At 64.8% G+C, this 56,213-nt stretch carries 54 protein-coding genes and 2 pseudogenes (1 of these 56 running past the window's edge); 39 read left to right on the forward strand and 17 right to left on the reverse strand.

Annotated elements, in window-relative coordinates; all coding sequences use genetic code 11:
* The 6 genes from HV675_RS08305 to ptsP (HV675_RS08330) form a co-directional block, all read left to right on the forward strand.
* Positions 1 to 1,330 (forward strand): ammonium transporter (locus HV675_RS08305; RefSeq protein WP_175110409.1); only part of this gene is annotated, 1,330 nt, incomplete at its 5' end.
* A gap of 224 nt (positions 1,331 to 1,554) precedes the next feature.
* Positions 1,555 to 2,844 (forward strand): glutamate--cysteine ligase, encoded by a 1,290-nt coding sequence (gshA, locus tag HV675_RS08310; RefSeq protein WP_175110410.1) that lies wholly within the window; start codon positions 1,555 to 1,557, stop codon positions 2,842 to 2,844.
* A 69-nt stretch (positions 2,845 to 2,913) separates the two neighbouring features.
* The gene (gene gshB, locus HV675_RS08315; protein WP_175110411.1) at positions 2,914 to 3,870 is read left to right on the forward strand and encodes a glutathione synthase; all 957 of its coding nucleotides are present in this window, start codon (positions 2,914 to 2,916) and stop codon (positions 3,868 to 3,870) included.
* 349 nt (positions 3,871 to 4,219) lie between these two features.
* Positions 4,220 to 4,708 carry a PTS sugar transporter subunit IIA gene (locus tag HV675_RS08320; RefSeq protein WP_175110412.1) on the forward strand — a complete coding sequence of 163 codons (489 nt, stop codon included), beginning with the start codon at positions 4,220 to 4,222 and terminating at the stop codon, positions 4,706 to 4,708.
* Positions 4,709 to 4,789: 81 nt separating this feature from the next.
* Positions 4,790 to 5,059 carry an HPr family phosphocarrier protein gene (locus tag HV675_RS08325; protein WP_175110413.1) on the forward strand — a complete coding sequence of 90 codons (270 nt, stop codon included), beginning with the start codon at positions 4,790 to 4,792 and terminating at the stop codon, positions 5,057 to 5,059.
* Positions 5,060 to 5,355: 296 nt separating this feature from the next.
* Positions 5,356 to 7,110: a phosphoenolpyruvate--protein phosphotransferase gene (ptsP, locus tag HV675_RS08330; RefSeq protein ID WP_175110414.1), complete on the forward strand. Its 1,755-nt coding sequence runs from the start codon at positions 5,356 to 5,358 to the stop codon at positions 7,108 to 7,110.
* 61 nt (positions 7,111 to 7,171) lie between these two features.
* On the opposite strand, the gene HV675_RS08335 is transcribed toward ptsP (HV675_RS08330), so the two are convergent.
* The 3 genes from HV675_RS08335 to gpmA form a co-directional block, all read right to left on the reverse strand.
* A complete protein-coding gene (locus HV675_RS08335; protein ID WP_175110415.1) occupies positions 7,172 to 7,945 on the reverse strand; it encodes a HesA/MoeB/ThiF family protein in 774 nt (257 codons plus the stop codon).
* A gap of 186 nt (positions 7,946 to 8,131) precedes the next feature.
* Positions 8,132 to 9,727 carry a S41 family peptidase gene (locus HV675_RS08340; protein ID WP_175110416.1) on the reverse strand — a complete coding sequence of 532 codons (1,596 nt, stop codon included), beginning with the start codon at positions 9,725 to 9,727 and terminating at the stop codon, positions 8,132 to 8,134.
* Positions 9,728 to 10,134: 407 nt separating this feature from the next.
* Positions 10,135 to 10,881 carry a 2,3-diphosphoglycerate-dependent phosphoglycerate mutase gene (gene gpmA / locus HV675_RS08345; RefSeq protein ID WP_175110417.1) on the reverse strand — a complete coding sequence of 249 codons (747 nt, stop codon included), beginning with the start codon at positions 10,879 to 10,881 and terminating at the stop codon, positions 10,135 to 10,137.
* A 150-nt stretch (positions 10,882 to 11,031) separates the two neighbouring features.
* Here gpmA and HV675_RS08350 point away from each other — a divergent pair, with 150 nt between their 5' ends.
* The 5 genes from HV675_RS08350 to HV675_RS08370 all read left to right on the forward strand — a co-directional run bounded on the left by HV675_RS08350 (position 11,032) and on the right by HV675_RS08370 (position 14,398).
* Complete coding sequence (locus tag HV675_RS08350; protein ID WP_175110418.1) at positions 11,032 to 11,457, forward strand: rhodanese-like domain-containing protein; 426 nt, start codon at positions 11,032 to 11,034, stop codon at positions 11,455 to 11,457.
* Positions 11,454 to 11,714 carry a glutaredoxin 3 gene (gene grxC / locus HV675_RS08355; protein ID WP_175110419.1) on the forward strand — a complete coding sequence of 87 codons (261 nt, stop codon included), beginning with the start codon at positions 11,454 to 11,456 and terminating at the stop codon, positions 11,712 to 11,714. Before HV675_RS08350 ends, grxC begins: the two co-directional genes overlap by 4 nt.
* 327 nt (positions 11,715 to 12,041) lie before the next feature.
* Entirely contained in the window at positions 12,042 to 12,512 is a 471-nt protein-coding gene (gene secB / locus HV675_RS08360) for a protein-export chaperone SecB (RefSeq protein ID WP_175110420.1), read from the forward strand.
* 24 nt (positions 12,513 to 12,536) lie between these two features.
* On the forward strand, positions 12,537 to 13,535 hold the full coding sequence (locus HV675_RS08365) for an NAD(P)H-dependent glycerol-3-phosphate dehydrogenase (RefSeq protein ID WP_175110421.1): 999 nt from the start codon (positions 12,537 to 12,539) through the stop codon (positions 13,533 to 13,535).
* Between the two features lie 290 nt (positions 13,536 to 13,825).
* Positions 13,826 to 14,398, forward strand: coding sequence for an O-acetyl-ADP-ribose deacetylase (locus tag HV675_RS08370; protein ID WP_175110422.1), 573 nt, complete (start codon positions 13,826 to 13,828; stop codon positions 14,396 to 14,398).
* Here the strand turns inward: HV675_RS08370 and trmL are convergent.
* From trmL to HV675_RS32410, 3 genes are read right to left on the reverse strand one after another with little or no spacing between them, the layout of a single operon-like run.
* On the reverse strand, positions 14,371 to 14,841 hold the full coding sequence (gene trmL, locus HV675_RS08375) for a tRNA (uridine(34)/cytosine(34)/5-carboxymethylaminomethyluridine(34)-2'-O)-methyltransferase TrmL (protein WP_175110423.1): 471 nt from the start codon (positions 14,839 to 14,841) through the stop codon (positions 14,371 to 14,373). The two genes, HV675_RS08370 and trmL, sit on opposite strands and share 28 nt — an antisense overlap.
* Before the next feature lie 20 nt (positions 14,842 to 14,861).
* Positions 14,862 to 15,521 (reverse strand): ComF family protein, encoded by a 660-nt coding sequence (locus HV675_RS08380; protein WP_377700451.1) that lies wholly within the window; start codon positions 15,519 to 15,521, stop codon positions 14,862 to 14,864.
* Positions 15,511 to 15,804, reverse strand: a complete 294-nt coding sequence (locus HV675_RS32410) for a hypothetical protein (protein WP_246270158.1) — start codon at positions 15,802 to 15,804, stop codon at positions 15,511 to 15,513. The genes HV675_RS08380 and HV675_RS32410 overlap by 11 nt, the downstream gene beginning before the upstream one ends.
* On the opposite strand from HV675_RS32410, the gene HV675_RS08385 reads away from it, so the two are divergent.
* The 8 genes and pseudogenes from HV675_RS08385 (at position 15,803) to HV675_RS08415 (ending at position 22,982) form a co-directional block, all read left to right on the forward strand.
* Positions 15,803 to 16,768, forward strand: coding sequence for a methyltransferase domain-containing protein (locus HV675_RS08385; RefSeq protein WP_175110425.1), 966 nt, complete (start codon positions 15,803 to 15,805; stop codon positions 16,766 to 16,768). The two genes, HV675_RS32410 and HV675_RS08385, sit on opposite strands and share 2 nt — an antisense overlap.
* A 308-nt stretch (positions 16,769 to 17,076) precedes the next feature.
* Positions 17,077 to 17,550 (forward strand): DUF2244 domain-containing protein, encoded by a 474-nt coding sequence (locus HV675_RS08390; RefSeq protein ID WP_175110426.1) that lies wholly within the window; start codon positions 17,077 to 17,079, stop codon positions 17,548 to 17,550.
* 150 nt (positions 17,551 to 17,700) lie between these two features.
* Positions 17,701 to 19,041: pseudogene (gene coxB, locus HV675_RS08395) on the forward strand (cytochrome c oxidase subunit II); the annotation flags it as partial.
* A 122-nt stretch (positions 19,042 to 19,163) separates the two neighbouring features.
* Positions 19,164 to 20,777 carry a cytochrome c oxidase subunit I gene (ctaD, locus tag HV675_RS08400; RefSeq protein WP_175110427.1) on the forward strand — a complete coding sequence of 538 codons (1,614 nt, stop codon included), beginning with the start codon at positions 19,164 to 19,166 and terminating at the stop codon, positions 20,775 to 20,777.
* A 166-nt stretch (positions 20,778 to 20,943) separates the two neighbouring features.
* Complete coding sequence (locus tag HV675_RS32205) at positions 20,944 to 21,081, forward strand: cytochrome oxidase small assembly protein (RefSeq protein WP_217478066.1); 138 nt, start codon at positions 20,944 to 20,946, stop codon at positions 21,079 to 21,081.
* Between the two features lie 26 nt (positions 21,082 to 21,107).
* On the forward strand, positions 21,108 to 21,704 hold the full coding sequence (locus HV675_RS08405) for a cytochrome c oxidase assembly protein (RefSeq protein ID WP_175110428.1): 597 nt from the start codon (positions 21,108 to 21,110) through the stop codon (positions 21,702 to 21,704).
* A 55-nt stretch (positions 21,705 to 21,759) separates the two neighbouring features.
* The gene (locus HV675_RS08410; RefSeq protein WP_175110429.1) at positions 21,760 to 21,969 is read left to right on the forward strand and encodes a DUF2970 domain-containing protein; all 210 of its coding nucleotides are present in this window, start codon (positions 21,760 to 21,762) and stop codon (positions 21,967 to 21,969) included.
* Positions 21,970 to 22,124: 155 nt separating this feature from the next.
* Complete coding sequence (locus tag HV675_RS08415) at positions 22,125 to 22,982, forward strand: cytochrome c oxidase subunit 3 (protein ID WP_175110430.1); 858 nt, start codon at positions 22,125 to 22,127, stop codon at positions 22,980 to 22,982.
* Positions 22,983 to 23,137: 155 nt separating this feature from the next.
* Here HV675_RS08415 and HV675_RS08420 read toward each other — a convergent pair whose 3' ends face one another.
* The gene (locus HV675_RS08420) at positions 23,138 to 23,347 is read right to left on the reverse strand and encodes a twin transmembrane helix small protein (RefSeq protein WP_075155677.1); all 210 of its coding nucleotides are present in this window, start codon (positions 23,345 to 23,347) and stop codon (positions 23,138 to 23,140) included.
* 90 nt (positions 23,348 to 23,437) lie between these two features.
* Between HV675_RS08420 and HV675_RS08425 the strand changes: the two genes are divergently transcribed.
* From HV675_RS08425 to HV675_RS08455, 7 genes are all read left to right on the forward strand, one after another.
* Positions 23,438 to 24,199 carry an SURF1 family protein gene (locus HV675_RS08425; RefSeq protein WP_175110431.1) on the forward strand — a complete coding sequence of 254 codons (762 nt, stop codon included), beginning with the start codon at positions 23,438 to 23,440 and terminating at the stop codon, positions 24,197 to 24,199.
* Between the two features lie 223 nt (positions 24,200 to 24,422).
* The gene (locus tag HV675_RS08430; RefSeq protein ID WP_175110532.1) at positions 24,423 to 24,977 is read left to right on the forward strand and encodes an SCO family protein; all 555 of its coding nucleotides are present in this window, start codon (positions 24,423 to 24,425) and stop codon (positions 24,975 to 24,977) included.
* Between the two features lie 33 nt (positions 24,978 to 25,010).
* The gene (locus HV675_RS08435; RefSeq protein WP_175110432.1) at positions 25,011 to 26,120 is read left to right on the forward strand and encodes a COX15/CtaA family protein; all 1,110 of its coding nucleotides are present in this window, start codon (positions 25,011 to 25,013) and stop codon (positions 26,118 to 26,120) included.
* Positions 26,121 to 26,125: 5 nt separating this feature from the next.
* Positions 26,126 to 27,031, forward strand: a complete 906-nt coding sequence (cyoE, locus tag HV675_RS08440; RefSeq protein WP_175110433.1) for a heme o synthase — start codon at positions 26,126 to 26,128, stop codon at positions 27,029 to 27,031.
* 59 nt (positions 27,032 to 27,090) lie between these two features.
* Entirely contained in the window at positions 27,091 to 27,720 is a 630-nt protein-coding gene (locus HV675_RS08445; RefSeq protein WP_175110434.1) for an SCO family protein, read from the forward strand.
* A 312-nt stretch (positions 27,721 to 28,032) separates the two neighbouring features.
* Positions 28,033 to 29,901 carry a methyl-accepting chemotaxis protein gene (locus tag HV675_RS08450; protein WP_175110435.1) on the forward strand — a complete coding sequence of 623 codons (1,869 nt, stop codon included), beginning with the start codon at positions 28,033 to 28,035 and terminating at the stop codon, positions 29,899 to 29,901.
* A 413-nt stretch (positions 29,902 to 30,314) separates the two neighbouring features.
* Entirely contained in the window at positions 30,315 to 31,145 is an 831-nt protein-coding gene (locus HV675_RS08455) for a MetQ/NlpA family ABC transporter substrate-binding protein (RefSeq protein WP_175110436.1), read from the forward strand.
* 58 nt (positions 31,146 to 31,203) lie between these two features.
* Here the strand turns inward: HV675_RS08455 and HV675_RS08460 are convergent, their stop codons facing one another.
* Positions 31,204 to 32,130: a bifunctional helix-turn-helix transcriptional regulator/GNAT family N-acetyltransferase gene (locus tag HV675_RS08460; RefSeq protein ID WP_175110437.1), complete on the reverse strand. Its 927-nt coding sequence runs from the start codon at positions 32,128 to 32,130 to the stop codon at positions 31,204 to 31,206.
* A 360-nt stretch (positions 32,131 to 32,490) separates the two neighbouring features.
* Between HV675_RS08460 and HV675_RS08465 the strand changes: the two genes are divergently transcribed.
* The 5 genes from HV675_RS08465 to nagE all read left to right on the forward strand — a co-directional run bounded on the left by HV675_RS08465 (position 32,491) and on the right by nagE (position 40,019).
* Positions 32,491 to 33,225, forward strand: coding sequence for a GntR family transcriptional regulator (locus HV675_RS08465; RefSeq protein ID WP_175110438.1), 735 nt, complete (start codon positions 32,491 to 32,493; stop codon positions 33,223 to 33,225).
* Between the two features lie 99 nt (positions 33,226 to 33,324).
* Positions 33,325 to 34,428 carry an N-acetylglucosamine-6-phosphate deacetylase gene (gene nagA, locus HV675_RS08470; RefSeq protein ID WP_175110439.1) on the forward strand — a complete coding sequence of 368 codons (1,104 nt, stop codon included), beginning with the start codon at positions 33,325 to 33,327 and terminating at the stop codon, positions 34,426 to 34,428.
* Positions 34,421 to 35,428 carry an SIS domain-containing protein gene (locus tag HV675_RS08475; RefSeq protein WP_175110533.1) on the forward strand — a complete coding sequence of 336 codons (1,008 nt, stop codon included), beginning with the start codon at positions 34,421 to 34,423 and terminating at the stop codon, positions 35,426 to 35,428. The genes nagA and HV675_RS08475 overlap by 8 nt, the downstream gene beginning before the upstream one ends.
* A gap of 40 nt (positions 35,429 to 35,468) precedes the next feature.
* Entirely contained in the window at positions 35,469 to 38,123 is a 2,655-nt protein-coding gene (gene ptsP, locus HV675_RS08480) for a phosphoenolpyruvate--protein phosphotransferase (protein ID WP_246270152.1), read from the forward strand.
* 96 nt (positions 38,124 to 38,219) lie between these two features.
* Entirely contained in the window at positions 38,220 to 40,019 is a 1,800-nt protein-coding gene (gene nagE / locus HV675_RS08485; RefSeq protein ID WP_175110441.1) for an N-acetylglucosamine-specific PTS transporter subunit IIBC, read from the forward strand.
* Between the two features lie 267 nt (positions 40,020 to 40,286).
* On the opposite strand, the gene cydX is transcribed toward nagE, so the two are convergent.
* The 5 genes and pseudogenes from cydX to rpoH form a co-directional block, all read right to left on the reverse strand.
* A complete protein-coding gene (gene cydX, locus HV675_RS08490) occupies positions 40,287 to 40,400 on the reverse strand; it encodes a cytochrome bd-I oxidase subunit CydX (RefSeq protein ID WP_175110442.1) in 114 nt (37 codons plus the stop codon).
* Positions 40,401 to 40,470: 70 nt separating this feature from the next.
* Positions 40,471 to 41,607 carry a cytochrome d ubiquinol oxidase subunit II gene (gene cydB, locus HV675_RS08495; protein ID WP_175110443.1) on the reverse strand — a complete coding sequence of 379 codons (1,137 nt, stop codon included), beginning with the start codon at positions 41,605 to 41,607 and terminating at the stop codon, positions 40,471 to 40,473.
* Between the two features lie 30 nt (positions 41,608 to 41,637).
* Positions 41,638 to 43,227: a cytochrome ubiquinol oxidase subunit I gene (locus tag HV675_RS08500; protein WP_175110444.1), complete on the reverse strand. Its 1,590-nt coding sequence runs from the start codon at positions 43,225 to 43,227 to the stop codon at positions 41,638 to 41,640.
* Positions 43,220 to 43,477: pseudogene (gene cydP / locus HV675_RS32415) on the reverse strand (cytochrome oxidase putative small subunit CydP); the annotation flags it as partial. The pseudogene cydP and the gene HV675_RS08500, both read right to left, overlap by 8 nt.
* Positions 43,478 to 43,774: 297 nt before the next feature.
* Entirely contained in the window at positions 43,775 to 44,710 is a 936-nt protein-coding gene (rpoH, locus tag HV675_RS08505; RefSeq protein WP_175110445.1) for an RNA polymerase sigma factor RpoH, read from the reverse strand.
* Positions 44,711 to 45,072: 362 nt separating this feature from the next.
* On the opposite strand from rpoH, the gene HV675_RS08510 reads away from it, so the two are divergent.
* Both HV675_RS08510 and HV675_RS08515 read left to right on the forward strand, forming a co-directional pair.
* Positions 45,073 to 45,636: an acyloxyacyl hydrolase gene (locus tag HV675_RS08510; protein ID WP_175110446.1), complete on the forward strand. Its 564-nt coding sequence runs from the start codon at positions 45,073 to 45,075 to the stop codon at positions 45,634 to 45,636.
* Positions 45,637 to 45,680: 44 nt separating this feature from the next.
* On the forward strand, positions 45,681 to 46,064 hold the full coding sequence (locus HV675_RS08515; protein ID WP_175110447.1) for a nuclear transport factor 2 family protein: 384 nt from the start codon (positions 45,681 to 45,683) through the stop codon (positions 46,062 to 46,064).
* Positions 46,065 to 46,260: 196 nt separating this feature from the next.
* Here the strand turns inward: HV675_RS08515 and leuA are convergent, their stop codons facing one another.
* Both leuA and ybiB read right to left on the reverse strand, forming a co-directional pair.
* Positions 46,261 to 47,931: a 2-isopropylmalate synthase gene (gene leuA, locus HV675_RS08520; protein ID WP_175110448.1), complete on the reverse strand. Its 1,671-nt coding sequence runs from the start codon at positions 47,929 to 47,931 to the stop codon at positions 46,261 to 46,263.
* 533 nt (positions 47,932 to 48,464) lie between these two features.
* The gene (ybiB, locus tag HV675_RS08525; RefSeq protein ID WP_175110449.1) at positions 48,465 to 49,448 is read right to left on the reverse strand and encodes a DNA-binding protein YbiB; all 984 of its coding nucleotides are present in this window, start codon (positions 49,446 to 49,448) and stop codon (positions 48,465 to 48,467) included.
* A gap of 296 nt (positions 49,449 to 49,744) precedes the next feature.
* Here ybiB and HV675_RS08530 point away from each other — a divergent pair, with 296 nt between their 5' ends.
* Entirely contained in the window at positions 49,745 to 50,443 is a 699-nt protein-coding gene (locus HV675_RS08530) for a fumarylacetoacetate hydrolase family protein (protein ID WP_175110450.1), read from the forward strand.
* Positions 50,444 to 50,704: 261 nt separating this feature from the next.
* Positions 50,705 to 51,349, forward strand: a complete 645-nt coding sequence (maiA, locus tag HV675_RS08535) for a maleylacetoacetate isomerase (RefSeq protein WP_175110451.1) — start codon at positions 50,705 to 50,707, stop codon at positions 51,347 to 51,349.
* A gap of 81 nt (positions 51,350 to 51,430) precedes the next feature.
* On the opposite strand, the gene ftsY is transcribed toward maiA, so the two are convergent.
* Positions 51,431 to 52,573 (reverse strand): signal recognition particle-docking protein FtsY, encoded by a 1,143-nt coding sequence (gene ftsY / locus HV675_RS08540; protein ID WP_175110452.1) that lies wholly within the window; start codon positions 52,571 to 52,573, stop codon positions 51,431 to 51,433.
* Between ftsY and HV675_RS08545 the strand changes: the two genes are divergently transcribed.
* The 4 genes from HV675_RS08545 to HV675_RS08560 all read left to right on the forward strand — a co-directional run bounded on the left by HV675_RS08545 (position 52,565) and on the right by HV675_RS08560 (position 55,118).
* Entirely contained in the window at positions 52,565 to 52,816 is a 252-nt protein-coding gene (locus HV675_RS08545; RefSeq protein ID WP_175110453.1) for a hypothetical protein, read from the forward strand. The two genes, ftsY and HV675_RS08545, sit on opposite strands and share 9 nt — an antisense overlap.
* 666 nt (positions 52,817 to 53,482) lie before the next feature.
* A complete protein-coding gene (gene rsmD, locus HV675_RS08550; RefSeq protein WP_175110454.1) occupies positions 53,483 to 54,100 on the forward strand; it encodes a 16S rRNA (guanine(966)-N(2))-methyltransferase RsmD in 618 nt (205 codons plus the stop codon).
* A 135-nt stretch (positions 54,101 to 54,235) separates the two neighbouring features.
* The gene (gene coaD / locus HV675_RS08555) at positions 54,236 to 54,742 is read left to right on the forward strand and encodes a pantetheine-phosphate adenylyltransferase (RefSeq protein ID WP_175110455.1); all 507 of its coding nucleotides are present in this window, start codon (positions 54,236 to 54,238) and stop codon (positions 54,740 to 54,742) included.
* A 118-nt stretch (positions 54,743 to 54,860) separates the two neighbouring features.
* Positions 54,861 to 55,118, forward strand: a complete 258-nt coding sequence (locus HV675_RS08560) for a YfhL family 4Fe-4S dicluster ferredoxin (protein WP_175110456.1) — start codon at positions 54,861 to 54,863, stop codon at positions 55,116 to 55,118.
* Between the two features lie 91 nt (positions 55,119 to 55,209).
* Here the strand turns inward: HV675_RS08560 and hisC are convergent, their stop codons facing one another.
* A protein-coding gene (gene hisC, locus HV675_RS08565) for a histidinol-phosphate transaminase (protein ID WP_175110457.1) crosses the window boundary here: on the reverse strand, positions 55,210 to 56,213 show its 3' portion. The gene runs 67 nt beyond the window's last position; 1,004 of the gene's 1,071 nt are visible here — the last part of the coding sequence; its start codon lies beyond the right edge, outside the window — the gene reads right to left on this strand; its stop codon occupies positions 55,210 to 55,212.

The raw sequence follows: 56,213 nt of genomic DNA on the forward strand, positions 1-56,213 counted from the left end.
GGCCGCTGCAGCGTCGGCGCCGGCCGCGGATGCAACCGCGAGCGCTCCGGCTGACGCGTCGGCCGCCGCCGCACCGGCTGCGCCGACCGCGCCGTTCTCGGTCGATTCGTCGAAGATCAGCGCCGGCGACACCGCGTGGATGCTCACGTCTACCGCGCTCGTGCTGTTCATGACGATTCCGGGCCTCGCGCTTTTCTACGCCGGCATGGTCCGCAAGAAGAACGTGCTCGCGACCGTGATGCAGAGTTTCGCGATCACCTGCGTCGTGACGGTGGTCTGGACGGTGGTCGGCTACAGCCTCGCGTTCACGCCGGGCAACTCGTTCATCGGCGGCTTCTCGCGGGTGTTCCTGTCGGGCATGAACTACATCAAGACCGACAAGGCCACCACGCTGACCGTGAGCCACCTCGCGACGACGATTCCCGAAACGGTCTACTTCTGCTTCCAGCTGACTTTCGCGATCATCACGCCGGCGCTTATCACCGGTGCGTTCGCGGACCGGATGAAGTTCTCGTCGATGCTGGTCTTCATGACGCTGTGGTCGATCCTCGTCTACTCGCCGATCGCGCACATGGTGTGGGAGCCGACCGGCTGGCTGGCTAGCGCGGGCATCCTCGACTTCGCGGGCGGCACGGTGGTGCACATCAACGCGGGTATCGCGGCGCTCGTCTGCGCGCTGGTGCTCGGCAAGCGCACCGGCTACGGCAAGGACGTGATGGCGCCGCACAACCTCGTGCTGACGATGATCGGCGGCTCGATGCTGTGGGTCGGCTGGTTCGGCTTCAATGCGGGCTCGGCGGTTGCCGCCGACGGCCGTGCCGGCTTCGCGATGCTGACCACGCAAATCGCGACCGCGATGGCCGCGCTCGGCTGGATGTTCGCCGAATGGATCGCGAAGGGTAAGCCGTCGGTGCTCGGCATCGTGTCGGGCGCAGTGGCCGGTCTGGTGGCGATTACGCCGGCATCGGGCTTCGTCGGTGTGGCCGGTGCGCTGATCATCGGCCTGCTGGCCGGCGTGATCTGCTTCTGGTCCGCCACGTGGCTCAAGCACAAGCTCGGCTACGACGATTCGCTCGATGCGTTCGGCGTGCACTGCGTCGGCGGTATCGTCGGCGCGATCCTGACCGGCGTGTTCGCGGTCAAGGACATCAGCGGCCTCGATGCGAGCGTGCTGCTGCAGGCGAAGGGCGTGTTGACGACCATCGTCTACAGCGGTGTGGTCAGCTTTATCCTGCTGAAGGTGATCGACATGGTCATGGGCCTGCGCGTGACGGAAGAAGAAGAGCGCGAAGGTCTCGATGTGATTCTGCACGGCGAACACGTCGAGTAATGACCCTATCGGTCTGACAAGTATCGGTTTTGGTAGCGCAGCGACTTCAGCCCGCCTCACGGCGGGCTTTTTTCTTCCCGCGCTATCTCGTAAACAGCGGATTTTGCTCGATTTTTCAGAGGTTAGGAGAATAGACCTGCGCGCACCTTGCGATTGGAGAAAGCGTCCCCAGATGGGCAAAGCGTTTGCTCTACAATCTTCCTTCTCCAGTCTGCGAGTGATCAATGGTTCCGCATCTTGTTACGGCGTTAAATGGTCCGCTGCTCGACCTCGAACGGAAGATCCTCGACGCGACACCGGCTATCGAGCGCTGGTTCCGGCTCGAATGGCAGGAGCACACGCCGCCGTTCTACTGTTCGGTCGATCTGCGCAATGCCGGCTTCAAGCTTGCGCCTGTCGATGCGAACCTTTTTCCGGGCGCGTTCAATAATCTGCCGGTCGAAGTGTTGCCGCTTGCGGTGCAGGCCGCGATGGCGTCGATCGAAAAGATCTGCCCGGACGCGAAAAACCTGCTCGTCATTCCTGAGCGCCACACGCGCAACGCGTTCTACCTCGAAAACGTCGCCCGCCTCGCGACCATCATGCGTCAGGCGGGTCTGAACGTTCGCTTCGGCACGCTCGACGAGTCGATCGGCGGTCCGGTCACCATCCCGCTGTCCGATGGCCAGAAAATCGTGCTCGAACCGCTCGAGCGCTCGCAGCGCCGGCTCGGCCTGAAGAACTTCGATCCGTGCTCGATCCTGATCAACAACGACCTGTCGGGTGGCATTCCGCCGGTGCTCGAGAATCTGCACGAGCAGTATCTGCTGCCGCCGCTGCACGCGGGCTGGGCGGTGCGCCGCAAGTCGACGCACTTCTCGTGTTACGACGAGGTCGCGAAGAAATTCTCGAAGATGGTCGAGATCGATCCGTGGATGATCAATCCGTATTACGCCCACGTCGAAGGCGTCGATTTCGAAGCGCGCACCGGTGAAGCGGCGCTCGCGGATGCGATCGACGGCGTGCTGAAGAAGATCGCGAAGAAGTATCGCGAGTACGGCATCTCGGAGAAGCCGTACGTCGTGATCAAGTCGGACGCGGGCACCTACGGCATGGGCGTGATGACCGTGCACGACGCGTCCGAAGTGGCCGCGCTGACGAGGCGCGAACGCACGAAGATGGCGACCACGAAAGAAGGCCTCGAAGTGCACGACATGCTCGTGCAGGAAGGCGTCTATACGTTCGAGCGAATCGGCGACGAAGTCGCGGAGCCGGTCGTGTACATGATCGACCGTTACGTCGTCGGCGGTTTCTATCGCGCGCACGGCAGCCGCGAACGCGATCAGAACCTGAACGCGCCCGGCATGCACTTCGTGCCGCTCGGCTTCGAGCACACCGCGCTGCCCGATGCGCATGCGAAACCCGGCGCCGCGCCGCCGAACCGGTTTTACATGTATGGTGTCGTGGCGCGGCTGGGCCTGCTCGCCGCGTCGCTGGAACTCGAGCGGACCGATCCGGAAGCGATCCAGGTCTGACGCGTTGCGGCGGTCGAACCGTGTGATGTAACGCTCAACGCGAGCCCTCGAGGGCTCATCAGGTCACTCATGGACATTCTTTTTATTGCCGACCCGCTTGCCCGCTTCAAGATCTACAAGGACACGACCTACGCGATGATGGCCGAAGCGGCGCGCCGCGGCCACACGCTGTACACGTGCGAGCCGCAGCATCTCGCGTGGACGGGCGGGGCGGTCGAAGCGAACGTGCAGCGCTTCCAGATTGTCGGCGACGAAGCGGATAGTCACCGCGAGCCGTGGTTCGCCGCGCAGGAAGCCGCACCGCGCGCGCTGACGAGCTTCGGCGCGGTGCTGATGCGCAAGGACCCGCCATTCGACATGGAATACGTGACGTCGACGTGGCTGCTCGAACTCGCGGAACGTGCCGGCGCGCGCGTCTTCAACAAGCCGCAGGCCATTCGCGACCATTCGGAAAAACTCGCGATCGGCGAGTTCCCGCAGTTCGTCGCGCCGACGCTCGTCACGCGCGATCCGGCGCGCCTGCGCACGTTCCACGCCGAGCACGGCGACGTGATCCTGAAGCCGCTCGACGGCATGGGCGGCATGGGTGTGTTTCGCGTGAAGCCCGACGGCATGAACCTCGGTTCGATCGTCGAGATGCTGAGCCACGACGGCGCGCGCACTGTGATGGCGCAGAAGTTCATCCCCGAGATCAAGGATGGCGACAAGCGCATTCTGCTGATCGGCGGCGAGGCCGTACCGTATTCGCTTGCGCGCATTCCGCAGGGCAACGAGGTGCGCGGCAATCTGGCCGCCGGTGGTCTCGGCGTCGCGCGGCCGCTCACGCCGCGCGACCGTGAGATCGCCAGCACGCTCGGGCCGGTGCTGGCCGCACGCGGCCTGCTGCTGGTCGGCCTCGACGCGATCGGCGACTGGCTGACCGAAGTCAACGTGACGAGCCCGACGTGCTTCCGCGAGATCATGGATCAGACCGGCTTTGATGTGGCCGGCATGTTCGTCGACGCGCTGGAGCGCGCGGTCGGCTAGACGCCGTGCGGACGGCCGCGCGGGCGGTTGCCGTGGCAGGCGCAGGCCCGTGCGGCCGATTCGGTCGCGCTCGACGTGTGTCCCGGCGCCAGCGCGAATCGCCGGAAGGCGCGAAAATGACGCTGTTACAATGCCCGCTCGCGCTTGGGTCTGTGTTTGGCTCGCGTTCCCCGCAAGCGTTCCGGCCCTTTCGAGGCAGGTGGGCAATCCCGGTCAGGACGTGCGCCGCGAGCACACGCCCGGCCCGGCAAGCCCGTGGGCTTTCCGGGCAAATGTGCCGCGCGCCTCGCGCGTCATCCGACGCCGGGCGAGGCCACGATAGCGGGTCGTTTTTTGCAGCAAGGCTGACATGGCAGGCATTCTGATCATTGCGCACGCTCCGTTCGCCACCGCGCTACGCGAGTGTGTCGCGCACATTTACGGCGGCTTGCCCGCCCGTATCGGCGTAATCGACGTGACGGCCGATTGCGATCCCGTGGAGATCGTCGCGCTCGCACATCAGGAAATCGAGCGTCTGAAGGAAGAGAACGGCGCGCTTGTGATGACCGACATGTTCGGCGCGACGCCGTCGAACATCGCGGGCCGGCTCGCGACGCTGCCGGACGTGCGGGTGGTGACGGGCGTCAATCTGCCGATGCTGGTGCGCGCGGTGTGCTACCGTGCTACGCCGCTCGATACACTCGTCGATAAAGCGCTTGCGGGCGCAACCAAAGGCATTCATACGATCGGCCCGTCGACGCCGCCGCCCGTCGCGCCGATTGCGAGCGACGCGGACTGCATCCCCGCGCTGCCGCCGGACAGCGCGCTCGACGCGAGCGGCAAGGTGGACGGGCGATAGGCATGGCCTGCCCGCATCGGCTGATGCCGCGCTCGAGCCGGCAACATCAACAACTTTAACCACCGCTCTTCGGATCATCAGATGCTGCAACAGGAAACGACAATCGTGAACAAGCTCGGACTGCACGCGCGCGCGTCGGCCAAGCTCACGCAACTGGCCGCGAACTTCCAGTGCGAGATCTGGATGAGCCGCAACGGCCGGCGCATCAACGCGAAGAGCATCATGGGCGTGATGATGCTCGCGGCCGGCATCGGCAGCACGGTGCTGATCGAAACCGAAGGCGGTGACGAAAAAGAAGCGATGGACGCGCTGTTGAAGCTGATCGCGGATAAATTCGGCGAAGGACAATAGCGCGATGCGGCGTTGTGCCCGATGTGAAAAAACGCCGCGGTGATGCCGCGGCGTTCTGTTTTCGGACGCAACCGCCGCGCAAGCGGATCGCCTTGGGTGACAGGATTGCGGCAGTGATCGGCGCGGATCGCCTGCCGTTGGCCGCACGGTTTTTCGCGGCATTGTTGCGTTCCATGCGATAGCTTTTCTGCTGCAGCGCACAGCACGCGGAGATGCTGCGGAATCTATAATCGTGGGCGGGGTCTGAGAGCACTGCAGCGGTTTGCCGCGGCATCACACAACTAGAGGAGGTGCGCGTGTCGTTCACGCTGCATGGAATTCCCGTATCACGCGGTATCGCCATCGGGCGGGCCTATCTGATCGCCCCGGCCGCACTCGACGTCGATCACTATCTGATCGAACCCGCCGAAATCGAAGGCGAGGTCGAACGCTTTCGCACCGCCCAGGTTGTCGTCACTCAGGAACTCGATGCGTTGCGCGCCGATCTGTCGGCCGATGCGCCGAGCGAAATGAGCGCGTTTATCGACGTCCACTCGATGATCCTGAACGACCCGATGCTGGTCCAGGAAACGATCGATCTGATTCGCACGCGCCGCTACAACGTCGAATGGGCGCTCACTGAGCAGCTCGAGCGCCTGTCGCGTCATTTCGACGAAGTCGACGACGAATACCTGCGCGAGCGCAAGGCCGATATCGAACAGGTGGTCGAGCGCGTCCTGAAGGCGCTGGCCGGCGCTTCGGTGAACCTCGCGCACAGCGTGCATGGCGCATGCGACGAGATGATCGTCGTCGCGCACGACATTGCGCCCGCCGACATGATGCAGTTCAAGACGCAGACGTTTCAGGGCTTCGTCACCGATCTCGGCGGCCGCACGTCGCATACGGCGATCGTCGCGCGCAGCCTCGGCATTCCGGCCGCGGTCGGCGTCCAGCAGGCGAGCACGCTGATTCGCCAGGACGATCTGATCATCGTCGACGGCGATAACGGCGTGGTGATCGTCGACCCTGCACCGATCGTCCTCGAAGAATATTCATACCGGCAAAGCGAGAAGGCGCTCGAGCAGCGCAAGCTGCAGCGGCTCAAGTTCTCGCCGACCAAGACGCTGTGCGGCACGCATATCGAGCTATGCGCGAACATCGAGTTGCCGGATGACGCGCGCGCGGCGGTCGACGCCGGCGCGACCGGTGTCGGCCTGTTTCGCACCGAGTTCCTGTTCATGAACCAGAAGGACGGCCGGCTGCCCGAAGAGGAAGAGCAGTTCGACGCGTATCGCCGCGCGGTCGAGCTGATGAACGGGATGCCGGTGACGATTCGCACGATCGACGTCGGCGCGGACAAACCGCTCGATTCGATCGGCAGCACCGGCGACGGGTATGAGACCGCGCCGAACCCCGCGCTCGGGTTGCGCGCGATCCGCTGGAGTCTGTCCGAGCCGCAGATGTTCCTCACGCAGTTGCGCGCGATTCTGCGCGCGTCGGCGTTCGGCAATGTGAAGATTCTGATTCCGATGCTCGCGCACGCGCAGGAAATCGATCAGACGCTCGATCTGATTCGCGAAGCGAAGCATCAGCTCGACGACGCAGGCCTTGCGTACGATCCGACCGTGCAGGTCGGCGCGATGATCGAGATTCCCGCGGCGGCGATCGCGCTGCCGCTCTTTCTGAAGCGGCTCGACTTCCTGTCGATCGGCACGAACGACCTGATCCAGTACACGCTCGCGATCGACCGCGCCGACAACGCGGTGGCGCATTTGTACGATCCGCTGCATCCGGCCGTGCTGCATCTGATCGCATTCACGCTGCGCGAGGCGAAGCGGGCCGGCGTGCCGGTCTCGGTATGCGGTGAGATGGCCGGCGACCCGGCGTTGACGCGCCTCTTCCTCGGCATGGGACTCACCGAGTTCTCGATGCATCCGAGCCAGTTGCTGCTCGTGAAGCAGGAAATTCTTCGCTCGAACATGAAGTCGCTGGAGAAGCCGGTTGCCGACGTGCTCGCGTCGTTCGAGCCGGGCGAACTGGAAGCGGCGCTCAAGCGCGTCAAGCAGGCCTGAGCGGGCGGGTTTCAGGCCGGATGGCCGGGTTGGAGTCGGCGCCAGCGGCGCGGGCATTCGCCTACGCGTGGCGCCCGCTCGCTGACTGACGCTCAGCGCAGACCGCGCAATCCGGCTGCCGCGCGATGCGCATCGTGGTCCATTCCATGTGCAGCGAATCGAGCATCATCAGGCGGCCGACGAGCGGCGTGCCGACGCCCGCGATCACGCGCAGCGCCTCGGCCGCCTGCATCGCGCCGATGATGCCGACCGTCGGCGCGAACACGCCCATCGTCGAGCACGCGACTTCCTCGAACGGCTGGTCTTCCGGAAACACGCATGCGTAACACGGTGACGCATCGTCGCGGAAATCGAACGTGCTGATCTGACCGTCGAAGCGCAGCGCGGCGCCCGACACGAGCGGTACGCGGTGCGCGACGCACGCGCGATTGATCGCGTGGCGCGTCGCGAAGTTGTCGGTGCAGTCGAGCACCACGGTTGCGGACGGCACCGTGCGGTCAAGCCATGCGTCGTCGACGCGCTCGGTGATCGCGTTGACCTTCACCTCGGGATTGAGCCGCGCGATCGTCTCGCGTCCCGATTCCACCTTGCGTTGGCCGACCGACGCGGTCACATGCAGAATCTGCCGCTGCAGGTTCGTCAGATCGACCGTGTCGGCGTCGACCAGCGTGAGCTGCCCGACGCCCGCGGCCGCCAGATACATCGCGGCCGGCGAGCCGAGCCCGCCCACGCCGACGACGATCGCATGCGCATCGAGAAAGCGCTGCTGCGCCTCGATGCCGAGCTCGTCGACGAGGATATGGCGGGAATAGCGGAGGAGTTGGTCGTCGTTCATGGCGGGGCGCGTTGCGTTACGGGCCGCCGTAGGCTTTTTGTGATTCAGGCAAATCTGCACGACGGCAGAGCAGGCGGCGGCGTTGCCCTTATTCTAGCCGCGCGCCGCAAAGGAGCTCGGCGCCTGATCAGGCAAGCGTGGCACGGGTCCTCGCGGCGTGCGGCCGCGAAGACCCGTGAGACGCCGTTACTTGCTGCTCGACGTCGCCGCCGATGCCGGCGCCGGCGCCGCTGCACCCGGGCCCGATGCGCCCGGCGTGACCGGCAGCGCCGGTTTCACCGCGACCGGCGCCGAAGCGGACTGCGCCGGCTTGTTCTGCGCGAGACGGCGTTCCATCACCGACTTCGATTCAGCCACCGGCTTGCCTTCCATCTTGTTGAGCGCCTGCTGCAGCATGAAGTCGTCGTTCGAACCGAACTCGACCGGCTTGCGATCGCGATCCTTCTGGCGCTGCTCCGGCGTCTTCTTGTCGTTCTGCTCTTCGAGCAGACGCAGCTGGTCCATGCGCTCCTGTTCGCGCTGTTCCTGTTCCTTCTTCTCGTTCGGATCCTGCGTGTTCGCGAGGTGGTTCGAATAATCGACCTCACGCGTCACGAGCGCGTCGTCCGGATCGCCGTCCGCGTACTGATCGACCGCGATATCCGGGCGGATGCCCTTGTTCTGGATCGAACGGCCGCTCGGCGTGTAGTAGTACGCGGTGGTCAGGCGCAGCGCGGAGTCGGCGGTCATCGGACGCACCGTTTGCACCGAGCCCTTGCCGAACGTCGTCTTGCCGACGATCAGCGCGCGATGCTGATCCTGCAGTGCGCCGGCGACGATTTCCGACGCCGAGGCCGAGTAGGCGTTGGTCAGCACGATCATCGGCACCGTCTTGAAGATCGGCGGCAGACTCTTCAGCGGGTCGCCATCGAACGACGACAGGCGGTAGTTATCGTACGTGTCGCGATAGATCTGCTTCGAATCCGGAATCTGGCCGTTGGTCGACACGACCACCGAATCCGGCGGCAGGAACGCGCCCGCGACGCCGACCGCGCTTTGCAGCAGACCGCCGCCGTTGTTGCGCAGATCCAGGATCAGGCCCTTCAGGTTCGGCTGCTGGCGCGCGATGTCCTGCAGTTTCGCGGCGAGGTCCGGCACCGTGCGTTCCTGGAAGCTCGTGATGCGCACGTACGCATAGCCCGGCGCGAGGATCTTCGACTTCACGCTCTGCACCTTGATGATCGCGCGCGTCACCGTGAGCGGGAAGGTGCGGTCGTCGGTCTTGCGGAAGATCGTCAGCGTGACCTTGGTGCCGGGATCGCCGCGCATCTGCTTGACGGCCTTGTCGAGCGTCATGCCGCGCACCGGCTTGTCGTTGATGCGGGTGATCAGGTCGCCCGGACGGATGCCGGCGCGGAACGCGGGCGTGTCTTCAATCGGCGAGATCACCTTGATGAGGCCGTCTTCCTGCGAGATCTCGATGCCGAGACCCGCGAAGCGGCCCTTGGTCTGCTCCTGCAATTCTTCGTAATCGGTCTTGTCGAGATACGACGAGTGCGGGTCGAGGCTCGACACCATGCCTTTGATCGCGGCGGTCAGCAGTTTCTTGTCGTCGACCGGTTCCACGTATTCGTGCTTGATCTGACCGAAGACTTCGGCGAAAAGCCGCAACTGGTCTAGCGGCAGCGGATTGGACGCGGGTACGGGAGTTTGCTGGGCCGAGGCGGAAAGTTGCAAAGTTGCAAAAACGCCGGTAGCAAGGCCCGCGGCGATCAGGCCGATAGTTTTCAGGTTCTTTCGCATAGAGTCTGTTGCGGTCGGAGGCGTGTGGCAGCGTGAAGGGTAACGACGGACAAGTATAACTTCTCGACGCCGGGACGGCCGTTTGGACGGATGACCGGGTTTCGACAAGATCAGGACAGCGAGGTTCTTGCGATCGTCGTGGCGGGTGGCGGGGCGCGTATGTGCGGTGACCGACGCGCGGCGGCGGGTTGCGGCGATTCGTCAGCCGGCAGTCAGTCAGCCGGCAAGCCGGCGCCGATTGTGCCGGCTTGCCGGCCCGCCGGCCGGGCCGGAACGCGATGCGGCGCGTCCCGGCGCGGGCGGCCCTTTACCGGTTCCGCGGGCGGCGGGCCGCCTGCGGCGATGCGCAAGCAGCGGTCCCGCGGCAGGCTGGCCTCAAACGCGACGCGCGGCCAGCCGGCGGTCGATCAGCCCGCCTTACCCTGTTTGGCGACCGCCGCCTGCGCTTTCGCGATCGCTTCCGGATCTCCCAGATAGTAGTGTTTGAGCGGCTTGAGCGCTTCGTCGAGTTCGTAGACGAGCGGTACGCCATTCGGGATGTTCAGCCCGACGATGTCCGAGTCCGAGACGTTGTCCAGATACTTGACGAGGGCGCGGATCGAATTGCCGTGCGCGGCGATCAACACGTTGCGGCCCGATTTAACCGCCGGCGCGATCGATTCGTTCCAGATCGGCATCACGCGCGCGACCGTATCTTTCAGGCATTCGGTGAGCGGCAGTTCTTCGCGCCGCACTTTCGCATAGCGCGGGTCGTCGTACGACGTGCGCGGATCGTTCGACTCGAGCGCGGGCGGCGGCGTGTCATAGCTGCGGCGCCAGATCAGCACCTGTTCGTCGCCGTATTTCGCGGCCGTTTCGGCCTTGTTCAGGCCGGACAGCGCGCCGTAATGGCGCTCGTTGAGCCGCCACGAATGGACCACGGGCAGGTACATCAGGTCCATCTGGTCCTGCACGTGCCACAGCGTGCGGATCGCGCGCTTCAACACCGACGTGTACGCGATATCGAACGTGTAGCCGGATTCCTTCAGCAGGTCGCCCGCCTGCCTTGCCTCGCGAATGCCCTGTTCGGTCAGGTCGACGTCGACCCAGCCGGTGAAGCGGTTTTCCTTGTTCCACGTCGATTCGCCGTGGCGGATGAGAACGAGTTTGTGCATGGTCTTGCCGGTCGGTAGTAAGGAAGCGGTAACGCGAGGCGCGAGCCGCCTCGTTTCGGGCGGTCGCCATCGGGACTGGCGGTTATTTTATAATGGTCGGATTGCCCTTTTTTATTTCTCACTGTTTCTTACTTTTCCGGCGGATCATCCGTGACGTTTTTCACCGATTACTCGAACCTTGTCCTGATCGCGGCTGCCCTCATCTCTGGAGCGTTGCTCCTGTGGCCGGTGATCGCCCGGCGCGGCCGCGGCGGCTTGTCCGCAGCGGAGGCGACGCAGCTGATCAACCGGCGCAACGCCGTGGTGATCGATCTGCGCCCCGCCGCGGAGTTCGCGGCAGGCCATCTGCCGTCGGCGCGTCACGTGGAGCTCGCGGAACTGCAGGCGAAGGTGGGGCAGCTTGTGAAAAACAAGAGCAACCCGGTGCTGCTGGTCTGCCAGACCGGCCAGCATTCGAACAAGGCAGCACGTATCGTGCGTGACGCGGGCCATGCCGAGGTCCATGTGCTCGAAGGCGGTGTCAACGCCTGGAAGCAAGCCGGTATGCCGGTCGTCAAACAAGGAGCGGTAAAGTGAACAAAGTGATCATGTACAGCACGCAAGTGTGCCCGTATTGCCAGATGGCCGAGCGTCTGTTGAAGCAGCGCGGCGTCGAACATGTCGAGAAAGTGCTGATCGACAAGGACCCGACCCGTCGCGAAGAAATGATGACGCGCACCGGCCGTCGCACGGTGCCGCAGGTGTTTATCGGCGAAACGCATGTCGGCGGCTACGACGATCTGTCCGCGCTCGATCGCGCGGGTGGTCTGTCGCCGCTGCTCGAGGCCGCCTGAGCTCCGCCGGTTCGCGACGCCGGTTGCGCCGCGCGCGATGCGCCTGCGGTGCGACCGGACAGTGCGACCGGACCTCGGCCCGACCGTGGGGCCCGGCAAGCCGTTTTGCCGATGAGCGGCCGCAGCGGGTCTTGCCGTAGTTTGCTGCGCCTTCTGTCTTGAACAATCATTGAGCGATCCGGCGGCGCGGCGCCGATTGAATGGCGCCGTTGCCCGTTCAGCGTCCACGCCGACGCGCCGTTTCGCGGGCGCACACCCCAAACTAATGTCTATAATCCGGCGGGCCGCCAAGGGCCGCCGCAACGTACCTCGAGGGAGTACCGAACCATGTCCGACGAAAATAACCAGCCGTTCTTCAACATCCAGCGCATCTATCTGAAGGACATGTCGCTCGAGCAGCCGAATTCACCGGCTATCTTTCTCGAGCAGGAGATGCCGTCGGTCGAGGTCGAAGTCGACGTGAAGGCCGAGCGGCTCGCCGATACGGTGTTCGAGATTCTCGTCACCGGCACGGTCACCGCGAAGGTGAACGACAAGGTTGCGTTTCTGATCGAAGCGAAACAGGCTGGCATTTTCGATATCCGCAATATCCCGGCTGAGCAGATCGATCCACTCGTCGGCATCGCGTGTCCGACCATTCTGTTCCCGTACCTGCGCTCGAATATCGCTGACGCGATCACCCGCGCTGGCTTTCCGCCGATCCACCTCGCGGAAATCAACTTCCAGGCGCTCTACGAGCAGCGTCTCGCGCAGCTCGCGTCGCAGAACGGCGGCGCGCAAAGCGGCGCCACCCACTAACGCAGCACGCACACGGTGCCGGTCATGAAGGTCGCGGTTCTTGGCGCCGGCGCATGGGGCACCGCGCTCGCCGGCCATCTGGCCACGCGGCACGATACCGTGCTGTGGGCGCGCGATAGCGCGCTGGTGGCCGGGCTTGCGTCGACGCATGAAAACGCCCGCTATCTGGCGGGCGTTGTTTTGCCGGCGTCGCTGCGCTATGAAGCCGATCTCACCGCCGCGCTCGATCACGCGCTGGCCGACGACGCGCTGTGCGTCGTGGCCGCGCCGGTCGCGGGTTTGCGCCCGCTCTTTCGTGCGATGCACGATGCGCGCCGTGTGCCCGCGCATGTCGTGTGGCTGTGCAAGGGCTTCGAGGCGGACACGCAATTGCTGCCGCATCAGGTGGTCGCGCAGGAACTGGCTGGGCATCCGAGCAATGGTGTGCTGTCAGGGCCGAGTTTTGCGCGCGAGGTCGGGCAGAACCTGCCGGTTGCGCTGACCGTCGCGAGCGCGTCGGCCGCGTGCCGCGAACGCACGCTGGCCGCGTTTCACCACGGCGCGATGCGCATCTATACCGGCGACGATGTGGTCGGCGTCGAAGTGGGCGGCGCGGTGAAAAACGTGCTGGCGATCGCCACCGGAATCGGCGACGGTTTGGGACTCGGGCTCAACGCGCGCGCCGCGCTGATTACCCGCGGACTCGCTGAAATGACGCGCCTTGGCGTGACGCTCGGCGGCCGCGCGGAGACATTCACCGGCCTCACCGGCCTCGGCGATCTGATTCTCACGGCCACCGGCGATCTATCGCGCAACCGCACGGTCGGCATGCAGCTCGCGGCGGGCCGCTCGCTCGCCGATATTCTCGGCGCGCTCGGTCACGTCGCGGAAGGTGTGCGCTGCGCGCAGGCGGTGCTGTCGATCGCGCGTGCTCATGCGATCGACATGCCGATTACGCAGGCGGTCTGTGCGGTGCTGTTCGACGGCGTTGCGCCGCGCGACGCGGTCAATGCTCTGCTGCGCCGCGACGCGAAAGCGGAGTAGCGGCGCGGGACGCGCGTCTGGCGCGTCCGCACACCAAGCGCACCAGCGCACCAGCGCACCAGCGCACCAGCACATCAGCACATCAGCACATCAGCACATCAGCACATCAGCACATCAGCACATCAGCGTGCGCGCAAACGGCCCGCCCCAAGTCGCGTTGAACGCCCCGCAGCCGCGCCTGTCCACCACCTTATTGGCGCAAAACCAGCGCAAACCGGCGCAGATCAACGCAAAGCAGCGCTGCCAGAACCGCCAGAACCGCCAGAACCGCCAGAACCGCAGAGGCTCCCATGCTCACTATCGGTTATTGCACGCTCGAAGCGCGAGTCGTCGATATCACGACGCTCGACGTCGATGCGATCGTCAACGCGGCGAATACCTCGTTGCTGGGCGGGGGCGGCGTGGACGGCGCGATTCATCGCGCAGCGGGTCGCGAGCTATTGCGCGAATGCGAGACGCTCGGCGGTTGCGCGACCGGCGACGCGAAAATCACCCGCGGCTACCGGCTGCCCGCGAAACACGTGATTCATGCAGTTGGCCCCGTCTGGCACGGTGGCGCGCGCGGCGAAGCCGAATTATTGGCGTCGTGCTACCGGCGCTCGCTTGAACTCGCACAACAGACCCGTCTGAAGCGGATGGCGTTTCCCGCGATCAGCTGCGGGGTATACCGCTATCCGCCGGACGACGCCGTGCACATCGCCGTCGACACGGTAATCGACACACTGCCGCATGCGCGCGACATCGAGCGTGTGATTTTCGCCTGCTTCGACGACGCGATGTTTCACCGCTATCAGGCGGTACTTTCCGCGCGCTCCGCACGCTCAATGCGGCGCGATCAGGCGCCGCCTTCGAAGCCGGCCTGACGCCACGCTTCGAACACCACCACCGCAACCGTATTCGACAGATTCAGACTGCGATTGCCGGGACGCATCGGCAAGCGCACGCGCTGCGGCGCGTCGAAGCGGCTCAGCACCGCGTCGGGCAGGCCGCGTGTTTCCGCGCCGAACACAAACCAGTCGCCGGGCAAAAACGCGTGCGAGTGAAACGGGCTGGAGCCGCGCGTGGTGAACGCGAACATCCGCGTCAGGTCGGGCGTCTCGGCGGCAATCAGCGCATCCCAGTCGCGATGCACGCTCATCTGCGCGTACTCGTGATAGTCGAGCCCGGCGCGGCGCATTCTTGCATCGTCGAGCGGAAAGCCAAGCGGCTCGATCAGATGCAGCCGGGCGCCGGTGTTCGCGCACAGGCGAATCACGTTGCCGGTATTCGGCGGAATTTCCGGTTCGACGAGAACGACGTTGAACATGGTCAGCGAATCATCAGGGGCTAATGTTTCGGTGTACGCAGCACGACGAAATTCGTCACGCGGCGCGCGCCGGCTGCTTTCAGCATACGGGCCAACGCTTCGAGCGTTGCGCCGGTCGTCATCACATCGTCGACGAGCGCGACGTGCAGGCCGTCCACGGGTTTCGTCAGCGCAAACGCACGGCCCACGTTCTGCCGGCGCGCGTTCAGATCGAGCGTCGACTGCGGCGCGGTATCGACGACGCGGCGAATCAGCGTCGCGTCGGCCGGTACGCGCAACGCTCTGGCGAAGGGCCGCGCGATCTCCCATGCCTGGTTGTAGCCGCGTTCGACCAGCCGCTTGCGCGCAAGCGGCACCGGCACGACGAGGTCCGGCCGATGTGCCGGGTCGAGCGCATCGTCTGCGAGCGCGGCCAGGCGCGCCGCGAACTCGCGCGCCAGCATCAGGCGCGCGCGAAACTTCAGGCCGAGCGCCAGTGCGTCGAGCGGCGCGCGATAGTCGGCGAGTGCGAAGGTCGCATCGAACGGCGGCGGCTCGGTCCGGCAGCCCGCGCATCGATAGCGCGCGGCGCCGCTGCGCCGCGATGCGCCGGCAAGCGCAAACGCGCAGACCGTGCAGCGCAGCCGTGCTTCGTTCCAGTACGCCGCGTCACAGCCGTCGCACAACGCGTTATGCGACATATTGCCGCATAACGCGCACAGATTGGGCAAGACGCGCTGAAGCAGCCTCGGCCAGACTCTGTTCGAACTGCGCGCGATGTCCGGCAGCGATGACAAAAACGATCGTGAAAGCGGATGCACGTCGGCGATCGACCTTGCACCACGCAAGGTCCGACGAATGATGGCTGGCAACAGCCGCGAAAAAGGCCTGATCTGCATAGGTGGCCGCCTGCGCAAGCCGCTGGCGCTGAACGGAAGGGAGCGAGCGAGTATACTTCGCACTCTTCGTCAGTACGACTCCCATGCCCCCGTCTTCCAGCCAATCCAGCCGTCCGGCCTATGATTCGCGACGCCTGAGGCGGATTTTCGATCGCCGCGCCGCGACCTTCGGCGAAGTCGCGTTCCTGCCGCGCGAAATCGCGCAGCGCATGCGCGAACGGCTCGATTACATCAAGGTAACACCCGCGCACGTGCTCGATGCGGGCTGCGGCGCCGGCGACGACCTGCCGGTGCTGCGCCAGCGTTTTCCGGAGGCGCCGGTATTCGGCGCGGACCTGTCGTGGCAGATGCTCGCGCGAGCGCTGCATCACGATGTCGGCGACACGAGCTGGCGCCGCTTTCTGCCGGCCGCGCTCGGCAAGGCGCTCGGTGCGCGCGGCCCGCGCTTCGCGCAGGCGGACTTCGCGGCGCTGCCGTTCGCCGCCGGCGCGTTCGATCTCATCTGGTCAAATCTCGCGCTGCATTGGCATGCGCGTCCCGATCTGGTCTTTCCCGAATGGCAGCGCGTGCTGAAAGTCGGCGGCCTCCTGATGTTCAGCGCGCTCGGCCCGGACACGATGAAGGAACTGCGCGGCGCATACGCGCAGGTCGAAGCCGCGCACGGCAGCCCGTCGCGCGCTCACGTGATCGACTTCGTGGATATGCACGATCTCGGCGATATGCTGGTCGCAAGCGGCTTCGAGATTCCGGTGATGGACCAGGAGACGCTGACCATTACCTACAAATCGCCGCAATCGCTATTGGCGGACGTGCGCCGCTGGGGCGCTTATCCGTTCGAGCGGACGGCCGCTGCGGGGGCGCCGGCGCGCCGCCTGTACCATGCACTGCTGGCCGCGCTCGAAGCGCGGCGCCGCGAGGACGGCACGATCGCGCTGACCTTCGAAGTGATCTACGGTCATGCATGGAAGGCCGTGCCGCGGACCACGGCGGAGGGGCACGGCATCGTGCGTATCGAAGACATCGGGCGCGGTCCGTCGAAGAACCGATGACTGAAATAACGCTAAAGGCACAACAGCCCCTGTCCGTTAAGTCGGGTGTTATGCCTGGAATCAGCCCGGTAAAAACACCGGTGCGCGCTGCGGCAAAACGGCGCAGAGGCTTGTCGCATATGGCTTGCGGGCCGATAGACGCTTGCTTGTGGATGCCATAGAACGCGCCTATAATGCGTCAGTTTGTCGCCCGGGGGTCCCCACATCAGGGCGGCAGGCGCAACGCGGAGCAGGCGGTCAGTGGCGGGCGAATGACGCAGCGGGGCGGTCGCAAGCATGCGGCGGCCTGCAGTACGCGGGAGGCGGCGATGGAAACAACCGATCTGCTGACGGGATCCGAACCGGTCGTGAAGGACTGGCTGATGAAGCGCAATTGCGCGGTGTCGCCGCGGCAGTTCGTGTGGTTTTATATGTCGCTCGCGTCGTTCTCGCTGTTTATCGCGTTCCTGCTGGTTCTGTGCGGCGCATGGCTGGTGCTGCCGTTTACCGGCATCGAGCTGGTGGCGGTCGGCGTTGCTTTTGCGATGTACGCGCGGCATGCGGTCGATTACGAACGCGTCAGGCTTTATCCGAACCGGCTCGTGATCGAACAGGTCAGCGCGGACGAGGTCACGCAGTTCGAGTTCAATCCGCGCTGGGTGCGGGTCGAACCAGGTGCAACGGCGCGCGACCGGATCAAACTGGTCTCGCGCGGCGAGACGATCATGATCGGGCAGCACCTTGCGCAGTATCGGCGCGCCGAGTTCGCGAACGAGCTGCGCAGGTGGCTCAGACAGTGTTGACGGGTGTCAGGGCGAGTAAGCAGGCGGTCGGCGCACACGCAGCACGCGCCCATCGCACGCAGCGGCAGGCATCGGACGCAATCGGACGAACACTGAACCGCGCCATTCAGGGGGGCGCGGAACAGCCTTCCAGCGGGGTCGAGGGTTTGAATGGAAATTTTGGGTAAGGAAGCTATGAAAACAATCAAGCGAGCCCTGATGGGCGTGCTGGCGTGTAGCGGGCTGCTCTTCGCCGGCGCCGCCCTTGCAGTCGGCAACAGTCCGGGCGGTCCCGCCGTCAACGAGATCAATCTCCAGCCGCCCGTGACGAAGATCGCAGCAGAGCTCTACGACCTCCACACGTTCATGCTGATCCTCTGTACGGTGATCTTCATCGGCGTGTTCGGTGTGATGTTCTATTCGGTCTTTGCGCACCGCAAATCGAAGGGCTACAAGGCCGCCAATTTCCACGAAAGCACCACCGTCGAAATCATCTGGACGGTCGTTCCGTTCATCATTGTCGTGCTGATGGCGCTGCCCGCCACCAAGACGGTCGTCGCGATGAAGGACACCTCCAACGCCGACGTGACGATCAAGGTCACCGGCTATCAGTGGAAGTGGGGCTACGACTACGTGAAGGGCCCCGGCGAAGGCATCAGCTTCCTGTCGACGCTCTCCACCCCGCGCGCCGAAGTGGACGGCCGCGAGCCGATTACGGATACCTATCTGCAGGAAGTCGACAATCCGCTCGTCGTGCCAGTCAACAAGAAAATCCGCATCATCACCACCGCCAACGACGTCGTGCACTCGTGGTACGTGCCCGCGTTCGGCGTGAAGCAGGATGCGATTCCGGGCTTCGTGCGCGACACCTGGTTCAAGGCCGAGAAGGTGGGTACGTACCGCGGCTTCTGTACCGAACTGTGCGGCAAGGAACACGCTTTCATGCCGGTCGTCGTGAACGTGCTGTCGGATGACGACTACGCGAAGTGGGTCGACGACGAGAAGAAGAAAATGGCCGCCGGCGCCGACGATCCGAACCGTACGTACACGCTCGCCGAACTGACCGAGCGCGGCGCGAAGGTCTACGCGGCGAACTGCGCGGTGTGCCACCAGCCGACCGGCAAGGGCGCGGGCCAGTTCCCGGCGCTCGACGGCAGCAAGGTCGCCAACGGTCCGATCGCGCAGCACGTGAGCATCGTGCTGAAGGGCAAGGGCGCGATGCCGTCGTGGGCGCCGACGCTGAACGACGTCGAGATCGCATCGGTCATCACATTCGAGCGCAATTCGTGGGGCAACCACACTGGCGACGTCCTGCAGCCGAAGCAGGTCGCGGATGCGCGTAACGGCAAGCTGCCCGAAGGCGGCGACCATCTGGCCGGCGCGGCAGCAGCAGGCGCGAGCGACACCGCCGCAAGCGGCGCAGCGGGCGGGGCGAGCGATGCAGCGGCCGCGGGCAATGCGGCGGCCGGTGCGTCGGACGCTGCAGGCGCAGCGGCATCGACGCCGGCATCGGGTGCACAATGACGCCACACCACATCACGGGCGGCGCCGCATGCGCGGCCCAGCGTATTGAATCAGCCCTGCGGCCTGACGCTTCGCTGTCGGCCAAGCAGTATTCGTTTTAGGAGATTGTCATGTCTAGCATCGGACACGATGTTGCCGCAGGGCACGAACATGTGCACGGCGATCATGCGCACGGCGCGCCGACTGGCTGGCGCCGCTGGCTGTTCGCCACCAATCACAAGGATATCGGCCAGCTGTATCTGCTGTTCTCTTTCATCATGTTCCTGTCCGGGGGGGTGATGGCGCTAGGCATTCGTGCCGAGCTGTTCGAGCCGGGCCTGCAGATCATGCGTCCCGAATTCTTCAACCAGTTGACCACCATGCACGGGCTGATCATGGTGTTCGGCGCGATCATGCCGGCGTTCGTCGGTTTCGCGAACTGGATGATCCCGCTGCAGATCGGCGCGTCGGACATGGCCTTCGCGCGGATGAACAACTTCAGCTTCTGGCTGCTGCCGGTTGCCGCCGTGCTGCTGGTCGGATCGTTCTTCGCGCCGGGCGGCGCGACGGCCGCCGGCTGGACGCTGTACGCACCGCTCTCCACGCAGATGGGCCCGGGCATGGACTTCGCGATTTTCGCGATCCACATCATGGGCGCGTCGTCGATCATGGGCGGTATCAATATCGTTGTGACGATCCTGAACCTGCGCGCACCCGGCATGACGCTGATGAAAATGCCGATGTTCGTGTGGACGTGGCTGATCACCGCGTACCTGCTGATCGCCGTGATGCCGGTGCTCGCGGGCGCGATCACGATGGTGCTGTTCGATCGCCACTTCGGCACGTCGTTCTTCAACGCGGCAGGCGGCGGCGACCCGGTGATGTACCAGCATATCTTCTGGTTCTTCGGGCACCCCGAGGTGTACATCATGATCTTGCCGGCGTTCGGCATCGTGTCGCAGGTGATCCCGGCGTTCGCGCGCAAGCCGCTGTTCGGCTATAGCTCGATGGTGTACGCGACGGCGTCGATCGCGATCCTGTCGTTCATGGTGTGGGCGCACCACATGTTCGCCACCGGCATGCCGGTCACGGGCCAGCTGTTCTTCATGTACGCGACGATGCTGATCGCGGTGCCGACGGGCGTGAAGGTGTTCAACTGGGTCGCGACGATGTGGCGCGGTTCACTCTCGTTCGAAACGCCGATGCTGTTTGCGGTGGGCTTTCTGTTCGTGTTCACGTTCGGCGGTCTGACGGGCCTGATGCTCGCGATGGCGCCGCTCGACATCCAGTATCACGGCACGTACTTCGTGGTCGCGCACTTCCACTACGTGCTGGTGGCGGGTTCGCTGTTCGGACTCTTCTCCGGCTGGTACTACTGGTCGCCGAAGTGGACCGGCTGGATGTACAACGAGACGCGCGGCAAGATCCACTTCTGGTCGTCGCTGTTCTTCTTCAACCTCGCGTTCCTGCCGATGCACTTCGTCGGTCTCGCCGGCATGCCGCGTCGTTACGCCGACTACCCGGCGCAATTCACCGACTGGAACCAGGTGATCACGATCGGCGCGTTCGGCTTCGGTCTCGCGCAGGTGTACTTCCTGTTCGCGGTCGCACTGCCCGCCTATCGTGGCGGCGGCGATCTCGAAAAGGCGTCGGACAAGCCGTGGGACGGCGCGACGGGCCTCGAATGGACCATCCCGAGCCCGGCACCTTTCCATACATTCGAAAATCCGCCGACGGTTGAGTAAGCGAAGTCGGTAAGAGAGAAACAACAGGCGATCTTCCCGCGCCTCCGGTTCCGGCCGGCCGAATCATGCGTCTCCAGGCGGGAACGCAGCACGGACAACGGAATCGGCTGGCCGTGAGGTCGCCGGCTCGAGCAAGTTAGCGATGGATGTAACCCGAAACACCAGCATGACCCGGAAACCACCGAGAAGGCGCACACCCGAAGAAATTCGCGCAGGCAGCCGGCGCCTCGGGTTGATCCTGTTTACAATCGCCGCCGCGTTTTTCGTGGCGGCCTTTGTCAAGCAGATCTGGTTTTCAGCGTAGCCGCTTGACGGTGTAAAGGAAGTTCGATGTCGACGCACTCGCCGGACGAGTTCAAGCGTGCTTTCAACCGCTCGATGCTGTTCAAGCTCGTGGTGGTGGCGCTACTGATGTTCGGCTTCGGTTTTGCGCTGGTGCCCATGTACCGCGCGATCTGCGAGGTGACCGGCATCAACAACCTGGTGCAGCGCGATACGAGCAAGGCGGAGGCGAAGAACACGCAGGTCGACATGACGCGCACGATTTCGATCGAATTCGATGCGAACGCGCGTGGGCCGTTGGGTTTCAAGCCGGAGCAGAACAGCATCGACGTGCATCCGGGCGAAGTGACGACGGTGATGTACCAGGTGACCAATGCGCAAGGGCGCGCGATCAACGCGCAGGCGATTCCGAGTTACGCGCCGCGCGAGGCCACCGAGTACTTCAGGAAGATCGAATGTTTTTGCTTCACGCAGCAAAAGCTCAATGCGCATGAAACGAAGCTGCTGCCGGTGGTGTTCGTGGTCGACCCGAAGTTGCCGAAGGATGTGAAAACGATCACGCTGTCGTACACGTTCTTCGAACTGAATACACCGGCTACGCCGGCGAAGAACGATGCGGCGGCGCAGCGTTCGGACCCCGCCTGAAAACAGGCTGGACACAACCTGCAGCTGGCGGGAACCGCGACGGGAGGCGGCGAATATGAGCGATAGCGGCCGTGGCGGCAGAAAGAGTAGTTTTGGCCAATCGATGAAGGCCGTGATGTGGTCGTTTTTCGGGGTGCGCAAGCGGCGCGATCTCGAAGCGGATGCAACGCAGCTCAATCCGCTACACGTGATCGCCGCGGCGCTGATCTGCGCGGCAGTGTTTATCGGCGTGCTGATTCTCGTGGTGCACGCGGTCGTGGGTTGAAGCGCAGTTGGGTCGCGCGGTTGGACAACGCGGCCGGCCAATGTGGTTGGCAAAACACGCAGGACGATTAAAGCGAAGCGGTGCGGTATCGACGCGCCGTCGAAGATACAGCCGGGCAAGCCCGGAACAACTGGAACGAAGTGGAGAATCAAGAAATGAGCGGTCAAAACGAGAGCCCGTACTATTTCGTACCGCACCCGTCGCGGCATCCGATCAGCGCGGCGGTGGGACTGCTGATCATGCTGTCATCGTTCGCCGCATGGGTGAACGGTGAGACGTGGGCGCCGTTCACCTCGCTCGTCGGTCTGCTGTGGCTGCTGTTCACGCTGTGGCACTGGTTCGGCGATGCGATCTCCGAATCGGAAGGCGGGATGTACGGCAAGCGTGTCGACGTCTCGTACCGCTGGAGCATGAGCTGGTTTATCTTCTCCGAAGTGATGTTCTTCGGCGCGTTCTTCGGTGCGCTGTTCTACGCGCGCCAGATCGCGATGCATCAGCTGGGCAGTCTCGATTACAAGGTGATCTGGCCGGATTTCGCGGCGGTATGGCCGAACATCGGACCGGCGGAACTCGTGTCGCACTTCAAGTCGATGACGCCGTGGCCGGTGCCGACCATCAACACGGCGCTGCTGCTGTCGTCGGGCGCGACGTTGACGGTCTCGCACCACGCGCTGCGCGACAATCATCGCAAGAAGGCGATCGCGTGGCTTGCGGCAACCATCGTGCTGGGCCTCTCGTTCCTGTTCCTGCAAGGCTTCGAATATTTCCACGCCTACAACGAGCTGAACCTGACCCTCGCGTCGGGCGTGTACGGTTCGACGTTCTTCCTGCTGACCGGCTTCCACGGCTTTCACGTGTTCCTCGGCGGCACGATGCTGACCGTCGTGCTGATCCGCATGATCCGTGGGCATTTCACGGCCGATCATCACTTCGCGTTCGAAGGCGCCGCGTGGTATTGGCACTTTGTCGACGTCGTGTGGCTGGGCCTGTACGTCGTCGTCTACTGGCTGTAATGGATGTGCGCTTGCGCGAGCCGCCGGATGACGGGGCGCGCAGGTTGGCAGGATCGAAGTCCAACAAGGCGCCGCCCTCGACTGTGTCAGGGCGGCGTTTTGCTTCACAGACGCGATGCGGGGGAAGCACCCCGACCGACAGATTGCCGCCGCGCCTAGCGCCCGTACGGAATCCCGGTGGACTGAATCCAGCCCATCCAGTGTGCGAACAGGATGAACAGGAACAGCGAAATCGACAGACCGACGCGCGTTGCAAGCGACCAGACCATCCGCTTCGTGCGGCCGCGGTCGTGCATCATGAAGTACAGCGCTGAAATCATGCTGGCGATGATGAGCGCGAAAGCGATGGGAACGAGTATGTGCATGAACACCACTGAAACTCAGGAAAGCGAACGTCACTGTTTCGCCATTATCGCACCGCGCGCAACGGTCCGTCCGGTTGCGGAGGCAGTGCGATGAAGATCCGCCTGCTGCCGGCGCTGCTGATTCTGATCGTCGTCGCGGTGACGGTGCGACTCGGTTTCTGGCAGCGCGATCGCGCGCATCAGAAGGAAGCGTTGCAGGCGCACATTACGCAGTTCGAGAATGCGCCGGCCGTGCCGGTCGGCGCCGCGCCCGTCGCGCTGAAAGACATCGAGTTCCATCGTGTGCGGGCGGTCGGGCAATTCATGCCCGAGCAAGTGGTGTACCTCGATAACCGGCCGTATAACGATCAGGCGGGCTTCTACGTCGTGATGCCGTTTAAACTGCGCGACGGCGGCTATGTGCTGGTGAATCGCGGCTGGCTGCCGCGCAACGGCGAGGTGCGCACTGCCATCGCGCCTTACGGCACGCCGAAGGGCGACGTCGAGATCGAGGGCATTGCCCGCGCCGACGCGAGCCGCGCGTTCGAACTCGGGGAGGGCGGCTCCGCGCAACATCAGCAGATTCGGCAGAATCTCGACGTGCATGCGTATGCGGCCGAAACCGGCCTCGCGCTGCAGCCGTTCGTGATCCAGCAGACGAGCGACGACGGCGACAGGCTCGTGCGCGACTGGCCCGCGCCGACGACGGGCGTCGAAACGAATTACGGCTACATGTTCCAGTGGTGGGGCATGGCCGCCGCCGCGGTGGTGTTCGGCCTGTATGCGGCGCGGCGTGCCGCGAAGAAGGACCAGCGAACGCAGGACATGCCGCAGAAGGCAGCGCCGAAGCAGGAACGCACGAGCGATGCGTGACCCATTGTCGCACCTGACGGCAGGCGTGCAGTGTGCGGCGTCATGCCGCAGCGAAGCTTGCGCAAGGGCCCATTGCGGCCGTGCAATCATTGAACGAGGTTAAGCAGTGTCGATCCAAAAGTCGCCTTCCCAGTCATCTGCAGGACAGACGAAATCCGGCGCGAACGGCGCCTCCGCGCAGCAGGCGTCAAGCCGCGGCTCGTGGCAGCGCGGCCGCTGGACCATGTTGCTGGTCGCGCTGATCTGCGCGGCGCCGGTTATCGGCTCGTATCTCGCTTACTACGTGATCAAGCCGTCCGGCGGCTCGACCAGCTACGGGAAACTCGTCGAGCCGCAGCGGCCGATTCCCGACTCGCTCATCGTGACCGGCGAAGACGGCAAGCCGATCAAGCTGGCGTCGCTGCGCGGCCGCTGGCTGATGGTGTCCGTCGACAGCAGCGCGTGCGACAAGGCGTGCGTGACGAAGCTGTACTTCATGCGTCAGATCCGCGCGACGCAGGGAGGCGAGCGCGAGCGGATCGTCAACGTGTGGCTGCGCACCGATGCGGCGAAAGTGCCTGACGTGATCGAAACCGCTTATCCGGATACGCAAAAGCTGATCGCGCCGACGGCCGATATCGCCGCGTGGCTGCCGGTCGACGACGGCACGCAACTGACCGATCACATCTACATGGTCGATCCGAACGGCAACCTGATGATGCAATTCCCGAAGGATCCGAATCCGAGCAAGATCAAAGGCGATGTGTCGAAGCTGCTGCGCAATTCGAGCATCGGCTGACGTTATTCGCGATTGCTGCAAAGGTAGACACCGATGTTCGTACTGCAACTCGGCCTGATCGGACTGTGCGTTGCGCTGTTGCCGCTCTCGTACGTCTGGGTGAAGGCCGATGACGACAAATTTCGCAAGCTGGTCTGGGTCACGACGTTCCTGACGCTGGACCTGGTTATGTTCGGCGGCTTTACGCGGTTGACCGATTCCGGGCTCGGTTGTCCCGACTGGCCGGGTTGCTATGGCACGTCGTCGCCGTTCATTGCGCACGCGGCGATTTCCGCGGCGTATCGGGCCATGCCCACCGGCCCGGTCAGCATGACGAAAGCGTGGATCGAGATGATTCACCGCTACTTCGCGATGGCGATCGGCGTGCTGATCATCGCGCAGATGGTGATCGCGTGGAGTGCGCGTCTGCGGCGGCGTCCGTTGCATGTGTCGCCGTGGTGGCCGACCGCGCTCCTGATGCTGATCGTCGTGCAGGGCATTTTCGGCGCGTGGACGGTGACCATGAAACTGCAGCCGGTGATTGTGACGACGCACCTGCTGCTCGGCCTCGCGCTGCTCGGCACGCTGGGCTGGCTTGCCGCGCGGCAAACGCCGCTGCCGGTGTTCGAGCCGGCCGCCGGCCGCTGGCGCGCCGCCGCGCTGGCCGGCCTCGCGCTGCTGATCGTGCAGATCGCGCTCGGCGGCTGGGTCAGCACGAACTACGCGGTGCTCGCGTGTACCGATTTCCCGACCTGCAACGGGCAGTGGCTGCCGCCGATGGATTTCGCGCACGGTTTTCACCTGTGGCGCGCGCTTGGCATGAACGGCGACGGCGATATGATCACGCAGGATGCGCTCGTCGCGATCCACTGGACGCATCGCACCTTCGCGGTCGTCGTGGTCGCGTACCTGCTGTGGCTCGCGCTGAAGCTGCGCCGCTTCGAGTCGCTGCGGCGGCCGGCGAACGGCGTACTGCTCGTGATCGTGATCCAGTTTTTTACGGGCCTGTCGAACATCGTTCTGCAATGGCCGCTGCCGATTGCGGTCGCGCATAACGGCGGCGCCGCGATCCTGCTGTTGCTACTCGTTATGCTAAACTTTCGAATCGCTTCTAGCCGTCCCGGCCGCGCGATGTTGCCCGCGCGCGATGCCGCACCAGCGTGACCCACATGGACAGCACAACTCTCTCCCATCCATCCGGTAGCCGGATCTCCCAATACCTCGCGCTCACCAAGCCGCGTGTTACGCAGCTTGCGGTGTTCTGTGCGGTGATCGGCATGTTTCTATCGACGCCCGGCATGGTGCCGTGGACCGTGCTGATCGGCGGCACGGTCGGCATCTGGCTGCTGGCCGGCGCGGCGTTCGCCATCAACTGTCTGGTCGAGCAAAAAATCGATGCGCTGATGCGCCGCACCGCGTGGCGTCCGTCCGCGCGCGGCGAGATCACCACCGCGCAAATCCTGCTGTTCTCGGCGGTGCTCGGCGGCCTCGGCATGGCGACCCTATACACGTTCACGAACGCGCTGACGATGTGGCTGACCATCGCAACGTTCGTCGGCTACGCGGTCGTCTACACGCTGCTGCTCAAGCCGTACACGCCACAGAACATCGTGATCGGCGGCGCGTCGGGGGCGATGCCGCCGGCGCTCGGCTGGGCGGCCGTCACCGGCCACGTGCCGGGCGACGCGTGGATTCTCGTGCTGATCATCTTCGTCTGGACCCCGCCGCATTTCTGGGCGCTCGCGCTGTATCGCCGTAAAGACTATGAAAACGCCGGCCTGCCGATGCTGCCGAACACGCACGGCGAGCAATACACGCGGCTGCACATATTCCTCTACACGGTTATCCTGTTCGCGGTCACGCTGATGCCATTTGTTTCGGGGATGAGCGGCATCGTGTATCTGAGCGCGGCGGTGCTGCTCGGCGCCGTGTTCCTCGGCTACGCGTGGAAGATATACCGGGAATATTCGGACGCGCTTGCGCGTAAGACCTTCCGTTACTCGATCGTTTATCTGTCGCTGCTGTTTGCGGCGCTGCTGATCGATCACTATGCGCGCGCCTTAATCGGCGCATAAGGTCGGCGCCCTCTGCGGCGCTGGTTGCGTCCCCTCCAGTCGCTGCTGCCCGTCATGTCATGCTGAAGAAAAACCGGTTTGCCTTCGCGATGCGTGCGGCGCGCACCGCTGTTGCGGTTTGCGCGCTCGGCGCCGCCGCACTCGTTGCCGGCTGCGGGCAGGACGCACCTGCCTTCCAGAACGTCGATATCACCGGCAACAAGCAGTTCGCGACCGATTTCTCGCTGCCCGACACGAGCGGCAAGATGCGCACGCTCGCCGATTACAAGGGCAAGGTCGTCGTGCTGTTCTTTGGGTACACGCATTGCCCGGACGTCTGCCCGACGACGATGGCCGAACTCGCGCAGGCGCTGCAGCAGCTCGGGCCGGCGGATGCGAAGCGCGTGCAGGTGCTGTTCGTCACGGTCGATCCGGAACGCGACACGTCCGCGTTGCTCGGCCAGTATGTGCCGGCGTTCAATCCGGCTTTCGTCGGCCTGCGGCCCGCCGATCAGGCCCAACTCGTCAAGATCACAAAGGACTTCCGCGTCTATTACGCGAAAGTGCCGGGCAAGACGCCCGATAGCTACACGATGGACCATACGGCGGCGAGCTACGTGTTCGATCCGGAAGGCCGCCTGCGGCTCTTCGCGCGCGACGGTCAGGGCGCGGGGCCGTGGGTTCACGATATCAAGCTGCTGCTCGGTTAAGCGAATAGCGCGCTTCCCCGACACGGAGTCGTTGCGCGAAGCCGCCGCGTCGCGCAAGCTGCCCGCCACTGCGCCACTGCGCCACTGCGCCACTGCGCCACTGCGCCACTGCATCGCTGCATCACCTGAGCCCAAGCCGGCCAGCCGCGCTGAACTGCATGCCGCAGCGACCCGGTTACTGCAGCGCGTCGGGTAACCCCGTCTCCCCGTTCAAGTCATCTTCGTTTCGTGCCGTTATCCCATAAGCAATCGTTTGCGCTGAATGGGCGCACACGCCGTTGCGGCAGAAACCACACGAAAGAGACCAAAACAATGAGCGGGATGAGTCTGAATCGCAAGCTATGGCTGTCGCTCGCACTTGTCTGGCTGGGGTTGCTGGGCATCGCGCTGCTGAGCGCGGTCGAAACGCGCTCGACGATGCTGGCCGAGCGCAAGGCCGGCATGGTGAATCTCGTCGATGCCGCGCAGGGTGTGGTGAACGGCTATTACGCGCAGTCGCAGGCGGGTAAGCTGAGTGACGCCGATGCGCAGCGCGAAGCGCTTGCGCGGCTTGCGACGATGCGCTACGGCGACGCGGGCTACCTGTTCGTGATCGACTCGAAGCCGGTCGTGCTGATGCATCCGACGCTACCGCAAATGGTCGGCAAGCCGGTCGGCGATTTCAAGGATCCGGACGGCAAGCTGCTGTACATGTCGGTGCTCGACAGCGCGAAGGCAACCGGCCGCGGCTTCGCCGCGTATCGCGGCCGGCTGCCGGGCAGCGAAACCGCGTTGCCGAAGCTGAGCTACGTCGAGCACTTTGCGCCGTGGGACTGGTACATCACGAGCGGCGTGTTCGTGCGCGACATCGATACGGCGTACTATCAGACGCTCGTCGAACACCTGATCGCAGTGCTCGTGATCGGCGCGCTGATCACGCTCGCGATGGCTTTCGTGATGCGCAGCATCCGCAACGGCCTCGGCGGCGAACCGCAGCAAGCCGCGCAACTCGCCGCGCGTATCGCCACCGGCGATCTGACGCAGATCGTCAACCTGCGCGCGAACGACTCGTCGAGCATGATGGCGGCGATGGGCACGATGCAGGATCGCCTGCAGCGCGCGATCGGCGAGATCCGCCATGCGGCGGAATCGATCGCGTCGGCGACGCAGCAGATCGCGGCCGGCAACAGCGATCTTTCGCAACGCACCGAGCAACAGGCGGCGTCGTTGGAGGAGACCGCCGCGAGCATGGAGCAGCTGACCGCGACGGTGAAACAGAACGCCGACAACGCGCGTCAGGCAAGCGGCCTCGCCAATAACGCATCGGAGATCGCGACCAAAGGCAACGACGTGGTGAGCCGCGTGATCGGCACGATGGGCGAGATCAACGACAGCTCGCGGCAGATCGCGGACATCATCGGCGTGATCGAAGGCATCGCGTTCCAGACCAACATCCTCGCGCTGAATGCGGCGGTTGAAGCAGCGCGCGCGGGCGAACAGGGCCGCGGCTTTGCCGTAGTCGCAGCCGAAGTGCGCAGTCTCGCGCAACGCAGCGCGACCGCGGCAAAAGAGATCAAGCAGCTGATCGGCGCATCGGTCGAACGCGTCAACAACGGTTCGACGCTCGTCGAGCAGGCTGGCGCGACGATGGGCGACATCCTGCAGGCGGTGCGGCGCGTGACCGACATCATGGGCGAGATCGCCGCCGCGTCGGAAGAGCAGAGCAGCGGAATTGCGCAAGTCGGCCGCGCGGTCACACAGATGGACGAAGTGACGCAGCAAAATGCGGCGCTCGTCGAGCAGGCGACCGCGGCGGCAGCGTCGTTGCAGGATCAGGCAGCGCGCTTGCGCGAGGCGGTCAACCTGTTCCGGGTCGGCGACGGGCAAGCCGTGACGGCGCAGCGCGCGGCGTTGCCGGGCGCGGTGAGGCCGGCTGTCGAAAAGCGCGTGGCGACGCAGGCGGTAAGGCGACCAGCAGCGAATGCGGATGCAACGCCCGCTGCGGCGGTCATCCCGAGCGCGCCGCACCCTGCTGCGCGCGTGACGGAAAAGGCACGCGTGACGCGCCCGGCGGCCGCGAAGGCAGCGGCAGCGAAAGCACCCGCGACGGCGGCGACAACACCGACTGCGAAGGCGCAGGCTCAGGTGGCGCCACCACGTATCGCGAAGCCGGTCGACGACGGCGACTGGACCACGTTCTGAGTATCGCGTGCGGCCGCGCGTTCGTGCGGACCGGCTGAGCGCGGGACGAACGGCACGTTAATGGCGTGCCGTTTGCGTTTTGCGATGCGAGCGACGCACACAGTCGAGTGCGGGCAGTCGAGCTCATGTAGTCAAGCGTCAGCACACGCGCGCTTCGCGTGACTCGTGCGCGCCTGTATCCGCAACGCGTGGCGCGCCGCCAATCGACCACGTGCCTGCATCGACATGCGAGCGGTCCGCACACTGCTTCGCTGAACCACGTCTCAGGCGCGGCCGGCGCATCGCATAACCGTATGCGATCCCGTTATTTCCCATTCCAGAAGCGCTATGAGACCATTGACGCCCGGCACGGGCCGCCCCGCGCACGTTGCCGAACTCAGCAATCGATAGAGAAGCCGTCAAGCGAGAATCACATGCAGCGTAAAAACATCCTCAAAGTCCTTTTCACCGTTATCGCCGGCGCGGCGCTGGTAACGAGCGTCGGCGCACATGCCGCCGGCAGCGGCGATGGCAGCGACAAGGTCATCAAGGTCGGCACGATCAGCGGGCCGGATGCGCAAATCTGGTCAGTCGTGCAGAAGGTCGCGAAGCGCGACGGTCTGAACGTGAAGGTCATCGAGTTCAACGACTACGTGCAGCCGAACGCCGCGCTCGACGCCGGCGATCTCGATGCGAACGGCTTCCAGCATCAGCCGTATCTCGACAGCCAGGTCAAGCAGCGCGGCTACAGGATCGTCAACGTCGGGCTCACGTACATCTCGCCGCTGGGCGTCTATGCGAAGAAACTGAAGTCGCTGAAGGACCTGCCGCCAGGCGCGAAGGTCGCGGTGCCGAACGACCCGTCGAACGAGAATCGCGCGTTGCTGCTGCTGCAGGCGCAAGGCGTGATCAAACTGAAACCCGGCGCCGGCACGAATGGCAACAACGCGACGCCGCTCGATGTCGCCGACAATCCGAAAAAGGTGAAGCTGCTCGAACTGGACGCCGCCCAATTGCCGCGTTCGCTCGCCGACGTCGACGCCGCGGCGATCAATACGAACTTCGCGCTCGCAGCCGGCCTGCAACCCACGAAAGACGCCATCGCGCTCGAAGACGTGCACGGCCCGTACGCGAACCTGATCGCCGTGCGCGCGCAGGACAAGGACAAGCCGTGGGTGAAGAAACTGGTGGCCGCGTATCAATCGGACGACGTGCGCCAGTTCATCAGGACCGAGTTCAAGGGCTCGGTCGTGCCGTCCTTCTGATCTTTTGCCGCATCAGGCGGCGTGTTTGCCCAACTGCGGCCCAACTGCGTTGCCTGAGTCAAAGATCCCGCGCCCAGCGCTCCAGCACGAGCCGTCGGCCGAAGCGCTGCGCCGGTTCGACGCTCGTGCGCGTAAAGCCGCTGTGCTGAAAAAGGCTCCGCGCGTCGAGCAACGCGCTTTCCGTTGTGACTGAGAGCTTCGCGTAGCCGGCGCGCTGCGCAAAGCGCACGCACTCGTTCATCAACTGCGTGCCGATGCCGAGCCGTTGCATGTCCGGCTCGACATAGAGCATCTGCACCGACGCGGTATCCGCCGCGAGCCGTGTGATCAGCGCGGAGCCGGCGAGCGTTCCCTGTTGTTCCGCGATCATGCATGTTTCGCACTGCGGGTCGTGACCTTCCGAAAATTTCGCGATGATGCGCGCGAGCAACCCTTCGAACCGGTGATCCCAGCCGTGCCCGTCCGCGAAAAAGCGCGCCTGGCGATGCACGAGCCAGCCGTAATCGCCGGCGCGCGGTCCGCGTAGCGTGATGCCGCTCTGCTGCGGCCGCTCGCCGAGCAGACGCTCGATCAGCTTCATGGCATCGAGCAGCTGCTTCTGCGAACCGTCGGGAAGCTTCGCAAGCATCCGCAGCACCTCGCTGACCGCGGCCGCGTCGAGCGGCGCGTAAACGGTCTCTCCGGTTTCGGTGAGCGACAGCAGCGACTGACGCGCATCCGACGCAGACGGACGGCGCTCGATCAATCTACGGCGCTCGAAACCGGTCAGAAGCCGGCTCAGATAGCCGCTGTCGAGGCCGAGGCCGCGCGCGAGGCCCGCGGCGGTTTGCACGCGGCCCAGCGCAAGCTCGCGCAGCACGCGAATCTCCGTCAGCGAAAACTCGCTCTTGTGCGCATGCTCGTGCAACTCGCCGAGGCGCTTCGTGTAGAAGCGGTTGAAATGGCGCACGGTTTGCGCGCGCCGTAGTGCAATGGGATCGGACACTGTCAGGCTCCAGTAGTTTTTACCTGGCGGCCACTATATTCGATCGGTGTCCGTAAAAAACCTGCACAGGTTGGCAGTGTCCGCCTGACTTGCGCACATGCTGCTTTCAATGTGCGAGCTGTTGAGTACGGCGGTTCCGAAACTTGACTGGTATCAACAATGGTCTTCATTCGGGTATGTCCTGGTGCCATCCGGATGACCCGAAAATCACTCAAAAATCGAACAAATCAATTTAAAAACAATAAGTTAATAGAAATAGACCGATTAGATACCATTGGTTTGACTGGTATTATGTTGGTTATATAATGGGCTCCGATTTCGCATCCCGTGCCACGTCTTCGTCCCTCGATCGCCCAAGCCATGGAAACACGCTGGTCCGCCCTGATGCCCGACGCGCGCAATGTCACGCCGCTCTATCTGCAACTCGCGCGCAACCTTGCAACGGCCATTCATTGCGGCGTGTGGTCGGCGGGCGAGGCGTTGCCGTCCGAGCGCACGCTGTCGGATTCGATCGGCGTGTCGCGCATCACCGCGCGCAAGGCGATCTCGCTGCTCGTCGAGCAGGGCCTGATCCGGCGCGCGCCCGGTGCGCGCAGTTTCATCACGCCGCGCGTCGAAGATCCGCTGTCGCGGCTGACGGGCTTCACGAAGAAGATGGAGCAGCGCGGCTTCAGGCCCGACTCGATCTGGCTCGAGCGCGACGTGCGCGCGGCGAGCCGCGACGAGATCGTCCATCTCGGGCTGTCGCCCGGTGCGACGATCGCGAACCTGCGGCGCTTGCGCCGCGCGGACGGCATCGTGATGGCCGTCGAACATTCCGCGCTGCCCACCTCGATCGTGCCGGACCCGCTCTCGATCGATGGCTCGCTGTACAGCTATCTGGAGCGGCGCGGCGCATCCGTGGTGCGCGCGTTGCAGCACTTTCGCGCGGTCAATGCGTCGAGTGAAATCGCCGCGCTGATGGACATCGAGCCGCGCACCGCGCTGCTGCTGATCACCCGGGTCGGCTATAGCGCGGACCAGCGCGCAATCGAACTCACGGATACGTACTGCCGGGACGACTACTACGACTTCGTCGCGGAACTGCGCCTTTAAATCTGCCGCCGCGCCGGAACACTGCGTCGCGCCCTCAGTCATGCATTGCATCACGCCGAACTGCAACACGCTTATGGCCTTAAGCCTCCAGAGAGACCCATGCTGACCGGAAACATACTCACCACCGACGGGTGGATCCACGGCACGCTCGAATTCGAAAACGGCCGCATCACGGCGCTGTCGGGCCACGTGGTCGATCCGTCGACCAACGACGCGCCGTACATCCTGCCCGGCTTCATCGATCTGCACGTGCACGGCGGCGGCGGCGCCGACGTGATGGAAGCGGGCAATGCGATCGAGGCGGTCACGCGCACGCACGCGCGGCACGGCACGACGAGCCTGCTCGCGACGACCATGACCGCGCCGCGCGACGAGCTGATGCAGGTGGTCGCGGGTCTCGGCGCGGCCGCGCGCAACCGCACGCCGGGCGGCTCGCGTGTGCTGGGCGTGCATCTCGAAGGGCCGTACATCAACCCGGGCAAGCTCGGCGCGCAGCCGGACGCGGCGGTGTCGGCGGTGCTCGACGAGGTGCTGCAGTATCTCGCGCTCGGTCCGATTCGCGTCGTCACGATCGCGCCGGAAATTGCCGGGCATATGGACATCATCTCGGCGATCGCGGCACGCGGCGTGCGTGTGCAACTGGGCCACTCGCTCGGCACGTACGACGACGCGGTCGCCGCGATGAAACACGGCGCGCGCAGTTTCACGCATCTGTTCAACGCGATGTCGCCGCTGCATCACCGCAACCCGGGGATGGTCGGCGCGGCGCTTGCGCATGCCGAATACGCGGAGATCATTCCCGATCTGCTGCACGTGCATCCGGGCGCGATTCGCGCCGCGATGCGCGCGATTCCGCGCCTTTACGTGGTGACCGACAGCACGTCGGCGACCGGCATGCCCGACGGCGAATACCGCCTCGGCAGCCAGCACGTGACGAAGTGCCTCGGCGGCGTGCGTCTTGCCGACGGCACGCTCGCGGGCAGCACGCTGACGATGGATCAGGCGCTGCGCAACCTGTGTTCGCTCGGCCTGCCGATGGCCGATGTTTCAAACCGTCTGTCGCGCCATGCCGCCGACTACCTCGGCATCGAAGACCGCGGCCGTATCGCGCGCGGCGCGTGGGCCGACATCGTCGTGTTCGACCGGGAGCTGGCGCTCACCGCGACATACGTCGAAGGAGAATCAATTGTCGAATATGCTTAAAGAGGCGCTGGCGTCCGCGCAAGCGGTCGCCGCGCAACTCGCGGATCCCTCGCACGTCGAAGCGCTGGCGACACGCCTGTCGGCGCGGCCGCGCGATGTCGCGCTGACCGTCGCGCGCGGCAGCTCCGACCATGCGGCGAGCTACTTCGCGAGCCTCGCGATGGGCCGGCTCGGCGTGCCGGTCGCGTCGCTGCCGATGTCGGTCGCGACGCTGCAGCAAGCGCCGCTGCGCGTACGCGAGCAGGTCGCGATTGCGTTCTCGCAGTCGGGCAAGAGTCCGGATCTGGTCGGCACGATGGCCGCGTTGCGCGATGCCGGCGCGCTGACGGTCGCCGCGGTGAACGCGCCGCAGTCGCCGCTTGCCGATGTTTGCGAATGGCAACTGCCGCTCGTGGCGGGCCCCGAATTGAGCGTCGCCGCAACCAAGAGCTATATCGCGATGCTGTCGATATCCGCACAACTGGTCGCGCGCTGGCAGCGCGACGCCGCGTTGAGCGGCGCGCTGCAAACCTTGCCCGATTCCCTGGAGAAGGCCGGCACGCAGGACTGGTCGAGCGCGATCGACGAATTGCGCGGCGTCGAGCGGATGATCGTGATCGGCCGCGGCCTTGGTCTGGCCATCGCGCAGGAAGCGGCGCTCAAGCTGAAGGAAACCTCCGGTATCCAGGCCGAAGCGTTTTCGAGCGCCGAAGTGCGGCATGGTCCGATGGAGCTGATCGATCGCGACTATCCGCTGCTCGTGTTCGCGCTGCCCGGCCCCGAACAGGCGGGCCTGCTGCAGTTCGCCCGCGACATGCACGCACGCGGCGCGCGCGTGCTGCTCGCGGCGCCGGACGACGTCGCGCAGCGCACGCTGCCGCTCGTCGCGACGGCCGATCCGGCGCTCGATCCGATCGCCGCGATCCTGTCCTTCTATGTGATGGCGGCCGGCCTTGCGGCTGCCCGCGGCCGTAACCCTGACGCGCCTCGCCATCTGAACAAGGTCACGGAAACCCACTGATCAGGAACCCCAGATGCGACGTGTCGAGGAGACAGTTTTGATGAGCCATCCGGCTAACCCTGCGGCGACTTCCACGGCAACCCCGGCGGTAGCCCGTTCAGCAGGCGATATCGTTCTATTCGCGCCTTTGACCGGACCGGCGGTGCCGCTCTCGGACGTGCCCGACCCGGTGTTCTCGGGCGGCATGTTCGGCGACGGGATCGGCGTCGATCCGCTCGAAGGCAAACTGGTCGCGCCGTGCGACGGCGTGGTCACGCATATCGCGCGCACCGGCCACGCGGCGACGATCGTCAGCGCGGAAGGCGCGCACGTGCTGCTGCATATCGGCATCGACACGGTCGGGCTGAACGGCAAAGGCTTTGCGCCGATGATCGAGCAAGGCGCGCAGGTGCGCGCCGGCGACGTGCTGATCGAGTTCGATCAGGACCTCATCGCGCGTGCGGCGCCGAGCCTCGTGTCGGTGGTCGCGATTGCCAATTCCGACGCATTCGAGATCGTCGAGCGCAGCAGCGCCGGCGGCCGGGTTAAGGCCGGCGAAACGCCGTTGCTGGTGCTGCGTGCGCGTGATGGCGCCGCCGGTGCGGCGGCACGCGCCGCCAGCGCGGTCGCCGTGACGGAGGAAGCGCGCCGGCAGGTCACGCTGGCGCACGCCGGCGGCCTGCATGCGCGGCCCGCCGCGCGAGTGCGCGAAGCCGCGCGCGGGTTCGATGCGCGCGTCGAAGTGCGCTATGAAGGTCGCAAGGCGCCAGTCGAAAGCGTCGTCGGTTTGCTTGGGCTTGGTGCGGGCGAAGGCGCGACGGTCGAAATTCTCGGCACCGGTGCGCAGGCCGCCGCGGCAGTTGAAGCGGTCGCCAACGAACTGATGCGTGAAGCGCACGGCGAGCATGAAGGGAAACCGGCGCGGCAAAGCTCGCCGGCGCCGCGGCAGGCTGACGTGGCGGCGCGAGGCGTGAATGCCGCTTCGCCTTCTGCTTCGCACGCAGCCGCCGTGCTCGCGCCGAACACGCTCGCCGGCGTGTGCGCGGCGCCGGGCGTCGCGGTCGGCAAGCTGGTGCGCTGGGACGATGCCGACATCGTGCCGCCCGAACTGGCGGAGGGCACCTCCGCGTCGGAAAGCCGGCGCCTCGACAAGGCGATCGCCGCGGTCGATGCCGAACTGAATTCGACGGTGCGCGACGCATCGCAGCGTGGCGCCGTCGGCGCAGCGGGCATTTTCACCGTGCATCGCGTGCTGCTCGAAGACCCGACGCTGGTCGACGCCGCGCGCGATCTGATCAGCCTCGGCAAGAGCGCGGGCTTCGCGTGGCGCGAGGCGATCCGCTCGCAGATCGCGGTGCTGTCGAATCTCGACGATGCGTTGCTCGCCGAGCGGGCCGCGGACTTGCGCGACATCAGCAAGCGTGTGCTGCGCGCGCTCGGTTATGCAAACGCTGCCGTACGTGAGCTGCCCGACGAAGCTGTGCTGTCCGCCGACGAGTTCACGCCATCCGATCTGTCGTCGCTCGATCGCACGCGCGTGACCGCGCTCGTGATGGCGCGCGGCGGCGCCACCTCGCATGCGGCGATCATCGCGCGCCAACTGGGCCTGCCCGCGCTGGTCGCAATGGGCGATGCGCTGCATCGCGTCGAGGAAGGCACGCAGGTCATCGTCGATGCGACCCACGGCCGCTTCGAATACGCGCCGAGCGCACGCGACGTCGAGCGCGCGCGCAACGAGTGCCGGCGTCTTGCCGGCGTGCGCGAAACGAATCGCCGCGCGTCGCATCAGGTGGCGGCAACGCGCGACGGCCGCGGCATCGAAGTCGCGTCGAACATCGCGACGCTCGACGACGCGAAGACAGCCGTCGACAATGGCGCCGACGCGGTCGGCCTGTTGCGCACCGAGCTGCTGTTTATCCATCGCCAGACGGCGCCGAGCGTCGACGAACATCGTCAGAGCTATCAGACGATCGTCGATGCGCTCGCGGGGCGCACCGCGATCATCCGCACGCTCGATGTCGGTGCGGACAAGGAAGTCGATTATCTGACGCTGCCGCCCGAGCCGAACCCGGCGCTCGGTCTGCGCGGCATCCGCCTCGCGCAGGTGCGCCCGGACCTGCTCGAAGACCAGTTGCGCGGTCTGCTCGCGGTTCAGCCGCTCAACGCGGTGCGCATTCTGCTGCCGATGGTCACCGATGCCGGTGAACTGGTGCGTGTGCGCCGCCGCATCGACGAACTCGCGCGCGAAGCCGGCCGCACCGAGCCGATCGAAGTCGGCGTGATGATCGAAGTGCCGTCGGCCGCGTTGCTGGCCGACCAGCTCGCGCAGCATGCGGACTTCCTGTCGATCGGCACCAACGATCTCACGCAATACACGCTCGCGATGGATCGCTGCCAGCCCGAGCTGGCCGCGCAGGCGGACGGCCTGCATCCGGCCGTGCTGCGGCTCGTCGATGCGACCGTGCGCGGCGCGCAGAAGCACGGCAAATGGGTGGGCGTGTGCGGTGCGCTCGCGGGCGACCCGCTCGCGGTGCCGCTGCTGGTCGGCCTCGGCGTGACCGAGTTGTCGGTCGATCCGGTATCGGTGCCGGCGATCAAGGCGCGCGTGCGCAATCTCGATTATCAGCAGTGCCGGCAACGCGCGCAGGATGCGCTCGCGCTCGATTCGGCACAAGCGGTAAGAACGGCGAGCCGGTCACACTGGCCGCTCGATTAAACGAAGGCGCGAAGCGCGCGGCACGCGCCGCGCCGACGCGCTCATGCTTGGACGTCAGTCGACGTCGCGATGAAAAAAAGTGGAGTGGAGCAGACGATGGATGGCAATCCTTTTCTGAAAGTGCAGCGCCTCGGCCGCGCATTGATGCTGCCGATTGCGGTGCTGCCGGTCGCCGGGCTGCTGTTGCGGCTCGGACAGCCCGACGTATTCAATATCAAGCTGATCGCCGACGCGGGCGGCGCGATTTTCGACAACCTGCCGCTGCTGTTCGCGATCGGCGTGGCGGTGGGTTTTGCGAAGGACAACAACGGCGTCGCGGCGCTGGCCGGTGCAATCGGCTATCTGGTCGAAATCGCGGTGATGAAGGATATCAACGACAAGCTCAACATGGGCGTGCTGTCGGGGATCGTCGCGGGTATCGTTGCCGGGATGCTGTACAACCGGTACAAGGACATCAAGCTGCCCGACTACCTCGCGTTCTTCGGCGGCAAGCGCTTTGTGCCGATTGTCACCGGGGTTGCATGTCTCGTGATCGGCGTGGTGTTCGGCTATGCATGGGCGCCGGTGCAGTCGGCAATCGACGCGGCCGGCCACTGGCTCACGACGGCCGGCGCGATCGGCGCGTTCGTGTTCGGCCTGCTGAACCGGCTGCTGCTCGTGACGGGCCTGCATCACATCCTGAACTCGCTTGCGTGGTTCGTGTTCGGCACATTCACACCGCCGGGCGGCGCCGCGGTGACCGGCGACCTGCATCGCTTCTTCGCCGGCGATCCGGCCGCGGGCACCTTCATGACGGGCTTTTTCCCGGTGATGATGTTCGGCCTGCCGGCAGCGTGCCTCGCGATGTTCCATGAGGCGCCGAAAGAGCGCCGCGCGATGGTCGGCGGCCTGCTGTTCTCGATGGCGCTGACGTCGTTTCTGACCGGCGTCACCGAGCCGATCGAATTCAGCTTCATGTTCCTCGCGCCGGTGCTGTACGCGATTCACGCGGTGTTGACCGGCCTGTCGCTCGCGATCTGCTCGGCGCTCGGCATTCACCTCGGCTTTACGTTCTCGGCTGGTGCGATCGATTACGGGCTCAATTACGGGCTGTCGACGAAAGGGTGGGAGGCGATTCCGATCGGCCTCGTGTATGCGGTCGTCTACTACGGTCTGTTCCGCTTCTTTATCCGCAAGTTCAATATGGCGACGCCGGGCCGCGAGCCGGACAACGCGGATTCCGTACAAACGGTGTCGGCCGCTGTCGACGGCGGCTATGCGGCGCCCGCAGGCGGCACGGTGCTGCCGCGTGCGCAGCGGTATATCGCGGCATTGGGCGGTGCGGCCAATCTGACGCTGGTCGATGCGTGCACCACGCGTCTGCGCCTGTCGGTTGTGGATGCGGGCAAGGTGTCGGAAGCGGAACTGAAGTCGATCGGCGCGCGCGGCGTGCTCAAGCGCGGTTCGACCAACGTGCAGGTGATCATCGGGCCGGAGGCGGACATCATCGCTGACGAAATTCGTACGGCGATCGGGCAAGGCGCCGGCATCGTCGGCACGACTGCTGGCGCGCAGGCGGCGGCTGCGTCATCCGTGGCGGCGGCTCAGACCGCGGCGGTGGTGGCTGCGGCGGCGGCGGCAGTCAGCGGCCCGCTCGATCCGGACCCATTGCGTTGGCTCGCGGTGTTCGGCGGTGCGACGAATGTCGCGGCGCTGCAGGCGGTTGCGGCCACGCGTTTGCGCATCGTCGTGCGCGATCCGTCGGCGGTCGATCGTCAGCGGCTTGCGACGCTCGATGTCGCCTGGGTGTCGCCCGATACGTTCCATGTCGTCGTCGGGCAGGCCGCGCAACGCTACGCGCAGCAGCTGTCGGCGCGTCTGCCGGCGATTGGCGGCGCCGCGGCACAGCCCGCGTGATTCGTGATTCCCGTTTCGCCTGGCGCGTTTCGCGTGAGAGGAAGAGATGGATCGCTCGTCGTGAGATGAGCCCCGTCGTGATTCGACAGAGGCGGCATCGTGCCCGCTTTCATCGATGCTGAAGCGCATCGACGCATCGACGCATCGACACATCGACACATCGACACATCGACATATCGATGCATCGCATGGCACGCGGTGAAGCCTGAAATGACAACGCGGCGCCCTGATACCTCGGGGCGCCGCGTTGCGTTTACCGGGTCGCGCTTACCGCTTCGCTTTTGCAGCGTCGGCGGTGCGCCGCGCTTCGAGCCACATCACGTTGATGATGCCGAACGCGAGTGCGACACCGATGCCGAGAATCCAGCTGAAATACCACATCTGATGCTCCTGTTGCTGCCGTTGATTCGACGCGCAACGCACCCGCGTCGCACGCCGCTGGTTCCGTCGATCAATACATCGAGTGACTGTTCTGCTCGAGCGCCTCCGCGGTGACCTTGCCGCGCATCACGCGATACACCCAACTCGTATACACGAGGATGATCGGCAGAAAGACCGCTACCGCGATCAGCATGATCTGCAGCGTCATGCGGCTCGACGTCGAGTCCCAGACGGTCAGGCTGCTGCGTGCGTCGAGTGACGACGGCATGATGAACGGGAACATCGAGAAACCCGCGGTCAGGATCACGCCGATCACCATCAGCGAGGTCGCAAGAAAGGCGGTTTTCTCGAAGCGGGACCTGGCGAGCAATGCCGCAAGCAGTCCGCCGGCAACGCCAGCAAGCGGCGCGGCTATCATCCACGGATACGACGCGTAGTTCGCGAGCCACAAGCCGGGCGCGCCGATCACGCTCTTGAGCAGCGGATTCGACACCGTGTCGAGCGGCGCCGCCTCGACGATCTGATAGCCGCCGATCACCGTCGCGACCAGCACGCCCGCCAGCAGAAACAGCACGATCGCGACGAGCGACGCGATGCGCTGCGCGTGCGCGGCGCGTGCGGCGATCACGCCATCCGATTTCATCCTGACGAACGCCGCGCCATGCGCGGTCAGCATCGACACGCTGACGAGGCCGCACAGCACCGCAAACGGGTTCAGCAGCGCGAAGAAACTGCCGTGGTACGTGGAACGCAGGTCCTGGTCGAACGCGAACGGCACGCCCTGCAGCAGATTGCCGAACGCGACGCCGAACACCAGCGCCGGCACGAAGCTGCCGGCGAACAACGCCCAGTCCCATGCGTTGCGCCAGCCCGCGTGCTCGCGCTTGCCGCGATAGTCGAAGCCGACCGGCCGGAAGAATAGCGCGAACAGCACCAGCAGCATCGCGAAGTAAAAGCCGGAGAACGACGCCGCATAGACGAGCGGCCACGCGGCGAACATCGCGCCGCCCGCGGTGACAAGCCACACCTGGTTGCCTTCCCAGGTCGCGCCGACCGTGTTGACGACGATGCGCCGTTCGCTATCGGTCTTGCCGATAAACGGCAGCAGCATGCCGGCGCCCATATCGAAGCCGTCGGTGAGCGCGAAGCCGATCAGCAGCACGCCGATCAGCGCCCACCAGATCAATTTGAGGGTTGCGTAGTCCATAGTGATGTTTCCCGTGCGGAAAGAGGCGGATCAGACGGCGGTACGCGCGACGACCGGCGCTTCGGGCTGCATCTCGTGGTGGTAGCGCCCGGTGTGCAGCGACGAGGGGCCGAGCCGCGCGTACTTGAACATCAGCATGATCTCGATGATGAAAAGCGCGGTGTAGAACACGACGAAGCCGGCGAGGCTCAGATAAAGATCGCTCGGCGCGAGGCTCGATGCGGACAGCGACGTCGGCAGAATGCCGGCGATCGTCCACGGCTGGCGGCCGACTTCGGCGACGATCCAGCCGAACTCCGCGGCGAGCCACGGCAACGGAATCGCCCAGACGGCCCAGCGCAGGAACCAGCGTCGCTTCTCGAGCAGCAGCGAGCGCTGCGCGCAGAACCAGAAGGCGAGCACGAACGTCACGAGGAACAGGATGCCGAGACCGACCATCAGGCGGAACGAGAAGAACACCGGCGCGACCGGAGGAATGGTCTTCTTTGCGGCCTGGCGGATCTGCTCGGGTGTCGCGTCGCTCACGTTCGGCGTGAACTGCTTGAGCAGCAGGCCGTAGCCGAGATCGGCCTTGTGCGCGTCGAAGGCGGCGCGCACGTCGTCGCCGGCGTCGCCTTGCCTGAGCTTTTGCAGCGCTTCGTACGCGATCATGCCGTTCCTGATGCGCACTTCGTGACGCGCCATCAAGTCTTTCAGACCGACCACCGGCTCATCGAGCGAACGCGTCGCGATAATGCCGAGCGCGTACGGAATGCGGATCGCGTAGTCGGTTCGCTCTTCCTTCTGATTCGGTATCCCGATGATCGTAAACGGCGCGGGCGCGGGCGAGGTCTCCCATTCGGATTCGATCGCCGCGAGCTTGACCTGCTGGACTTCGCCGGTGCGATAGCCGGATTCATCGCCGAGCACGATCACGCACAGCGTCGATGCGAGACCGAAACCCGCGGCGATCGCGAACGAGCGCAATGCGAACTCGGTGTCGCGGCGCTTGAGCAGGTACCACGACGACACGCCGAGCACGAACATCGATGCGGTCACATAGCCGGCCGACACGGTATGCACGAATTTCACCTGCGCGACCGGATTGAACACGACATCGAACAGGTTCACGAGCTCCATGCGCATCGTTTCGTAGTTGAATTCCGCGCCGACCGGATTGTTCATCCAGCCGTTCGCGACGAGAATCCACAGCGCCGACAGGTTCGAGCCGAGCGCGACGAGAAACGTGACGATCAGATGCTGTACGCGCGAGAGACGATTCCACCCGAAGAAAAACAGCCCGACGAAGGTCGATTCGAGAAAGAACGCCATCAGCCCTTCGACCGCGAGCGGCACGCCGAAAATATCGCCGACGTAGTGCGAGTAGTACGACCAGTTGGTGCCGAACTGGAATTCGAGCGTGAGGCCGGTTGTGACGCCCATCGCGAAGTTGATGCCGAAGAGTTTGCCCCAGAACTGCGTCATGTCCTTGTAGATCGGTTTGCCGGTCATCACGTAGACCGACTCCATGATGACGAGAAGCCACGACAGCCCGAGCGTGAGCGGGACGAACAGGAAGTGGTAAAGCGCCGTAACGCCGAATTGAAGACGCGAAAGATCGACAACTTCGCGAGCGGGCATGATGATCACCTTCGGACGGATTCGATGCGGGCACGGACAGCAGTGCCTGTGCGACTTGTTCAGGCGGCAGCGACATCTGCCGGGCCTGCGGATGATTGAAGAAAGCGAGTTTGAGCGCGAACAGCAGGATGAACTTGATCGCGAGCACGATCACGATGTCGCGTGCGAAGGTCGGGCCGCGCGCCCAGCGTGTGATGCGCGCCCACAAGGCGGTGCGCAATGGGTTCCTGTGATTGAGCGTGATGGTCATGATCGGTGGATGACAACGTCACCCGGCCGGTGGCGCATGGCCGAAGCCGGGCGAGTGCATAGCGATTCTAGAAGCGCGGTGGCAGCCACGCGTGTTGCGCGCTGCGGCATGAAGTCGCGAAGGCGTCCTTACGACAGAAGTATTGTGATCCGCGTTGCGCTACGTCAAGGAACTGGAACGTCGAGACCGCGGGCGCGATCCGGACAAAGTCAAAGAAGATAAAAAAAGCCCTGCCGTCGAAAGACGGCAGGGCTTCGTGCTCCCCGCTGTTGCCGGGCGGCGCCCGGCGCTCACACGTTATGCGTATTCAGCGAGCGCGTTGCGCATCTTCTTCATCGCACTGGCTTCGATCTGGCGAATCCGTTCCGCCGATACGCCGAATTCATCGGCCAGTTCATGCAGCGTCGAACCGCCTGAGCCATCGTCTTCGACTTGCAGCCAGCGTGCTTCGATGATCCGGCGGCTGCGCGCGTCGAGCGACTCGAGCGCGGTGGCAATGCCGTCGCTATGCAGCTTGTCGCGCTGACGTTGGGCCAGCACCGCGGTCGGCTCGCTGTGCGAATCTGCGAGGTAAGCGATCGGCGCGAACGACTCTTCGCCGTCCTCGACCTGGCCTTCCAGCGCGATATCGCCACCCGACAGCCGGGTTTCCATCTCCGCCACTTCCTCGCGCTTCACGTTCAGCTCTTTCGCGAGGCCCTCGATCTCATCCGGCGTGAACGCCTGCAACCCCTGCTTGTGGCTGCGCAGGTTGAAGAACAGCTTGCGCTGCGCCTTCGTGGTCGCGACCTTGACCATGCGCCAGTTGCGCAGGATGTATTCGTGGATCTCGGCCTTGATCCAGTGCATCGCGTACGACACGAGGCGCACGTTCTGCGCCGGGTCGAAGCGCTTGACCGCCTTCATCAGGCCGATGTTGCCTTCCTGAATCAGATCAGCATGCGGCAGACCGTAGCCGAGATAGTTGCGCGCGATAGACACCACCAGCCGCAGGTGCGACAGCACCAGCCGCCGTGCCGATTGCAGATTGTTCTGCTCGCGGAATTCCGTCGCGAACTGCCGCTCTTCTGCCGGCGTCAGCATCGGGATCCGGTTCACGGCCTGGATGTAGGCGTCGATATTGCCCAGCTGCCCGGGCAGAAGCGAGGCGTGCGCGAGCGTCAGTGCACCTGCCGAAGCGGCCTTAGCCGACGACGGGCTGAGAGTATTCGGAAGGGTCATCGCATTGCTCACGTAGCGTACTCCTTTGAGTCAGACAAAACGCCGTATTAAGCGGCGCCACCATGGATGTTAGCACTCTGATTTACCGAGTGCTAACACTTAGAGCCTCTAGGGTCATCCAAGTTCCGTCTTTTCCTATTGAAACTTAACTTTTAATAGTATTGTACCCTTCCTGCGCGATTTGCCCTAGCTAGGTTAGGATTCATCCGCACTGCGAATGTGGCCATCCTAGGAGCATGATTTGACGCTACGACGCAGGACGCATGGCGGGCGTTGGCAGTAGTTCCAGGGAACGAGCATGCTGCTATCTCAAAAACGCCCGCTTTTGCTCTCAACAACTCAACTAGGTTCAACCTGGCAATTCAGGGCGCAAGATGAACGAAAACAAAGAGTTTTGGCGTGTTCTGGTACTAAAAGGAGTGTGCGCGGCGGCTTTTCTCGGTTTTTCCGGGGCTGCGGCGGCTGATCAGTTCGGGTTTCAGGTGGCGGGCGGCTGGGCGGACCGGCATACGAACAAGGTTGACCTTGGTTTCGTGTGGGACCCGAATCTCACCTGGTGGCAGATGGGAGACTGGCACTTCTCGCTGGTCGGCGAGGCGCACGCGGCCTGGTGGAATACCGGTGAAGGCGACGTGAACAGGAACATCGGCGAGTTCGGCGTCACGCCGGTCGTGCGTTTCATCAAAACCAGCGGCTGGATCCGGCCGTATCTCGAGGCCGGCGTCGGCATTCGCCTGATTACCCACCCGCGCGAGTCGGACAACTTCACGATGAGTTCGGCGTTCCAGTTTGCGGATATGGTGGGGGTCGGCTTCGCGCTTGGCGAGCACCAGCATTACCAGATCGGCTATCGTTTTCAGCACTTGTCCAACGCCAGTATCAAAGAGCCGAATCCTGGTATAAATTTCCAGCAAGTCTACGTGCAGTACAACTTCTGACGACCGCGGCCACTTCCGGCTCCGTCGGTGAAGGGGCGAATGGGATGGCCGCAAAAGTGATCGAGGCGATTCGCGGGCTCGAGCGCGAACGCTTTCGCGCGATGGTCGACGGCAATGGGCCGCAGCTCGACGCGTTGCTCTCGGAGAGCGTGATCTACGTCCATACGAACGGCAAACGCGAGACGAAGCAGCAGTTCATCGACGCGATCACCGCGGGCCGCCGCCGCTATCGCCAGATCGAGATCCAGTCGCAGGACGTGCTGCCGGTGGGACGCGAAACGTGCGTGGTCACGGGGCGCGCGCTGATCGAAATGGAAGCAAACAACGGCGCGCTGCTCTTTCCGATTGCTTACACCGCGATTCAGGCGCAGGAAGAAGGACAGTGGCGTCTGATCGCGTGGCAGGCGACGCGCTGTGCGCTGGAGTGACGGCGTGAGCGACGTTCGCGATTGCCCCCATCATCTCTGCATCGGTCGCGCCTTTTGAGCGGGCCTTAAGCAAACGCGAGGCAATCCGGTCGGAACTGCACTCGCGTGTGATGCGCATCGCCTGCCGGCGAATCTGCTGTTGCGTTTCCCCTGAGCCTTTCCCTTCCTTTTCCCTTTCGAATGTTTGAGCGCGCGATCAGGCCGCGGCTTTGGGGTGTTCGGGCGATCGCCATACAGCGCGATTGACGCCGCTAATGACCGCATCCACGACTGCCGCGGCTTCATCGCTGCCGATACCCGCACCGTGCCACAGCATGTCGTCCCCGATACGGCAGCCGACGAACACGGCGATCCGGCCGTCGGCCGCCCGCACGGTTTCGCATGACGTGATCTCGATGCGCTGTCCGGCGGCGCTCGCGAATTCAGCCGCGATCTGCTGTGCGTAGGCGTCGTGCGTGATGCTGCTCGCGCTGCCCGGCTTGCCGGCAGTGCCGACGCGGATATCGCGGCTTTCCCAGCGTACGGTGCTTGCGTCAATGCGTCGCGCCGGTCCCGCCACGTCGAAATACTCGCGCGCGAACAGCGTGCAGATCGTATCGGCGCTGACTTCGGCGCCCGACTGGTCGGCGATCGCCTGCACCGCATGGCTGAACTCGATCTGCACGCGGCGCGGCGGCGCAAAGCCCATCCCGCGCTCGAGCAGATAAGTCGCACCGCCCTTGCCGGACTGGCTGTTCACGCGGATCACCGCGTCGTAGCTGCGCCCGACGTCGGCCGGATCGATCGGCAGGTACGGCACTTCCCAGACTGCATCGGGCGCTTGCTGCGCGAAGCCTTTGCGGATCGCATCCTGATGCGAGCCGGAGAACGCCGTGTAGACGAGGTCGCCCGCGTACGGATGGCGCGGATGCACGGGAATCTGATTGCAGCGCTCGACGACGCGGCGCACCGCGTCGATATCGGACAGATCGAGGCCCGGGTCGATGCCCTGCGTGTAGAGATTCAGCGCGAGCGTGACGAGATCGACATTGCCGGTGCGCTCGCCATTGCCGAACAGGCACCCTTCGATGCGATCCGCGCCGGCCATCAGCGCCAGTTCGGCGGCCGCCACCGCGGTGCCGCGGTCGTTATGCGGATGCACGGACAGCACGATGCTGTCGCGATAGCTGAGATTGCGGTCCATCCATTCGATCTGATCCGCGTAGACGTTCGGCGTCGCGGCTTCGACGGTGGCCGGCAGATTCACGATCATCTTGTGCTCGGGTGTCGGCCGCCAGGTTTGCGCGACCGCGTCGCAGACTTCGCGCGCGAACGCGAGCTCGGTCATGCTGAACGTTTCCGGCGAGTACTGGTACGTCCAGTGTGTGTGCGGCCGCGCATCCGCGTGCTCGCGGATGAGCCGCGTGCCGTCGACCGCGAGTGCTTTCACGTGGTCTTTCGTCTGGTTGAACACGATCTTGCGGAACGACGGGCAGATCGCGTTGTACAGATGCACGATGGCGCGCGGCGCGCCTTCGAGCGCGTCGAACGTGCGCGCGATCAGGTCTTCACGCGACTGCACCAGCACTTCGATCGTGACGTCGTCGGGAATGCGCTTGTCGTCGATCAGCTTGCGAACGAAATCGAAGTCGGTCTGCGACCCCGACGGAAACCCGACTTCGATTTCCTTGAAGCCGATCGCGACGAGCATGTCGAAGAACTCGAGCTTCTGCGCAATGCTCATCGGCTCGATCAGCGACTGGTTGCCGTCGCGCAGATCGGTGCTCATCCAGACCGGCGCGCGGTCGATCGTGCGGTTCGGCCATTTTCGGCCGGTCAGCCGGACGGCGGGAAAGGGGCGGTACTTCTCGGTAGGATTGCTCAACATGGTGGCCTCGTTCGTTTAGTCGTATGCGTTGGGATGTCGCGTCGCGCGGGTAGCGCAACGCGACGGGTGCACGGTCCGCGTGCGGGCAGGCGCCGGTGCTAGCGGGAGCAACGAACGGGCGCGGACGATGAGCGGAGTGAGGAACGCGATGGCGATGGTGACGCCGGCAACGTTCGACGACAGAGCGCATGCAATGTGCATTTGACCCTCGCGACTCGTCCGAATGATGTTCGGTCGAGCACAGACGACTACAGGTTGTGAAGGAACTACGGTTTGGGGTGAAACAGAACGACGGGGACTACTGGGAGGACCGCGGACGCTTTCGGGCAGGAGCCCCAGGCAAACGCGGCGCTACGCCTGGCTTACGCTAGACGTAGCGATAGGGGCCGCGCTAGGCGACCGATGGTAATTCGGAGGGAGTTCAGGATGGAACGCATGTGCCGACTGTAAGCGAGCCCGCGCGTGCGTGTCAACCGCGGATTGCGCGGCGCCGTCGCGGGGGACCGCCTGCCGGCTTGCACGCGGGCGCCCGCTCAAGCCGTTTTTTTCGCGATTCCGGCGATGACTTCCACCTGCCGCGCGATTGCCGCGGGCACCGGCGCGGCGCCGCGCATCACGTCGGCGATCCACGCCGCGGTGGTGGCCGCGTCGCGCCCTTCAGGCAAATCGACTGCCGGGGCTTCGGCGGACGACCGCTCGGGCGTCACGAGCGTCTCGCAGATGCCGTCGCGCAGCCAGTCGATCTGCACCTGGCGGCGCGTATCGGCGACCGCTTCGCCTTCGGTGCCGCGGGCGAGCAGCGCACCGCCCGCGGCAGCCTCCGGATGCGCGAGAAATAGCTGCGTGAGGCTCTCGCGATACGGCGGATGCGTGTAGTTCACGAGCCGCAGCGCGGCCGGCGCGAACGGCTGCAGAATCTTGACGAGCGTGTGCGTCGAGTTGCGCACGCCCATCCGGCGGCGCAGCGCGAGCAGCCGCGCGAGTTTCGGCGCGAGTGTTTCGATCGGCGCGAACGCGACGTTGCGCGCGGCGAGCGCGGCTTCGATGTCGTCGTGCGTCTGCGCGGCGTCGATCTGCAGATGCGCGAAGATTTCCGCGCTCGTCACGCGGCCGGGGTCTTCGGTCACGCCGTGCACGAGCACGGGCACGCCTTCGCGCGCGAGCAGCAGCGCGAGCAACGGCACGAGGTTCGGTAGCTTGCGCGCGCCGTTGTAGCTCGGGATCGATACCGCGTGCGAGGTCAGCGACGCCTGCTGCGGGACGCGGATCGGCTCGAATGACGCATGCGCGGCGGCCAGCATCGCGGCGAGTTCGTCGGCGGTCTCACCTTTCAGACGGTAAGCGAGCAGCACGGCGCCGAGTTCGACGTCGGGCACCCGGCCATCGAGCATCGCGCTGTAGAGCGCGTGCGTGTCTTCGGACGACAGTGCGCGGGCGCCATTCGGGCCGCGCCCGATCTCCTTGATGAAGCGGGCGCACGGGAAGGGGGACGAGTCGGGAGTGGCGGAATCGTTCATCGGACGGATGTCGGCAGTCGGCGGCATTGCGGGCGGTTGCGCGAGCGGTGCAGTGCGGTCGCGGCGGCGCTGCCGCCGGGTGGCCGTCACAGCCGATCGGCTAATCGGAATAGGCCGAGTATCGCATGACCCGCGGATCGCCCGAGGCGCAGGCCAGTGGACGCGTCGCGACTCACTAGCTGACATTGCGCTTGCAAGCGGGGCACGGTTCATGCATGCGATATATCAGCGCGTTACACTCGCTGCTTTGCGATTTTTTTGCCGCGCATGCGGCTTCATACATGATGGAGAACGGGATGGGTTACGTCATTACACCGGCGCCGGTCGTCGGCGTGCCGGTGGTCGGATCGAACGATCAGTTCGCGGTGCGTCGTATCTACTGTGTCGGCCGCAACTATGAGGCGCATGCGCGCGAGATGGGGCACGATCCGGATCGCGAACCGCCGTTTTTCTTCTGCAAGCCGGCCGACGCGGTGTTGTACGTGGCGCCTGGCGCGACCGGTGAAATGCCGTACCCGTCGCAAACGAAGAATCTGCATTTCGAGATGGAAATGGTCGCGGCGATCGGCAAGGCCGGCAAGGACATCCCGGTCGAAAGCGCGCTCGATCACGTGTATGGGTATGCGCTCGGTCTCGACATGACGCGCCGCGATCTGCAGGCCGAAGCGAAAAAGCTGGGCCGTCCGTGGGATACCGCGAAGGGCTTCGATTATTCGGCGCCGCTCGGGCCGATTCATCCGGTATCGAAGGTCGGTCAGATCGGCAAGGGCGCGATCTGGCTGTCGGTGAACGGCGAAGAGAAGCAGCGCTCGGACGTGTCGCAACTGATCTGGTCGGTCGCGGAGACGATCGCGTATCTGTCGACGCTGTTCGAGCTGCAGCCGGGCGACCTGATTTTCACCGGCACGCCGGAAGGCGTCGGCGCGGTCGTGAAGGGCGATCTGATGAAGGGCGGGGTGGACGCGCTCGGCGAGTTTAGCGTGCGGGTGGTTTGACCGCGCGTCGGCGGCGTGGTTGGATCGCGGTACAGACTATTTGCCGCGGTTCGACCGGGTCGCGATAGACAGGGTCGCGACAGACCGGGTCACGATAACAGCGACGCGCAAGATCGCGTCGCGCTTGACCGCCTCACGCTTGACCGCCTCACGCTCCCCGACCCGCTAGCGTGAGACCGAGCGGCCATATACGGCAACGCGCCGGACCAGTCGCGTTGGCCGAGGGGCGCCAAAGACCGCGGCGAGGGAGGAGACAGATCGATGAAGCTCTACAGCTACTTTCGCAGTTCCGCCGCGTGGCGCGTGCGTATTGCGCTCAATCTGAAGAAGCTGCCCTACGACTGTGTGCCGGTCCATCTGCTGCGCGACGGCGGCGAGCAGTTCTCGGACACGTATCGATCGTTGAATCATGACGCGGTGGTGCCGACGCTCGTCGACGATGGCAACGTACTGCAGCAGTCGCTGGCGATCATCGAGTACCTCGACGAGACGCATCCGCAGCCGCCGCTCTTGCCCGCCTCGCCGGGCGATCGCGCATTTGTGCGCGGAATCGCGCTGCAGCTCGCATGCGAGATCCATCCGCTGAACAACCTGCGTGTGTTGAAGTATCTGAAGCGCACCGTCGGTGCGGGCGACGACGCGAGAAACGCGTGGTACGCGCATTGGATCAGCTCGGGCTTTACGGCGCTCGACGCACATCTGGCGGCGAGCCGCCGCAGCGGCGCGTTCTGTTTCGGCGACGCGCCGACCCTTGCCGACACGTGTCTGATCCCGCAGGTGTTCAACGCGGATCGCTTCAACGTCGATACGAGCGGATTTCCGACGATTCGCCGCATCTACGACCACGCAATGCAATTGCCCGCATTCGCGCAGGCGGCGCCAGGCGCGCAGCCCGACGCGGAGTGACCCATCGCGCCGCCGTTTGCGCGTCTCGTCGCGTCGCATCCCGTCGCACCGCGCGTGCTCTATGCGGCGCGTGCGGTGTGACTAACCACCGAGCAGCGCGTCGGAGAATTCTTCCGCGCTGAACGGCTGCAAATCTTCGACCGTCTCGCCGACGCCGATGAAGTACACCGGCACCGGCCTTTGCCGTGCGATCGCGGCGAGAATCCCGCCCTTCGCGGTGCCGTCGAGCTTCGTTACGATGAGGCCGGTGAGACCGAGCGCGTCGTCGAATGCTTTCACCTGGGCGAGCGCGTTCTGGCCGGTATTCGCATCGATCACGAGCAGCACTTCGTGCGGCGCGCCTTCGAGCGCCTTGCCGATCACGCGTTTGACCTTGCGCAGTTCTTCCATCAGATGCAATTGCGTCGGCAGGCGTCCGGCGGTATCGGCCATCAGGACGTCGATCTTGCGCGCGCGCGCCGCACCGACCGCGTCGAAAATGACCGCGGCCGGGTCGCCGCTTTCCTGCGAGACGACCGTCACGTTATTCCGTTCGCCCCAGATCGCGAGCTGCTCGCGCGCGGCGGCGCGGAACGTGTCGCCGGCGGCGAGCAGGACCGATTGATCGAAACGTTGCAGATGCTTCGCGAGCTTGCCGATACTGGTCGTTTTGCCGGCGCCGTTCACGCCGGCGATCATCATCACGAGCGGCTGATCGCGGCCGAGCATCAGCGATTTTTCCAACGGCTTGAGCAAGTCGATCAGCAATTCGCGCAGGGCGGCTTTCACTTGCTGCGGGTCGGTGAGGCGCTGCGCGCGGACCTTTTCGTGCAATGCCTCGAGCAGGAACTCGGTGGCGTCGACGCCCGCGTCGGACATCAGCAGCGCGGCCTCGAGTTCCTCGTACAGGTCTTCGTCGATCTTCGTGCCGACGAAAATGCCGGTGATGCTCGAGCTGGTCTTCGCAAGACCGCTTTTCAGGCGCGTGAGCCACGAGCGTTTCGCGGCGGGCTCGGGCGCCGGCGGCGGAACGATTTCGACGGTCTCGAAAGCTTCGGTCGCTGCGGGTTCAATTGCGGCGGCGCTCGATTGCGGGGCGGGCTGCGGTTCGCGAACGGCCTCGCGCGCGGGTTGCGGTTGAGCTGGCGCTTGCGGTTGTTGCGGCGGCTGCTCGGCCGCGCGTTGCGGTTCGGTGCGTTGCGGTGGTGGCTCGGGCTTGGGTTGCGGTTCGGCGCGTTGCTGCAACGGCGCGGGATCGCGTTGCGGCTCAGCGGGCTGCGGCTGCGCGGGATCGCGTCGTGGTTCGGCGGGCTGCTGCTGCGCGGGATCGCGCTGCGGTTCGGCGAACTGCTGCCGCTGCTCAGATTCACGCTGTGGTTCGGCACGTTGCAGTGCCGCCTGCCCGTCGACCATGGGAGCGAAGGCAGTCGGCGCAACGGACGGCGCTGGCACGGCGGCAGGTGCCGCAGCGGGCGCGGCCGCCGATGACGCACCCGGATGCGCCGGCTGCTGTGCCGGCGGCGGCGCGATGTCGACGCGCGGCTCAGCCGCCGGCGCCCCGGCTACCGGCGGCGCAACAGCTGCCGGCGCATCCGGTGCTGCGACGCCGGCTGTCTCCGGCGACTCGGCCTGCGCATTGTCGGATGTCTTGGAACCCCTGAATCGCTTGAGAAAACTGAACATGTGCTGGCGTAGTGAAGAGACGAGCCGGCTTTCTTGCCGGCGAAGGTCGCAAAGGTCAAATGCGGGCCATATCGAATGACTGCGCGACGTGACTGCGGGACGTACTGCGCGGCGATACGGCGCGAAGCGCGCAGCGCTGACGGCGCAGCGGCATCACATCGCTTGCCGCGGCCTCGAAAGCGCAGCCGCACGTGATGATCAACGCCCGCGCCGCATAGCGGCGCGACCACGCGCAGCCATTGCGCAGGCGCACGCATCGTGATGCGGAATTGAAACGCGAGCACGGCGCGTCGGATTCGGCACAACACCGGATTCGGCACAACACGACGGAAGCCGCGCGCGCAAGCGTGACATTTTATCAGGCGCCGCCGGTCTCGCGCCGCCGCGAGAGCGCGCCGACCCATGTGGTAACGTTGGCGCTCCGGCCCGTGCACCATGCGCGGCCGGCATCCGTTCAGCTACCCCGATTACATGTCCCGTCCATCCTCGACGCGCGCGCGCAGCGCGCCACCGCCGGGCCGCGGTCCGGCCCACACGATTCGTATCATCGGCGGCGACTGGAAGCGCACGCCGCTACCCGTGCTCGATCTCGACGGCTTGCGGCCGACGCCGGACCGCGTGCGCGAGACGCTGTTCAACTGGCTGGGCCAGCGGCTTGACGGCCAGCGCTGTCTGGATCTGTTCGCCGGCAGCGGCGCACTCGGCTTCGAAGCCGCGTCGCGCGGCGCGGCGCGCGTGCTGATGGTCGAGCGCCATGCACGCGCGGCGGGCCAGCTGCGTGCCAATCAGGCGAAACTTGGCGCGCGCGCGATCGAAATCGCCGAAGCGGACGCGTTGCGGCTCGCCGCGAGCCTTGCCCCCGGTTCGTTCGATGTCGTCTTCCTTGATCCGCCGTTCGGCGAAAATCTGCTCGACCGTGCGCTCGAACTCGCGGTGCCGCTCGTCGCGGCGGGCGGATGGCTATACGTGGAAGCGGGCGCCGCGCTCGACATCGAAGAGATTCCCGCGCTCGCCGGCTGGGCGATTGTCCGGCAGGGCAAGGCCGGCGCAGTCCACTATCATTTGCTGCGGCACGAAAATGATGAATAATGCGCGTTCGATTACCAGAGCCGGGCAACGGCCATCACGCTTGACAGTCGGGAGTCGGGTCCTTGCGCGCCAATCGCATTGGTGGCGCGCGCAGCCGCGGCGCACCTTTAGCCTGAAGGAAGAGAGGAGAAGTCCATGGTAGTCGCCGTGTACCCGGGTACGTTCGACCCGCTGACGCGCGGTCACGAGGATCTCGTGCGCCGTGCGTCGAGCATCTTCGACACGCTGGTGGTGGGCGTTGCCGACAGCCGCAACAAGCGGCCGTTCTTTACGCTCGACGAACGCCTCGACATCGCGCATGAAGTGCTCGGCCACTATCCGAACGTGCAGGTCGCGAGCTTCAAGGGGCTACTGAAAGATTTCGTGCGCAGCAATAACGCGCGTGTCATCGTGCGCGGTTTGCGCGCGGTGTCGGATTTCGAATACGAGTTTCAGATGGCCGGCATGAACCGCTATCTGTTGCCGGACGTCGAGACGATGTTCATGACACCGTCCGATCAATACCAGTTCATCTCAGGCACAATCGTCCGCGAGATCGCGCAACTCGGCGGCGACGTCAGCAAGTTCGTGTTTCCGTCGGTGGAGAAGCGCCTGCAGGACAAGGTGGCCGAGCTTCAGGCGCAGCAGACGAACCAGCCGTAATGCGCGTAAACTAGGCGTTTTACGCGAAAGCGGCCGGCGCGGTCCGACTCGTGGGTTTGGCGCCTGCGGTTTGAGTCGCCACACCCGCAGGAAGCGACCGGCAGGAAGCGAGACCAGCATGTCCCTGATCATTACCGACGAGTGCATCAACTGCGACGTTTGCGAGCCCGAGTGCCCGAACGACGCAATCTCGATGGGCCCGGACATCTACGTGATCGACCCGAATAAATGCACCGAATGCGTCGGCCATTTCGATGAGCCGCAATGCCAGCAGGTGTGTCCGGTCGAGTGCATTCCGCGCGATCCGCAGCATGCGGAAACGCCGGAGCAGTTGATGGTGAAGTACCGCGCGCTGCAGGCCGCAAAAGGCGCCTGAGCGCGGGCTTCGGTTCCCGCGACGCACTGCCCGCGCAACGCGGCGTGCACTTCAACCGCGGTTGCTCAGGCCGCAACCGCGGCTGTTCAGTTCACGTGTTCAGCAATTCCCGTAACGCGGCGAGCAACGTATCGCACTCGGCATCGGTGCCGATCGTGATGCGCAAATGCTGGTCGGCACGCGGCGTCCTGAAGTGCCGCACGAAAATTTCCCTTTCCCTGAGCTTTGCCGCGAGCGTCGCGGCATCGTGACCGGCGTGGCGCGCAAACACGAAGTTTGCCGCCGACGGCACGACGTCGAAGCCGAGCGCAGTGAGCGCGGCTGACAGACGTTCGCGGCCTGCGATTACCTTTGCGCAGGTGTCGCGGAACCACGCGTCGTCGTTGTAGGCGGCGGTCACGGCGACCTGCGCGACGCGATCGAGCGGATACGAGTTGAAGCTGTCCTTCACGCGCACCAGCGCGTCGATCAACGCGGCGTCGCCGAATGCGAAGCCGACGCGCATGCCGGCAAGCGAACGCGATTTCGACACCGTATGCACGACCAGCAGATTCGGATACCGCGCAATCAGCGAGATCGCCGATTGTGCACCGAAGTCGACATACGCTTCGTCGATCACGACCACCGAATCGGGGTTCGCTGCGACGAGCTTTTCGATATCGGCAAGCGGCAATGCGTGACCGGTCGGCGCGTTCGGATTCGGGAACACGATGCCGCCGTTCGGCACCGCGTAGTCGGCGATGCGCACCTTGAATGCATCGTCGAGCGGCACGGTCCGATAGTCGATCTCGTATAGCTGCGCGTACGTCGGATAGAAGCTGTACGTAATGTCCGGGAACAGCAGCGGGCGGTCGTGTTTCAGCAGCGCGAGAAAGGTCATCGCGAGCACTTCGTCGGAACCGTTGCCGGCGAAGACCTGTTCGACGGCGAGCCCATGGTGCGCAGCGACCGTCTCGCGCAGCGTGCGCGCGGTCGGGTCCGGATAGCGGCGCAACGATTCAGCCGCGTCGCCGAGTTCGTTGCGAATCGCGGTGAGCACCGCGGGCGACGGCGGATACGGGTTCTCGTTGGTGTTCAGCTTCACCGGATGCGCGA

The organism is Paraburkholderia solisilvae (genome assembly GCF_902859875.1).
In the GTDB taxonomy this organism is placed as follows: Bacteria; Pseudomonadota; Gammaproteobacteria; order Burkholderiales; family Burkholderiaceae; genus Paraburkholderia; species Paraburkholderia solisilvae.

Bases quoted from the DNA above. Each gene is read 5' to 3' on its own strand.
- HV675_RS08365 (WP_175110421.1), top strand. From the start codon at position 12,537: ATGAAGGTCGCGGTTCTTGGCGCCGGCGCATGGGGCACCGCGCTCGCC.
- leuA (WP_175110448.1), bottom strand. From the start codon at position 47,931: ATGTTGAGCAATCCTACCGAGAAGTACCGCCCCTTTCCCGCCGTCCGG.
- HV675_RS08430 (WP_175110532.1), top strand. From the start codon at position 24,423: ATGTTGCTGGTCGCGCTGATCTGCGCGGCGCCGGTTATCGGCTCGTAT.
- cydB (WP_175110443.1), bottom strand. From the start codon at position 41,607: ATGGACTACGCAACCCTCAAATTGATCTGGTGGGCGCTGATCGGCGTG.
- HV675_RS32410 (WP_246270158.1), bottom strand. From the start codon at position 15,804: ATGGGAGTCGTACTGACGAAGAGTGCGAAGTATACTCGCTCGCTCCCT.
- gpmA (WP_175110417.1), bottom strand. From the start codon at position 10,881: ATGCACAAACTCGTTCTCATCCGCCACGGCGAATCGACGTGGAACAAG.
- cydX (WP_175110442.1), bottom strand. From the start codon at position 40,400: ATGTGGTATTTCAGCTGGATTCTCGGCATCGGTGTCGCACTCGCGTTC.
- maiA (WP_175110451.1), top strand. From the start codon at position 50,705: ATGAAGCTCTACAGCTACTTTCGCAGTTCCGCCGCGTGGCGCGTGCGT.
- HV675_RS08415 (WP_175110430.1), top strand. From the start codon at position 22,125: ATGAGCGGTCAAAACGAGAGCCCGTACTATTTCGTACCGCACCCGTCG.
- HV675_RS08405 (WP_175110428.1), top strand. From the start codon at position 21,108: ATGTCGACGCACTCGCCGGACGAGTTCAAGCGTGCTTTCAACCGCTCG.
- cyoE (WP_175110433.1), top strand. From the start codon at position 26,126: ATGGACAGCACAACTCTCTCCCATCCATCCGGTAGCCGGATCTCCCAA.
- HV675_RS08335 (WP_175110415.1), bottom strand. From the start codon at position 7,945: ATGAACGACGACCAACTCCTCCGCTATTCCCGCCATATCCTCGTCGAC.
- HV675_RS08370 (WP_175110422.1), top strand. From the start codon at position 13,826: ATGCTCACTATCGGTTATTGCACGCTCGAAGCGCGAGTCGTCGATATC.
- HV675_RS32205 (WP_217478066.1), top strand. From the start codon at position 20,944: ATGACCCGGAAACCACCGAGAAGGCGCACACCCGAAGAAATTCGCGCA.
- coaD (WP_175110455.1), top strand. From the start codon at position 54,236: ATGGTAGTCGCCGTGTACCCGGGTACGTTCGACCCGCTGACGCGCGGT.
- HV675_RS08515 (WP_175110447.1), top strand. From the start codon at position 45,681: ATGGCCGCAAAAGTGATCGAGGCGATTCGCGGGCTCGAGCGCGAACGC.
- ybiB (WP_175110449.1), bottom strand. From the start codon at position 49,448: ATGAACGATTCCGCCACTCCCGACTCGTCCCCCTTCCCGTGCGCCCGC.
- HV675_RS08320 (WP_175110412.1), top strand. From the start codon at position 4,220: ATGGCAGGCATTCTGATCATTGCGCACGCTCCGTTCGCCACCGCGCTA.
- HV675_RS08475 (WP_175110533.1), top strand. From the start codon at position 34,421: ATGCTTAAAGAGGCGCTGGCGTCCGCGCAAGCGGTCGCCGCGCAACTC.
- secB (WP_175110420.1), top strand. From the start codon at position 12,042: ATGTCCGACGAAAATAACCAGCCGTTCTTCAACATCCAGCGCATCTAT.
- HV675_RS08390 (WP_175110426.1), top strand. From the start codon at position 17,077: ATGGAAACAACCGATCTGCTGACGGGATCCGAACCGGTCGTGAAGGAC.
- HV675_RS08450 (WP_175110435.1), top strand. From the start codon at position 28,033: ATGAGCGGGATGAGTCTGAATCGCAAGCTATGGCTGTCGCTCGCACTT.
- HV675_RS08385 (WP_175110425.1), top strand. From the start codon at position 15,803: ATGCCCCCGTCTTCCAGCCAATCCAGCCGTCCGGCCTATGATTCGCGA.
- HV675_RS08425 (WP_175110431.1), top strand. From the start codon at position 23,438: ATGAAGATCCGCCTGCTGCCGGCGCTGCTGATTCTGATCGTCGTCGCG.
- HV675_RS08380 (WP_377700451.1), bottom strand. From the start codon at position 15,521: ATGTCGCATAACGCGTTGTGCGACGGCTGTGACGCGGCGTACTGGAAC.
- HV675_RS08455 (WP_175110436.1), top strand. From the start codon at position 30,315: ATGCAGCGTAAAAACATCCTCAAAGTCCTTTTCACCGTTATCGCCGGC.
- HV675_RS08500 (WP_175110444.1), bottom strand. From the start codon at position 43,227: ATGCCCGCTCGCGAAGTTGTCGATCTTTCGCGTCTTCAATTCGGCGTT.
- HV675_RS08325 (WP_175110413.1), top strand. From the start codon at position 4,790: ATGCTGCAACAGGAAACGACAATCGTGAACAAGCTCGGACTGCACGCG.
- HV675_RS08530 (WP_175110450.1), top strand. From the start codon at position 49,745: ATGGGTTACGTCATTACACCGGCGCCGGTCGTCGGCGTGCCGGTGGTC.
- gshB (WP_175110411.1), top strand. From the start codon at position 2,914: ATGGACATTCTTTTTATTGCCGACCCGCTTGCCCGCTTCAAGATCTAC.
- gshA (WP_175110410.1), top strand. From the start codon at position 1,555: ATGGTTCCGCATCTTGTTACGGCGTTAAATGGTCCGCTGCTCGACCTC.
- HV675_RS08510 (WP_175110446.1), top strand. From the start codon at position 45,073: ATGAACGAAAACAAAGAGTTTTGGCGTGTTCTGGTACTAAAAGGAGTG.
- ptsP (WP_246270152.1), top strand. From the start codon at position 35,469: ATGAGCCATCCGGCTAACCCTGCGGCGACTTCCACGGCAACCCCGGCG.
- rsmD (WP_175110454.1), top strand. From the start codon at position 53,483: ATGTCCCGTCCATCCTCGACGCGCGCGCGCAGCGCGCCACCGCCGGGC.
- HV675_RS08420 (WP_075155677.1), bottom strand. From the start codon at position 23,347: ATGCACATACTCGTTCCCATCGCTTTCGCGCTCATCATCGCCAGCATG.
- trmL (WP_175110423.1), bottom strand. From the start codon at position 14,841: ATGTTCAACGTCGTTCTCGTCGAACCGGAAATTCCGCCGAATACCGGC.
- HV675_RS08445 (WP_175110434.1), top strand. From the start codon at position 27,091: ATGCTGAAGAAAAACCGGTTTGCCTTCGCGATGCGTGCGGCGCGCACC.
- HV675_RS08340 (WP_175110416.1), bottom strand. From the start codon at position 9,727: ATGCGAAAGAACCTGAAAACTATCGGCCTGATCGCCGCGGGCCTTGCT.
- nagA (WP_175110439.1), top strand. From the start codon at position 33,325: ATGCTGACCGGAAACATACTCACCACCGACGGGTGGATCCACGGCACG.
- HV675_RS08435 (WP_175110432.1), top strand. From the start codon at position 25,011: ATGTTCGTACTGCAACTCGGCCTGATCGGACTGTGCGTTGCGCTGTTG.
- nagE (WP_175110441.1), top strand. From the start codon at position 38,220: ATGGATGGCAATCCTTTTCTGAAAGTGCAGCGCCTCGGCCGCGCATTG.
- HV675_RS08560 (WP_175110456.1), top strand. From the start codon at position 54,861: ATGTCCCTGATCATTACCGACGAGTGCATCAACTGCGACGTTTGCGAG.
- HV675_RS08465 (WP_175110438.1), top strand. From the start codon at position 32,491: ATGGAAACACGCTGGTCCGCCCTGATGCCCGACGCGCGCAATGTCACG.
- ctaD (WP_175110427.1), top strand. From the start codon at position 19,164: ATGTCTAGCATCGGACACGATGTTGCCGCAGGGCACGAACATGTGCAC.
- HV675_RS08410 (WP_175110429.1), top strand. From the start codon at position 21,760: ATGAGCGATAGCGGCCGTGGCGGCAGAAAGAGTAGTTTTGGCCAATCG.